Annotated in this window: 50 protein-coding genes and 1 tRNA gene (1 of these 51 running past the window's edge); 26 read left to right on the top strand and 25 right to left on the bottom strand. The window is 51.6% G+C overall.

The features are described 5' to 3' along the window. Nucleotides 1-624: 624 nt before the first annotated feature. The 3 genes from H6F91_RS07925 to H6F91_RS07935 all read left to right on the top strand — a co-directional run bounded on the left by H6F91_RS07925 (nt 625) and on the right by H6F91_RS07935 (nt 4,783). On the top strand, nt 625-1,686 hold the full coding sequence (locus tag H6F91_RS07925; RefSeq protein ID WP_190770754.1) for a pentapeptide repeat-containing protein: 1,062 nt from the start codon (nt 625-627) through the stop codon (nt 1,684-1,686). Nucleotides 1,687-2,241: 555 nt separating this feature from the next. Next, a complete protein-coding gene (locus H6F91_RS07930; RefSeq protein ID WP_190770755.1) occupies nt 2,242-2,382 on the top strand; it encodes a hypothetical protein in 141 nt (46 codons plus the stop codon). 736 nt (nt 2,383-3,118) lie between these two features. Further along, nucleotides 3,119-4,783 carry a HAMP domain-containing sensor histidine kinase gene (locus tag H6F91_RS07935; protein WP_190770822.1) on the top strand — a complete coding sequence of 555 codons (1,665 nt, stop codon included), beginning with the start codon at nt 3,119-3,121 and terminating at the stop codon, nt 4,781-4,783. Nucleotides 4,784-4,834: 51 nt separating this feature from the next. Here the strand turns inward: H6F91_RS07935 and H6F91_RS07940 are convergent, their stop codons facing one another. Beyond that, nucleotides 4,835-6,160 carry a recombinase family protein gene (locus H6F91_RS07940; RefSeq protein ID WP_190770756.1) on the bottom strand — a complete coding sequence of 442 codons (1,326 nt, stop codon included), beginning with the start codon at nt 6,158-6,160 and terminating at the stop codon, nt 4,835-4,837. A gap of 149 nt (nt 6,161-6,309) precedes the next feature. Here H6F91_RS07940 and H6F91_RS07945 point away from each other — a divergent pair, with 149 nt between their 5' ends. Beyond that, nucleotides 6,310-7,650 (top strand): metallopeptidase TldD-related protein, encoded by a 1,341-nt coding sequence (locus H6F91_RS07945; RefSeq protein WP_190770757.1) that lies wholly within the window; start codon nt 6,310-6,312, stop codon nt 7,648-7,650. Nucleotides 7,651-8,047: 397 nt separating this feature from the next. Here the strand turns inward: H6F91_RS07945 and H6F91_RS07950 are convergent, their stop codons facing one another. Both H6F91_RS07950 and H6F91_RS07955 read right to left on the bottom strand, forming a co-directional pair. Continuing rightward, nucleotides 8,048-8,938, bottom strand: coding sequence for an ABC transporter ATP-binding protein (locus H6F91_RS07950; RefSeq protein ID WP_190770758.1), 891 nt, complete (start codon nt 8,936-8,938; stop codon nt 8,048-8,050). Between the two features lie 2 nt (nt 8,939-8,940). Further along, nucleotides 8,941-9,735 (bottom strand): ABC transporter permease, encoded by a 795-nt coding sequence (locus H6F91_RS07955; protein ID WP_190770759.1) that lies wholly within the window; start codon nt 9,733-9,735, stop codon nt 8,941-8,943. A gap of 316 nt (nt 9,736-10,051) precedes the next feature. On the opposite strand from H6F91_RS07955, the gene H6F91_RS07960 reads away from it, so the two are divergent. Together H6F91_RS07960 and H6F91_RS07965 are read left to right on the top strand one after the other, a co-directional pair. Further along, the gene (locus H6F91_RS07960) at nt 10,052-12,010 is read left to right on the top strand and encodes an FAD-dependent oxidoreductase (RefSeq protein ID WP_190770760.1); all 1,959 of its coding nucleotides are present in this window, start codon (nt 10,052-10,054) and stop codon (nt 12,008-12,010) included. A 12-nt stretch (nt 12,011-12,022) separates the two neighbouring features. Next, a complete protein-coding gene (locus tag H6F91_RS07965) occupies nt 12,023-13,093 on the top strand; it encodes an aromatic ring-hydroxylating dioxygenase subunit alpha (RefSeq protein ID WP_190770761.1) in 1,071 nt (356 codons plus the stop codon). A gap of 227 nt (nt 13,094-13,320) precedes the next feature. Here the strand turns inward: H6F91_RS07965 and H6F91_RS07970 are convergent, their stop codons facing one another. Beyond that, nucleotides 13,321-14,097, bottom strand: coding sequence for an MliC family protein (locus H6F91_RS07970; protein WP_190770762.1), 777 nt, complete (start codon nt 14,095-14,097; stop codon nt 13,321-13,323). A gap of 330 nt (nt 14,098-14,427) precedes the next feature. Between H6F91_RS07970 and H6F91_RS07975 the strand changes: the two genes are divergently transcribed. Then, a complete protein-coding gene (locus tag H6F91_RS07975; protein ID WP_190770823.1) occupies nt 14,428-15,870 on the top strand; it encodes a protein adenylyltransferase SelO family protein in 1,443 nt (480 codons plus the stop codon). Nucleotides 15,871-15,996: 126 nt separating this feature from the next. Here the strand turns inward: H6F91_RS07975 and H6F91_RS07980 are convergent, their stop codons facing one another. From H6F91_RS07980 to H6F91_RS07995, 4 genes are all read right to left on the bottom strand, one after another. After that, nucleotides 15,997-16,188, bottom strand: a complete 192-nt coding sequence (locus H6F91_RS07980; protein WP_190770763.1) for an NAD(P)H dehydrogenase subunit NdhS — start codon at nt 16,186-16,188, stop codon at nt 15,997-15,999. A gap of 176 nt (nt 16,189-16,364) precedes the next feature. Beyond that, nucleotides 16,365-17,624, bottom strand: a complete 1,260-nt coding sequence (gene rodA / locus H6F91_RS07985) for a rod shape-determining protein RodA (RefSeq protein ID WP_190770764.1) — start codon at nt 17,622-17,624, stop codon at nt 16,365-16,367. A 14-nt stretch (nt 17,625-17,638) separates the two neighbouring features. After that, nucleotides 17,639-18,691: an Mrp/NBP35 family ATP-binding protein gene (locus tag H6F91_RS07990; protein ID WP_190789288.1), complete on the bottom strand. Its 1,053-nt coding sequence runs from the start codon at nt 18,689-18,691 to the stop codon at nt 17,639-17,641. A gap of 189 nt (nt 18,692-18,880) precedes the next feature. Then, nucleotides 18,881-19,468 (bottom strand): SRPBCC family protein, encoded by a 588-nt coding sequence (locus H6F91_RS07995; protein ID WP_242035690.1) that lies wholly within the window; start codon nt 19,466-19,468, stop codon nt 18,881-18,883. Between the two features lie 419 nt (nt 19,469-19,887). On the opposite strand from H6F91_RS07995, the gene hemF reads away from it, so the two are divergent. The 7 genes from hemF to H6F91_RS08030 all read left to right on the top strand — a co-directional run bounded on the left by hemF (nt 19,888) and on the right by H6F91_RS08030 (nt 27,965). Next, nucleotides 19,888-20,931: an oxygen-dependent coproporphyrinogen oxidase gene (hemF, locus tag H6F91_RS08000; protein WP_190770824.1), complete on the top strand. Its 1,044-nt coding sequence runs from the start codon at nt 19,888-19,890 to the stop codon at nt 20,929-20,931. Between the two features lie 658 nt (nt 20,932-21,589). Next, on the top strand, nt 21,590-21,949 hold the full coding sequence (locus H6F91_RS08005) for an STAS domain-containing protein (RefSeq protein WP_190770766.1): 360 nt from the start codon (nt 21,590-21,592) through the stop codon (nt 21,947-21,949). A 130-nt stretch (nt 21,950-22,079) separates the two neighbouring features. Continuing rightward, nucleotides 22,080-22,787 (top strand): photosystem II biogenesis protein Psp29, encoded by a 708-nt coding sequence (gene psb29 / locus H6F91_RS08010; RefSeq protein ID WP_190770767.1) that lies wholly within the window; start codon nt 22,080-22,082, stop codon nt 22,785-22,787. Between the two features lie 313 nt (nt 22,788-23,100). Continuing rightward, nucleotides 23,101-24,147, top strand: a complete 1,047-nt coding sequence (gene fbp / locus H6F91_RS08015) for a class 1 fructose-bisphosphatase (RefSeq protein ID WP_190789289.1) — start codon at nt 23,101-23,103, stop codon at nt 24,145-24,147. A 47-nt stretch (nt 24,148-24,194) separates the two neighbouring features. Next, a complete protein-coding gene (gene zwf, locus H6F91_RS08020) occupies nt 24,195-25,724 on the top strand; it encodes a glucose-6-phosphate dehydrogenase (RefSeq protein WP_190770769.1) in 1,530 nt (509 codons plus the stop codon). A 103-nt stretch (nt 25,725-25,827) separates the two neighbouring features. Beyond that, a complete protein-coding gene (gene opcA, locus H6F91_RS08025) occupies nt 25,828-27,159 on the top strand; it encodes a glucose-6-phosphate dehydrogenase assembly protein OpcA (protein ID WP_190770770.1) in 1,332 nt (443 codons plus the stop codon). Nucleotides 27,160-27,509: 350 nt separating this feature from the next. Then, nucleotides 27,510-27,965, top strand: a complete 456-nt coding sequence (locus H6F91_RS08030; protein WP_190770771.1) for a GNAT family N-acetyltransferase — start codon at nt 27,510-27,512, stop codon at nt 27,963-27,965. A 132-nt stretch (nt 27,966-28,097) separates the two neighbouring features. Here the strand turns inward: H6F91_RS08030 and H6F91_RS08035 are convergent, their stop codons facing one another. From H6F91_RS08035 to H6F91_RS08050, 4 genes are all read right to left on the bottom strand, one after another. Continuing rightward, on the bottom strand, nt 28,098-28,643 hold the full coding sequence (locus H6F91_RS08035; RefSeq protein WP_190770772.1) for a DUF4340 domain-containing protein: 546 nt from the start codon (nt 28,641-28,643) through the stop codon (nt 28,098-28,100). A 93-nt stretch (nt 28,644-28,736) separates the two neighbouring features. Beyond that, nucleotides 28,737-30,296, bottom strand: coding sequence for a Gldg family protein (locus H6F91_RS08040; protein ID WP_190770773.1), 1,560 nt, complete (start codon nt 30,294-30,296; stop codon nt 28,737-28,739). A 30-nt stretch (nt 30,297-30,326) separates the two neighbouring features. Further along, entirely contained in the window at nt 30,327-31,127 is an 801-nt protein-coding gene (locus H6F91_RS08045; protein WP_190770774.1) for an ABC transporter permease, read from the bottom strand. Beyond that, a complete protein-coding gene (locus H6F91_RS08050) occupies nt 31,128-32,168 on the bottom strand; it encodes an ABC transporter ATP-binding protein (RefSeq protein ID WP_190770775.1) in 1,041 nt (346 codons plus the stop codon). It lies immediately after the preceding gene. 564 nt (nt 32,169-32,732) lie between these two features. On the opposite strand from H6F91_RS08050, the gene H6F91_RS08055 reads away from it, so the two are divergent. Beyond that, nucleotides 32,733-33,827, top strand: coding sequence for an acyltransferase (locus tag H6F91_RS08055; protein ID WP_190789290.1), 1,095 nt, complete (start codon nt 32,733-32,735; stop codon nt 33,825-33,827). Between the two features lie 219 nt (nt 33,828-34,046). Here H6F91_RS08055 and H6F91_RS08060 read toward each other — a convergent pair whose 3' ends face one another. The 3 genes from H6F91_RS08060 to lipA all read right to left on the bottom strand — a co-directional run bounded on the left by H6F91_RS08060 (nt 34,047) and on the right by lipA (nt 35,509). Beyond that, nucleotides 34,047-34,187 carry a hypothetical protein gene (locus H6F91_RS08060; protein ID WP_190770777.1) on the bottom strand — a complete coding sequence of 47 codons (141 nt, stop codon included), beginning with the start codon at nt 34,185-34,187 and terminating at the stop codon, nt 34,047-34,049. A gap of 82 nt (nt 34,188-34,269) precedes the next feature. Continuing rightward, nucleotides 34,270-34,629, bottom strand: a complete 360-nt coding sequence (locus H6F91_RS08065; RefSeq protein WP_190770778.1) for a DUF6464 family protein — start codon at nt 34,627-34,629, stop codon at nt 34,270-34,272. After that, a complete protein-coding gene (gene lipA, locus H6F91_RS08070) occupies nt 34,622-35,509 on the bottom strand; it encodes a lipoyl synthase (RefSeq protein WP_190770779.1) in 888 nt (295 codons plus the stop codon). Before lipA ends, H6F91_RS08065 begins: the two co-directional genes overlap by 8 nt. Nucleotides 35,510-35,778: 269 nt before the next feature. Between lipA and H6F91_RS08075 the strand changes: the two genes are divergently transcribed. Further along, nucleotides 35,779-35,852, top strand: a tRNA-Pro gene (locus H6F91_RS08075). A 15-nt stretch (nt 35,853-35,867) separates the two neighbouring features. After that, the gene (locus tag H6F91_RS08080; RefSeq protein ID WP_190770780.1) at nt 35,868-36,662 is read left to right on the top strand and encodes a hypothetical protein; all 795 of its coding nucleotides are present in this window, start codon (nt 35,868-35,870) and stop codon (nt 36,660-36,662) included. A 135-nt stretch (nt 36,663-36,797) separates the two neighbouring features. Here the strand turns inward: H6F91_RS08080 and H6F91_RS08085 are convergent, their stop codons facing one another. From H6F91_RS08085 to H6F91_RS08095, 3 genes are all read right to left on the bottom strand, one after another. After that, nucleotides 36,798-37,937: a 5-(carboxyamino)imidazole ribonucleotide synthase gene (locus H6F91_RS08085; protein ID WP_190789291.1), complete on the bottom strand. Its 1,140-nt coding sequence runs from the start codon at nt 37,935-37,937 to the stop codon at nt 36,798-36,800. Between the two features lie 6 nt (nt 37,938-37,943). Beyond that, nucleotides 37,944-38,459, bottom strand: a complete 516-nt coding sequence (locus H6F91_RS08090) for a pentapeptide repeat-containing protein (RefSeq protein ID WP_190770782.1) — start codon at nt 38,457-38,459, stop codon at nt 37,944-37,946. A gap of 70 nt (nt 38,460-38,529) precedes the next feature. Beyond that, nucleotides 38,530-39,051, bottom strand: coding sequence for a hypothetical protein (locus H6F91_RS08095; RefSeq protein WP_190770783.1), 522 nt, complete (start codon nt 39,049-39,051; stop codon nt 38,530-38,532). Between the two features lie 319 nt (nt 39,052-39,370). Between H6F91_RS08095 and H6F91_RS08100 the strand changes: the two genes are divergently transcribed. Next, on the top strand, nt 39,371-39,994 hold the full coding sequence (locus tag H6F91_RS08100) for a 4Fe-4S single cluster domain-containing protein (protein ID WP_199307699.1): 624 nt from the start codon (nt 39,371-39,373) through the stop codon (nt 39,992-39,994). Between the two features lie 210 nt (nt 39,995-40,204). On the opposite strand, the gene H6F91_RS08105 is transcribed toward H6F91_RS08100, so the two are convergent. The 4 genes from H6F91_RS08105 to H6F91_RS08120 all read right to left on the bottom strand — a co-directional run bounded on the left by H6F91_RS08105 (nt 40,205) and on the right by H6F91_RS08120 (nt 45,291). Next, on the bottom strand, nt 40,205-41,446 hold the full coding sequence (locus H6F91_RS08105; protein ID WP_190770784.1) for a ferrochelatase: 1,242 nt from the start codon (nt 41,444-41,446) through the stop codon (nt 40,205-40,207). Nucleotides 41,447-41,912: 466 nt separating this feature from the next. Next, complete coding sequence (locus H6F91_RS08110; protein ID WP_190770785.1) at nt 41,913-43,007, bottom strand: FAD-dependent oxidoreductase; 1,095 nt, start codon at nt 43,005-43,007, stop codon at nt 41,913-41,915. A gap of 45 nt (nt 43,008-43,052) precedes the next feature. Next, nucleotides 43,053-44,048 carry a homogentisate phytyltransferase gene (locus H6F91_RS08115; RefSeq protein ID WP_190770786.1) on the bottom strand — a complete coding sequence of 332 codons (996 nt, stop codon included), beginning with the start codon at nt 44,046-44,048 and terminating at the stop codon, nt 43,053-43,055. A gap of 400 nt (nt 44,049-44,448) precedes the next feature. Continuing rightward, nucleotides 44,449-45,291 carry a methyltransferase domain-containing protein gene (locus H6F91_RS08120; protein ID WP_190770787.1) on the bottom strand — a complete coding sequence of 281 codons (843 nt, stop codon included), beginning with the start codon at nt 45,289-45,291 and terminating at the stop codon, nt 44,449-44,451. Between the two features lie 164 nt (nt 45,292-45,455). Between H6F91_RS08120 and H6F91_RS08125 the strand changes: the two genes are divergently transcribed. From H6F91_RS08125 to H6F91_RS08140, 4 genes are all read left to right on the top strand, one after another. Further along, nucleotides 45,456-46,790 (top strand): TrkH family potassium uptake protein, encoded by a 1,335-nt coding sequence (locus H6F91_RS08125; RefSeq protein WP_190770788.1) that lies wholly within the window; start codon nt 45,456-45,458, stop codon nt 46,788-46,790. Nucleotides 46,791-47,046: 256 nt separating this feature from the next. Then, nucleotides 47,047-47,742 (top strand): NAD-binding protein, encoded by a 696-nt coding sequence (locus tag H6F91_RS08130; RefSeq protein WP_190770789.1) that lies wholly within the window; start codon nt 47,047-47,049, stop codon nt 47,740-47,742. A gap of 71 nt (nt 47,743-47,813) precedes the next feature. Beyond that, nucleotides 47,814-49,025 (top strand): anhydro-N-acetylmuramic acid kinase, encoded by a 1,212-nt coding sequence (locus H6F91_RS08135; protein WP_190770790.1) that lies wholly within the window; start codon nt 47,814-47,816, stop codon nt 49,023-49,025. Between the two features lie 11 nt (nt 49,026-49,036). Next, nucleotides 49,037-49,483 (top strand): hypothetical protein, encoded by a 447-nt coding sequence (locus H6F91_RS08140; RefSeq protein WP_190770791.1) that lies wholly within the window; start codon nt 49,037-49,039, stop codon nt 49,481-49,483. Nucleotides 49,484-49,616: 133 nt separating this feature from the next. Here H6F91_RS08140 and H6F91_RS08145 read toward each other — a convergent pair whose 3' ends face one another. After that, the gene (locus H6F91_RS08145) at nt 49,617-50,129 is read right to left on the bottom strand and encodes a DinB family protein (protein WP_190770792.1); all 513 of its coding nucleotides are present in this window, start codon (nt 50,127-50,129) and stop codon (nt 49,617-49,619) included. A gap of 689 nt (nt 50,130-50,818) precedes the next feature. Between H6F91_RS08145 and H6F91_RS08150 the strand changes: the two genes are divergently transcribed. After that, nucleotides 50,819-51,970 carry an NAD-dependent epimerase/dehydratase family protein gene (locus H6F91_RS08150; RefSeq protein WP_190770793.1) on the top strand — a complete coding sequence of 384 codons (1,152 nt, stop codon included), beginning with the start codon at nt 50,819-50,821 and terminating at the stop codon, nt 51,968-51,970. A 94-nt stretch (nt 51,971-52,064) separates the two neighbouring features. Beyond that, nucleotides 52,065-53,195, top strand: coding sequence for a glycosyltransferase (locus H6F91_RS08155; protein ID WP_190770794.1), 1,131 nt, complete (start codon nt 52,065-52,067; stop codon nt 53,193-53,195). Nucleotides 53,196-53,271: 76 nt separating this feature from the next. On the opposite strand, the gene H6F91_RS08160 is transcribed toward H6F91_RS08155, so the two are convergent. Both H6F91_RS08160 and H6F91_RS08165 read right to left on the bottom strand, forming a co-directional pair. Continuing rightward, a complete protein-coding gene (locus H6F91_RS08160) occupies nt 53,272-53,664 on the bottom strand; it encodes a Mo-dependent nitrogenase C-terminal domain-containing protein (RefSeq protein WP_190770795.1) in 393 nt (130 codons plus the stop codon). A gap of 596 nt (nt 53,665-54,260) precedes the next feature. Further along, nucleotides 54,261-54,731, bottom strand: coding sequence for a GUN4 domain-containing protein (locus H6F91_RS08165; RefSeq protein ID WP_190770796.1), 471 nt, complete (start codon nt 54,729-54,731; stop codon nt 54,261-54,263). Between the two features lie 667 nt (nt 54,732-55,398). Between H6F91_RS08165 and H6F91_RS08170 the strand changes: the two genes are divergently transcribed. Both H6F91_RS08170 and H6F91_RS08175 read left to right on the top strand, forming a co-directional pair. Then, nucleotides 55,399-55,680 (top strand): 4a-hydroxytetrahydrobiopterin dehydratase, encoded by a 282-nt coding sequence (locus H6F91_RS08170; protein ID WP_190770797.1) that lies wholly within the window; start codon nt 55,399-55,401, stop codon nt 55,678-55,680. 597 nt (nt 55,681-56,277) lie between these two features. Next, nucleotides 56,278-57,671, top strand: partial view of an iron uptake porin gene (locus H6F91_RS08175; protein ID WP_190789292.1) — the 5' portion only. The gene runs 205 nt beyond the window's last position; only the first 1,394 of its 1,599 coding nucleotides appear in the window; it begins with the start codon at nt 56,278-56,280; its stop codon lies off the right edge, out of view.

The raw sequence follows: 57,671 nt of genomic DNA on the forward strand, positions 1-57,671 counted from the left end.
CTCTAACTGCTCCAGGCTCTCCGTCACCGTGACTTGAAAAGGACGTCCTGTCATCGCCCATCACCTCAAAGAGGACTCTTCTAGTTTGGCGCAGCTTCATATTTGTTTGGTATTAGGTCACGGCTATTTAATAGGATGCGATACAATTCCAGATCCCCGCTGCAGATACAAAATTAATATCAATTTAGGATAAGTTGAAGTGCTAACTTTCGTATGCTTGGCACCTCAAATACCTTTTACTTGAGCTCAACTAAAGTTTAGAGGTTTTAGAAGAACCGACTGCAGACTTCGTTAACGATGATCGTGGTTCAACCCAATCACGATAGAATTGTTCGTTTACAGCCTCATTACAATCTTTTTGGGTTCATCTGCGAAGTATCGGTTTATGTTGAATGAAAAGCTTCGTTTCAAGGTTGTGCGATCGCCCCGATAACTCGTTGCTAACTCGTTTCTAAAGAATTAACCTCAAATGGCGCTGTAATGTTTCGCTATGGTTTTTTCCCGTTGAGTACATCGTCAGGCGTTTCGCTGCTCATGCAAAGCGGCTTTAAAGGGCTTGCTGTTAGAGTCATTTTCTTTCTGTCTCTTCCATATGCAGGTCATCACAAAAGGATAACGGTGTAAATGGCTGACCAGGAGCACCTGGAATTACTGAAACAGGGAACCGGGGTTTGGAATCACTGGCGGGAACAACATGCTGACGTTCATCCAAACCTCTACCAGGCTGTGTTGAACAAGGCCAACCTGCGAGAGGCCGCCCTCCACCATACCAACCTGCAAGAAGGCGATCTAAACCACGTTGACCTCTGCATGGCTGATCTGCGGCAGTCAAACCTGATGGGAATTCGGCTCAAGGAAGCACACCTTTATACCGCTGATTTGCGGGGAGCTAACTTGCAAGACTCCAGTTTGCTGGGGGCTGATTTACGGGAGGCAAACCTGGGCTCAGCTGACCTGCAGCGCGCAAATCTCAGTTCATCAATATTAGTTATGGCGGATTTGCACGATGCCAACTTGCGGGAAGCTGTCTTGCAGGAGGCGAAACTCAACTACGCCAACCTCAGCTATGCTGACCTATCCCTGGCTGATCTGCAGAAATGTGATTTTGGGCGGGCCGATTTGCGAGGGGCACATTTCTACACAGCCAATTTGAAGCGTAGTAATCTGTATTGCGCCAATCTCAGCCATGCTGACTTGCGAGAGGCCCTGTTAGTAGAGGCAAATCTGCGTGACGCTGATTTACGGGAAGCCAATCTAAACATGGCAATTCTCTCCTTGGCGAATCTTATTGGCACAACGCTCTACCATGCTGATTTGATGTTTGCCAACTTGAGTATGGCTAACTTATGTATGGCAAACCTCAGCCGGGCTAATTTAACCGGTACTACCTTGATTGGAACTAACTTCATTGGCTCCAATTTGTACCTGGCGATGATGCAAGACGCCAATTTGATGGAGGCCGACTTACGAGAGGCAACCCTGAATGAAGCAGACTGTAACGGTGCCAATTTGCAGAGTGCCAATTTCAGCATGGCCAACCTGACCTACGCCAATTTGCAAGGAGCGAATCTTCAAGGGGCAAACCTGCGTCAAGCTAATCTATGGAACGCTAATCTGAAAGATGCCAACTTGGAGGGCGTCAGTTTTCAGGGAGCTGTCATGCCAGACGGGCGCGTCCATTCCTAAAACCCGTTTGGAAATCAACTTTTTCCATCACTTTTCAAACAGTTTTTTAGAAGAAATCTCTCAGAAACTCGCAGCTTCTTTTGAATATGAGTGGGTGGAGAGCGATCGCCCTCCACCCACTCATTTGCTGAAGCGCTTATTTCTGCCTGTATAAAGTACACTCGAAACCGCCTCAATCCGAACTCAGGTTGATAGGTTTTATTGCAGCGTTTGAGATTACTTCTAAACCAACCTTACGTATTTTTGTTGAATGTGATGGGTATTACCCACCACATTCAACAGAAGTGTTTCAGGTATGGTGAGCTTACATAAGTTCTATCAAAACAAGTGTGAGGGGAGACAACAACTAAGGGGGGAACCCCTAGAGGGCGTGTGCCTCTTGCGGGATGACAACCTTCACCTGATACTGTCAGTGAGTTGAACCGCTGTACCAGTGGAATTACAGATACATCTAGGTGGCCGAACGAACAGTTGGTTAGTTGCCCGGATTGAGATCTGTACCTCTTTAGGTCAGCATTTGACTGGTTGCATCTACATCAGCATCTACTAACCATCATGAATAAGGTTCTCACGATCGCTACTCTCTTAGCTTCGATCGCTATGGGATTGCATGTTCTGACAGCAGGACACGGAACGGATTTAGGTCTACAGGCTAAAAACCCGCCCTGCTCCCCTGATTACGCAGAATGCCAGTAGGGGCTCCTTTAGCAAAGCCTTACTGTACTGCCGTCATGGTTCTGTCTGAAAAATTATAAGTTTGTCAGTCAAAACCATGACGATTCGCACAATTCGCAGCTGAGTACAGGGTCTAACCCGAGCTCTCCTGATTAAATTCTAGACGGAGGCTTCAAGGAGCTCAACTGCAACGGAGGGGAGAATCAGTAGCTTGGTGAGCATAGCTCTAACCCTTGATGTTTCCATTCAGGTTATTTCTAGGACTTTATTAAACGGTAAAAATATCGGAATTCTAATATCGGTTGCCCTAAACTTCGCCCAACTGGTAGGACAGTGAAAACTCTGGTTCTCTTAAAAATGTGCGGATCGTAGGCCTCTGTATGTGAATAAAGCTTAAAGATAGGCTAGTTGCCGTGCCGAATTACGATCCAGCTCCAGCAGACTGACAGTATTGCCTCAGGGCGATCGCCTGTTAGGATGCTTTACCTAAATTTAGAGTCATTCATTAACTCGAGTGATGAACTGTTAGGCTAGTGGATAGGCTTTGGCTCTCTGATCTAAGATCAGGTATGCCAGTGTCCAGCTATTCATCAGTGTGAAGAATAGGCCATCAGGGTTTGGTATCGTGACGTAAATATTCCGTCGCTTATGCGTCGTGAGACCGGTGCGGGGCATCTCCTATCTCCTTGCTCAACCTCATCCATGCACCCCCCCAGTGGTTTTGCCTAGAAAACCCTCCAAACGGCATCGCTCTTTTTTGGGCTCTCGGCCCTTTCAGCCCGTTAGCTTGCGCACGAAGCTGCTGGTCGGCTTTAGCGTGGTCTTTACGCTGGTCTTTTCCGGAGCTTTTTACTGGTTTTACAGTTTTACGACCGAGAAGGTCATCGCTCGGCTCCGCTCTGATATGCTTGCAACCTTAACAGGAGCATCTCAAGGGGTCGATGTACCCGATTTGATGGCCCTTTACCAGGATGGTGTTCGTAACGAAGAAGGTTTCTCTGATGACCCTCGTTACCTGGAATTGCTGTCCTGGTTTAATACGGTCAACAATATTGAGCCGAGAGCATGGCTGTATACCTATGCCATTGGTACGGCAAAAAATAATCGTCGGGTTGGGCCATCAGCGGTACACCCCAATGAATTAGAAATTATTTATCTTGTGGATGTTTGGGCCCTACATGATCCCGACAAGGCAGCCCATTTTCTGGAGCCAGATGAGGCAGGTATTGCGGCGCGGCGTGTACACCTGGGGGATACCTTCGAGTCGGATATCTATAAGGACAAGTGGGGCACCTGGATGTCGGCATTTGCTCCCCTGAAAAATCAGAAGGGAGAAGTGGTTGCGGTTTTAGGGTTGGATATCGAAGCCAGCTATGTCCGTCAGCTTCAGGCCGCCATTCGCCAGCGTTTTGTCATTGCCTATGTGGTCACCTACGGTGTTTTCTTTGCGCTGATTTATCTATTGTCAGGAATGATGACCCGGCATTTACGAGAGTTGACCCGCTCGGCGGAACATATCTCGGCAGGAGATTATCGGCGCAGTGTGCCCATTGAGCGACAGAGCCATTTCCCGGATGAATTGGATCGCCTGGCTCAGGTGTTTGAGGAAATGGTCGAGAGCATTCGGATTCGGGAGCAATTAATTCGGGAAGGGAAGCGAGCGCAGAATGAAATGCAGTCTGCTCTGCAGGAAGAGCGTGAACTCAATGAGTTGAAATCCCGTTTTATTTCGATGATTTCCCATGAACTGCGTACCCCGCTGACTGTTATTCGCACGTCGCTTGAATTGCTTGAACGCTATGGCCATGTAGCTTCTGCGGAGCAACAACAGAAGTACTATCAGCGGAGCCGTAATGCTGTAGAAACGATGAGCCAGCTTATCGATGACGTCCTGATGATCGGTAAGGGCGAAGCAGACGGTTTAGAGTTTACGCCGACTCGGATGGATGTGCGGCAGTTTTGTCGGGAGTTATCGGCAGAAATTCGTCAGAGTATGGGCAATTCCCATGTGTTGGTCTTTTCGAGCACTGGCTGGTATGGTGAAGCCTATTTTGATCCGAAATTGCTGCGTTCCATCCTGAATAACTTGCTGTCAAACGCGGTCAAGTACTCTCCTGCAGGCAGTCGGATTGACTTTACACTGTGCTGTCAGGATGAGATGGCAACTTTTGAAGTTCGCGACGCAGGCATCGGTATTCCAATGGATGATCAGCCGCGATTATTTGAAATGTTCCACCGGGCTAGCAATGTCAATGCGATTCGGGGAACGGGCCTGGGATTGGCGATCGTGCGGCAATGTGTCGTGTTACACGGCGGCACCATTACATTCAGCAGCCAGGAAGGAAAAGGAACGTGCTTTACAGTAGCGTTGCCAATTCTTCTAGAGTTGCCACAGCATCAGACTTTAGAGCAGTCCGTTTAGATGATATGGAATATGTGTGGCGACAAGTGACGGCCTATTCCATATTTAGTTCTAGAACAGGAAATTAATCTCTACGTCCCATTGATTGTCCTGGCGCTTCAGACGAATTTGTCGGATAAATTCTCGAAAGTAGAAGCGACGTTCGGCTTCTGACAGGTCCTGCCAGAACTGCGGGATAGAAACAACCTGGGCGATCGCCATAAGATTCTCGGGCGGCAACTGATCCAGTCGATTCTGCAATGCTGCCATCTCAGTCCGCAAATGATACGCCCGTAGCTCTGTGGTTTCTGTATCTAACACCCCGGTCTTTAACAGCTCGGGCAGCTGCGTTAGCACAGCTTGCTTTTCCTGAATTTGCTGTTCGAGTTGGGCCTTGATGCTGGCTCCGGAAGGGGGGCCACCTGGCCCCTGCAATGCCGCTACAGCAGGAGGCAGTGCTTCACATACCCGCTGAATCGTTCGCTCTAAAACGTCGCCGTAGGCCAGAGCAGAGCAGCGAGGCTGCTGGGTGCACTGCACTGGACGTAAGTATTCATAAACCTGAGCGCGCCGGGGGGCACTGACGCGGGTTGTGGTCATAGCAGAGCCACAGGTCGCACACGTCACCAGCCCTGCCAGGGAGCGGGAAGCACTGGCTGAACGAGAGGGAAGAGAACGGTTGCGGCGCAGTAGGCGTTCGATCTGGGCGGCTTCCTGTCGGGAAATTAGAGGGGCGTGGGTGTCGGCAATGACGTCACCATTTTGATAGGCCAGGTCGCCTCGATAGATAGGGTTAATGAGCCAGCGCTTGCCGGTAGAGACCGAAATGCGCTTGTTGTACTTCTGCTGCAAGTAGCGAACGCTGCCACGCAAGGATCCGTAAAGCAGAAAGTGCTCAAAAAAGTCTTTGACGACGGGAGCCGTTGTGCGGTCGAGGAGGTAGCGATCGCGTCCCCGTCGATACCCATAGGGAGCTTTCCCAGGAGGTGGCAAGGCTTTGAGACGATTACGGGCATGGCCTTGTCGAATCCGACGGCTGCGTTGCTCGGCTTGCAGCCCCTGCCAGAGAAGCCAAAGCTGAGGGTTATTGACGGGCTGTTCGGCCTCATCTGGGGCCAGGGAAACGGGAGTGATGCCACGTTCGGTGAGGGCTTGCAGGCGATCGCCCACCTCCGCCACGCTTTCTCCGAGGTCAGACCAGCGGCGTACCAATACTTGCTGGACAGGTTCAGTCTCGTGATCCTGCAGTAATTGGAGCCATTGCAATCGGGGGCTCTGTGCTCCAGGGTCATGGCTAGACCAGTCTTGGTAAATTTGGGCGACAGGTTGTCCCCAGTCCACCTGGGTGGCTGAGTCTTCCAATAGGGGATCGAAGTTGAGGTAGGCGACCACCTTCATGCAAGTCTTTCTCAAAAATAGTCGAGAGTATGAAGTGTTTTGCAAGGCTGTACTGAATCAATGACCGCAGCACTATAGGGGCCCTGAGCCTCCTCTACAATGGTAATTCAGGCCTAAAAGGGCGCTCTACCCACAGGAAATTTCGAACCATGCCCGAGTTGCAATCCCTTGAAACCAGTTTTGCCCATCTGGTGGAATCTCTCCAGGCACAACGGCAAACGGATGAAACGTTTACGTTGCGGGTGACGGGTGAACAAAGCCAGTTTATGCGTTTTAACCGGGCTAGAGTGCGCCAAACAGGGTGTGTGGAGGACTGTGATGCGACACTTACCTGGACCCAGGGGCAGCGAGTGGCTTCCGCAAGTTTTCCATTATCAGGTAATTCTGCAAGGGACTGGGAGACCGCCCAGGGGATGCTGAAGGTGTTACGGCAGGAGATGCCTCAGTTGCCTGAAGACCCCTACCAGGTACTGCCACAGGGGACGGCACGCAGCCGGGAAGTGCATTCCGGGGCATTGTTACCGCCGACTCAGGTAGCGAAAGCGGTGCTTGCTCCTGTCGTCGGTTTAGACTTTGCAGGGCTGTATGCCGGAGGGACGGTGCTGCGCGCCTATGCAGATTCGGCTGGGCAGCAGCATTGGTTTCTGACGGAGACGTTTTCGCTGGATTACTCGATCTATACGCCAGATGGCCAGGCCGTGAAGGGAACCTTGGCAGGGAGTCAGTGGGATGATGCGATCTATGCGGATAAGTTGGTGGATGCCAGCCACCAGCTGGAGCGTTTGAGCCAACCGCCTAAGATGATTGATCGAGGGCAGTATCGGACGTATCTGGCTCCGGCGGCGATCGCAGAACTCATCTCGATGTTTTCCTGGGGGGCGGTGAGTGAGTCAGCAATGCAGCAGGGGGCAAGTGCGCTGGCAGCTATGCGGCGAGATCAGAAGAAATTATCGCCCCGGTTTAACCTGAAAGAAAATTTCAGCCATGGGGCGGTGCCCCGGTTCAATGATCTGGGGGAGATGGCTCCGTTGGAAATGTCGATCATTGAGGAGGGGGTGCTGGTCAATACGCTGGTGAGTTCGCGATCGGCAAAGGAGTATGACAAGCAGTCGAATGGGGCGAGTGGGTCGGAGAGTTTGCGATCGCCTGAAGTTTCTCCTGGAACTCTTGCAGCTTCAGATATTTTGAAAACTCTGGGGACGGGGTTGTATTTGTCGAATTTGCATTATTTGAATTGGAGCGATCGCCCTTCTGGTCGGATTACAGGGATGACGCGGTATGCCTGTTTTTGGGTGGAGGATGGGGAGATTGTGGCTCCGATTGAGAATCTGCGATTTGATGAGAGCCTGTATCGGTTTTTGGGGGATCAACTGGTTGATCTGACGGATTTTCAAGAGTTTATTCCAGAGTTGACGACCTATGATTATCGGCACCTGGGGGGTGCGTGGTTGCCGGGGGCTCTGGTTGATGGTTTTACGTTTACGCTTTAGTGTTCTATGGCTTTACGTAACCTCAGTTCGGGTTAAGGGCTTTTTCGAGTGCCGCGCTTCGCGCGGCACTCGAAAAAGCCCATTATTGCGTGCGCGAAACGCACGCAATAATGGGCGGTTCGGCTTATTCCGAACTGACGTTACGTAATTCGGTGAGGACAGATTATTTGTGAAAAGGTCTGCGCTGCGGGGCTTTTCACAAATAATCTTCCTGAGTTTCGGTGCATAGGCTGGAGACCCTGCTTGGGGGCGCGTCGCCCCCCAAACCCCCTGACTGGGGGACGGCTGCCCGTCCCCCAGACCCCCTCGGCAAGGAGGTTTTGCAGGGGTGTTGTTAGGCCGCTTCGCATTGCTGGGGTTTTGAAGCAGACCCCGGTGAGGTGGTCGCCGCAATTGCTTACCCTTTCGTCACTTCCAAATAAATATGCTCTAGGCGGATGGGGTGGCGGGCGATCGCATCGAGTGGAACACCATCGAATTGGGCAATGATGTCTTTTAGTTCTAAATGTTGGGGGAGCCAGAAGGCGAGGTCGCTGCCGTAGCGGCGATGGGTGAGGTTGAGAGTTTGGGCTCGGGCGATCGCGGCTTCCTCATCGGGGGTTTGGATGGTGAGGATTTCTTGGGCGGGGATGAGTTGACGCAGTTCGGTGAGGGTGCCTTCCTGGAGGATAGTGCCTTGTTTGAGAAAGCCGATGCGATCGCACAGCCGCTCGGCTTCGTCGAGTAGGTGGGTGGTGAGGAGAATGGTCATCCCCTGCTTTTGCAGGGTGCGGATCAGTTCCCAGAGGTCATAGCGGGCTTCGATGTCGAGGCCGGTGGTGGGTTCGTCGAGGACGACGAGTTTGGGTTGGTGAATGAGGGCGATCGCCATACTCAAGCGGCGTTTCATGCCGCCACTCAGACGTTCGGCGATGGTGGTGGTGCGATCGCTTAAGCCAACGGATTCCAGGCAGAGCTGCACGCGGCGGCGGCGTTCTTTGCCTGAGATGCCGTAGAGCCGTGCAAAGAAATCGAGGTTTTCGGCGCAGGTCAGGCTGCGGTAGATGAGGTTTTCCTGAGGGGCGATGCCGAGCCAGGGTTTGGTACGCTCAGAGACGGGTTGGCCGTTGATAAAGATATGGCCTGCGTCGGCCTGAAGCAGATTGCTGAGGATGTTGATAGTGGTGGTTTTCCCGGCTCCATTCGGTCCTAATAAGCCATAGATTTCGCCGGTGGGAATGTGCAGGTTCAGATCCTGCAGGACGGTACGAGGCCCGTAGCTCTTTTTCAGCCCTTCAATTTTCAACATTTCTACAATCTCCGTTCCACCTGAAGCATGCGCAAGTATGAGAGCCAGCCTGCAAGCACCATAACTCCCGCAAAAATGGCGAGAAACCAAAAATGCTTAGAGATATCCGCGAAGGTAGTGCTATTGGCGGCGATACTCAGTAGCGCTTCATTCATGTGATAAATCGGATTCAGTTTTGCCAGGCGTAACAGGCTGTCGGGGAACAGGGAGGCCGGGAGAAAGGTACCACCCAGAATCAGCAGCGGGACGCCGAAGGTGGCGACGAGGGCATTCACGTCTTCGGTGCGGCGGGCCAGTTGGGTTCCTAAAATGAAGCCGACTCCTACGTAGGCGAGGATGCTGAGCAAGATGATGGTAACGCCCAGCCAGGGATTGCCCTGAAACTCGGAGCCTTGGGAGAGGGCGATCGCCCATACTAACAAGGTCTGCCCCAGCCCAATCACACTATGGGCCACGAAAATTCCCAGAAAGTAAGAAAATCCGCTGAGTGGGGAGAGAAACAATCGTTTTAGCGTGTGATGCTCTCGTTCAGCGACAACGGTAGCAACACTGCCGCCTAAGCAGCTAAAGAAGAGGGCGGCTCCCACTAAGCTGGGGGGAGCGGCGTTGGCAAAAGCATCCGCGGTACTAAGCTTTGCCCGTTCTTGCAAAATCAGGGCGTTCAGCACCAGTACCAGTGCCGGAAAAATGGCCCAAAAAATTAAGCTGCGACGGCGGTGGAACAGTTCTAACAAAATGCGCCGAGCGACTGCCAGGGATTCTGTCCAGGTTTTCCGCACGTACCCGCCCACTACCATCGCTACTGACCAATAAGGAACTTTGGCGACCTTTCCCACGACTGAAGTATATAAACCGCTCAGCTATAAGCTCCGATTGTGGGAAATGTAAAGCTGTCCTAATATTACAGAGAATTCACACTTCTACAATTGACTGTTTTGTCAATTCAGTTACATCTGCCTGGCTCTGGGTGTTCAACGAGGGTTACTGTCCTGAAAATGCTTTTTTCGGATCCCTCATTTTGAAAGCCTATCCTCTCTTCCCTGACTTAATTTTTCCCAGTTACGCTATGACTGGCGTAAATATCAGCACAATCTGCGCTTAGGCACTGTACTTATGGGTCGAATGTTCGATTCAAAACTGCTGCAGCCCCTCTCACGGCGAGCAGTTTTGAAACTGTTTGGGGTGGGAACGATTGGGGCGATGCTGAGCTACTCTCGCCTGGAAAAGCCCCAACCCTCCATTTATCGTCAAGATACGCTGGAGCTTCCCCACGGGGTGGGCCGTGATATGAAGGCGGTCGTCGTGGGTGGAGGCCTGGCCGGATTAGCCGCGGCCTATGAGCTGAGCCAGCGGGGAGTCGCCGTCACTCTGGTAGAGCGATCGCCTCAACTGGGTGGGAAAATTGCCAGTTGGAACATTGAAGTGGGTGGCGAACCCTTCCGCATGGAGCACGGCTTCCATGGCTTTTTTCCCCAGTACTACAACCTCTTCAACCTGGTGGAAGAATTGCGGATTCGAGAGAATTTCAAATCCCTCAATTTCTACTCCGTCGTTTACAAGGATGGCTACAGACCTGAAGTTTTCCGTCCCAGCCATTCGGCCTTCCCCTGGAACGTAATAGATCTGGCGGTTTCATCCTCGAACCGCTTGAAATGGGGAATCAATCTGGCTAAGATCAAGCATTTACAAGTCTTTCGGGAGATTACAGGCTTCAGCAACCCTGCGACTTACGATCGCTTAGACAATATTTCTGTCGCCGATTGGGTAGAGAGTGATTTTCCACAGGGGCTTTATGACCTGTACTTCTTACCCTTTGCGAAATCCAGCCTGAATGCACCGGATGCGTTAAGTGCCGGGGAGCTGATGCAGTTCTTCCACTTCTACTTTTTTGGTAATCCGGAGGGCCTTGCCTTTAATGGCACCTGTCAGGATATGGGTCGCAGTCTGGTTGACCCGATCGCCGCTGCAATTCAAGAAAAAGGTGGGCGTATCCTCACGCAGACCAGCGTTAGCGAACTGCGCTGGCAGGACGGAAAAATCGCTGGAGTTACCATCCAGCAGGGGACGGGGGAAACCAGCCATGTACCTTTCTGGGTGGAGCGTAACCCACTGTTGAGTAGTGAAGAGTTGGAGTACTTGGGGGCGGGCGATCGCCTCTTCGTCCTTCAACCGGATGGTAAGCGTGCTCTTTCCCTGACCTGTACCCATCAAGGCTGTAGCGTTCATAAAGAAGTTGTGGCCAACGGTAAAGGCTTCCAGTGTCCCTGCCATGGAGCCGCTTACGATGCCAACGGTACAGTTGTGCAAGGGCCGGCCGAGAAGAACCTGGCCCAGTATCGGGTGCTGAAGCGTGAGGGAGATCAGGTGCAGTTGGTGGCGATCGCTCCCCCTGAAGCGGTAGCAGAGGAAACTTTGGAGGCGGACTATTACGTGTTGGCCGCCGATATTCCTGGCATCAAGCATCTATTCTCCTTGTCGAAGGGAGAACCGGAAGCGGTTTTAGTGTCTCAGGTAGAGAAGCTACAGGTCGCCGATCCTTTTGCGGTGGCGCGCTTCTGGTTCGATCAGGATTTTGAGTGGGAGCATAGCTGGTTCACCTCCTTGTCGGGCTATCGCCTCACCGATAGCATCACCTTATATCACCGCATTCAAGACGATTACATTGAATGGGCAAACAAAACGGGGGGAAGTGTCGTAGAGCTACATGCCTACTGCTATAAGGAGAAGGAGTTTCCTACCCAACAAGCTCTGCTCAACACCTTTGAGAAAGAATTGTTCGAGATCGTACCCAGCCTGAAGGACGCGCAGCTTCTCCACCGCCAATTGGTGAACCAGAAAAACTTTGCAGGGTTCCCACCGGGAAGCTTCCGCGATCGCCCCACCTCCGCTACTTCTGTCCCGAATCTCATCTTTGCGGGTGATTGGGTGAAGATGCCGTTCCCCTGCGGTCTGATGGAACGGGCCGTAAGCAGTGGCTTTCTGGCAGCCAACGAAATTCTGCAACAGGAAGGCGCACAGCGGCGCACGATTTATACCGTACAGCCCAAAGGCATTTTGTCGATTTTGAGTTAGGGAGGCGTGATCATGCAAAGCCTGCAAACCGACAACTCGGACACTGCCCAATCCATAGGCCGAGCCGATGTGCGCCAGATGGGTATTAATCCTAACCACTGGTATGCCGTCGCTCGTAGCACTGAAGTGACCGATAAGCCGTGGGGTGTGGCCCTGTGGGACGAGCCGATTGTCGTGTTTCGCGATCGCACCCAAACCCTGCATGCCCTAGCCGATCGCTGTCCCCACCGCTTTGTCAAACTTAGCCGGGGTCAGGTGGTGAACGATACCCTGGAGTGTGCTTATCACGGCTGGCGTATCGATGCTGCTGGAAATACCGTCGAAATCCCCTATCTGGAAGAGAATCAAAAACTGCCAAACTGTCAGGTGCGGCAATTCCCCGTCAAAGAGCAGGATGGCTTTGTCTGGGTTTTTCCAGGAGATTCAGCTTTAGCGGCGACCAAGGAACCCTTGCCCATCCCCGAGTGGAATCACTTGAATTACATCGCCACCGTGTCGGTGATCGACTGTGAGGCCCACTTTTCTTACCTGATCGAGAACCTAATGGATATGTACCATGGGCACTTGCATCAGAACTATCAGGCGTGGGCTGATCCTAAATTGGAACGGTTGGAGGAGAATGGCGATCGCGTCGATGCCTACTATCAGGCTCAGAGCTACTATCGCATCGATAAAATCTGGTCGATCTCCCAACTCTTTTTTCCCAGCTTACGGCGGCTCCACCCCGAACTGCTGACTGTGAGTTACCCCTATCCCAACTGGTCTTCCACCCTTGGGGAAGATTTCAAAATCTACTGCCTGTTCAGTCCCACCGGGTTAACCCATACTCGCGCTTACCTGATCCACTTCACCTCACTGAATGCTTTTCACCGATTGCATAAGTTGCCAGATCGGTTCCGTCGATTTGTAAAAAATAGCCTGTTTGGTTCGGCTCAGAAGTTATTAGACGGCCTGGTGGAACAGGACGTCATTATGCTGGAGGATGAGCAGCAAGCTTACCTGAAACAACCCGAACCTGCCCGTGAGTTAAATCGCGCGCTCGTAAGCGTGCAGCGGCTGATTCGGACGCAATCAAGGGGGTAGCAAGCCACCTGTATCCCACGTGTAGCCCTCTTCTTGTCCCTCTGGGACGGAAAGAGGGCTACACATAAGGAGATTTCCAGATAAGAACTTCCCCATTATTTGGGAAAAAGGCGCGGCGAAGCCGCGCCTTTTTCCCAAATAATGGGGATATTGTTTCCCAGAAATCTCCTAAGCTATTTCGCGAGGGTGAAACCCTTACAAATGGCTATGAGCTACTAGCGCAAGGTTTACCACAAAGCATTCGGAGGTCTGGGGGTTGGCCGGGGCGATGGCGCAACGCCTCCTCCACCCTCTCGGACAAGGCAACCCTGGTAAGTTGGAAAACCACCAATGTCGATAGATGCCTGATTGGCCTGAGTGACAAGAACAATACGACCATCCGTATATTGAGTTCCTGCATTTGAGGGCACCTGGGAGAGGTAGTAGACATTCCCCTCCAGATAAAGTTCGGCCTGGCTTGAGTAATAATTCACCTGAAACTGCCGTCCGTCCTGGCAGGCATAGGTCACTGCACCTGGGACGGGTGTAGGAGTGGACGTGGGTGCTGGAGTCGAAGTTGAAGTCGGGGCCGGAGTTGGGGTTAGGGTTACAGACGGGCTCGGAGTTGGTGTGGCAGACGATGTTGGAGATGGGGTTGGAATGGGAGCTTGAGCCGTGCAATTACTGTAGGCTGCTACTTCATTACGCTCAATAAAACCCAACTCATTCTGGGTATAGAAGGTGTATTCTCCATTGCTATATAAGTTGGTATTGCTTTGCTGAGTGAGTTCGTAGCTCTGGTTGGCGTTAGGCAAGGTGAGAATCACAGCCGATTGAGACGCGTACTCGACTTGAAACTGGTTGCCGTCTGGACAGACAAAATTGATGGCCTGGGAACTGGGCGTATCAAAATTGGCACTATTGTTGGCCAGCGATCCAAACCGGGGAATAGCCTGCCGCCAAAGAGGAGCGGTTAGAATTGCCAGTACCGCCGCTGCAATGAGTCCAATCAAATTCCTTGGCATACTTCCCCTGCCTTTGATCCACTTTCAGAGTCACAATCTCAACTGAGACGGCAACACCGAACGTCCCAACCGCCCTCTAACAGTGCTGGCAAAGTTGAATTTTGCGGCAAGACGTGCACGAAAATCCCTCTTTTCTGAGACCCTTCCAATACCCTCTCAGTGTAACGATAGAATTGCCATGAACTGTTGCTGCCCAATTCTGCCGCTGTCTGGTGTTTGCAAGATAATACAGGCGTACACCAGGCTTATTACAAGACTACATTGGGCGATCGCCAATGCAACAAAAAACTCAGATTTCCTCCTTCCGGTTGAATTTCCCTCCATTCCGTTATCCCAACCATCATGTCTCACCCGTTTCTAACGCTGCCCTATGAGTCAGCCTTTGCTTCCCTGGGCGAAGAGTTCTATGACCTTGTTTCCGCTGCAACATTTCCGGAGCACAAGCTGCGATTCCGCAACGATGAAGTGTTGCCCTTGCTGAGCCTTAATCCCGCTGATGTAACAGACGAGCACTTCATTGAAGCCTTCGGCAAATTTGAAAGCGCAACCCCTTTTCTGGCCATGCGCTACCACGGCTATCAGTTTGGCGAGTACAACAATCGTCTTGGTGATGGCCGGGGTTTTCTGTACGGTCAGGTACGTGGCACCGATGGCGAACTGTACGATTTGGGGACTAAAGGCTCTGGCACAACTCCCTACTCTCGAGGTGGTGATGGGCGGTTAACGCTCAAGGGCGGTGTTCGAGAAGTATTGGCAGCCGAAATGCTACACCGTCTGGGAGTTCGCACCTCCCGCTGCCTGAGCCTGGTTGAAACGGGAGAAGCCCTCTGGCGCGGAGATGAGCCTTCGCCCACTCGCTCCTCCGTGATGGTGCGTGTTAACCGCTCTCACATCCGCTTCGGTACCTTCGAGCGGCTGCATCGAATTGAGCGGCCCGACCTCGTTCGTCAACTTCTGGATCACGTTATTGCCATCTACTATCCCCACCTCCAGGGGCAACCGGATGCCGATGCTCGTTTTTACGCTGAGCTAGTGCAGCGAGTCGCAGAATTAGCGGCCCAGTGGATGTCTGTCGGCTTCTGCCATGCGGTGCTTAATACTGACAACATGTCTATCACCGGGGAAAGCTTTGACTATGGCCCCTACGCCTTCATTCAGCGCTACGAGCCCAACTTCACGGCTGCCTATTTCGACTACTATGGCCGCTATGCTTATGCCAATCAGCCTGGCATTTGTAAGCTGAACCTGGAGATGTTGCAGGTTCCTCTCTCAATGGTCATTCCCCAGGCAGATCTGGAAGCAGGAGTGAGCCAGTTTGACGACCATTACATTGGAGCCTATCGCCAGCGAATGCTCCATAAGCTAGGCTTTGACACCCTGCCTGAAGAGCAGGCGAATGATCTGGTTTACAACACTCTCCAGTTCCTCCTGGAAGCTCCTATGAGCTACCACGATTTCTTCTTGATGCTACGCCAGCAGTTTTCCCCAGAGTGGCGATCGCCCAGCACTCCCATTCTTGAAAACCTGACCTCGCCAGACCAAGCTGAACCCTTTCCCAGCAGCTTCAAACCCTGGAAAGAGGCATACCAAAATGCTTTAAGCCAGCTTCCTGAAGCAGAAATGGCCGCTGTACAGCAACGATTAGCGGCTCATAATCCCGATTGCGTCATTATCCGTCCCGAAATTGAAGCGATTTGGGAACCTATCACAACCGAAGATAACTGGGAACCGTTCTACAACTTGCTCCAGCGGATTTGGAAATCGGTTGATTAGACCTCCTGCATAAATGGGTCTTTGAAGGCGTAGATCGTTGAGCGACCTCATTATGCAACGATTCACGCAAGAAGTAAAAAAGAGAGCGTGGGTATGAAGCCCTACGCTCTCTTTTTTACTTCTTTTTTACTTCTTGCGCCCTGCGGTTGCGTCTATCAACTCGATTTCTGACAGGTTAAAGGTAATGAGCTTGTCCCAATTACCTCCCTCAAATAAAACGGCTGCTTTGCCGTCGCTAATACGCTGCACCAGTCCCTGAAAACCGTAGTAGGTATCGTCACCGTTTATGACGCGTACTGCTGAACCGGGAAGAATCATGGCAGATATGGGTAGAAAGGGTTTTCACCTTCAGCTTAGTACGGAGCGCGCGATCGCTGCTCACCCATTTGTTAATAGCACTAATAAGAAAACCCCCAAGAAGAGAGAGTGTGGCTCTTCTGGGGGGGTCGTTTTGCTGGATGATGAGTGACCTCATTCAGTACAACAGTTTCCTGCTATTGAAATCGAATTCGATGGCGGAAGTTATAAACAGACTCCACCAGGCCGATCGCTATGAAGTTCGTCAACAAAGCCGATCGCCCATAGCTAAGAAATGGTAACGGAATCCCTGTAATGGGAGCTAGCCCGATAGTCATGCTGATATTCACCAGCACCTGAAACACAATCATCGACAGTACGCCGACCGCTAGAAGCGAACCGAAGTTGTCTTTCGAGTTCTGGGCAATAATGACAAGTCGCAGGCATACCAACCAGAACAGCCCTAGTATCACCAGGCCCCCTACAAAACCAATCTCTTCGCCAATGGCCGAAAAGATAAAGTCTGTGTGTTGCTCAGGAATGAAGTTGAGCTGTGTTTGAGTGCCCTGGTTAATCCCCTTGCCCCAGAGCCCGCCTGCCCCAATTGCAATACGAGACTGAATCAAGTGATATCCCCCACCCAACGGGTCTTTATCGGGGTCAAGAAACAGAATCAAACGATCCTTCTGATAATCCTTCAACATTCCCCAGGCAATATGACCCAGTCCCCCCGACAGAAGATTGACGACCCCTGCAAAAAATGCTCCTAACCAGCGCCAGGGGAGTGTCTTCCAACCGATAAAGATCATAAGTGCCACCCAGGCAAACCAGGCAGGCAGATACAGCCCAAAGACAATAGCTGCAACCAGGGGAGAAACCAGCAGAATGAGCCAGCCGGGATTCATATTGGCCCAGTACAGCATCCCCAGGGTGATCGCTCCAAATACCAGGCCTGTTCCCAAGTCCGGCTGGGCCATGATGAGTAACCAGGGTAATGCTGTAACACACAGCACTTTTACCATGTCCCACAAGGTTTTGCGTCCCTGCTCCTGAAGCAAACCGGCCAGGGTGATGATGATCCCCACCTTGGCAAATTCAGAAGGCTGCACGTTAAAGTTACCAACGGTAACCCAACTCTGGGCTCCATTCGCTGCCGTTCCAATGGCGATAACTACGACCAACGCCACATTGGTGATGGCATAAATTACCCAGTACAGGCGGCTGAGGGCATCATAGCGCCAGCGAGCGAGACTCATAGCAAATGCTAGGCCCACGCCTCCAGTCACCCAGTGCTGTGCCCAATCGGTTTGAGGCTCCTTTAACTCCACACTACGAATAGCCAACCCCCCAATAAAGGTGAGGGCTACGACCAGCAGTAGCAAGAGCCAATCTACTTCCTGCCACGGCTGGATAAGGGTTTTCCATCGCCATGGGCGAAGCGATCGCTGGGTAATCATCAGGGTTCTCCTGCTTAAGTCAGGGCGGCAACGGACACACGGGCAGCAATCTGTTGGGCTACTGCGGTAAGGGCACGGGCAGAGGCGGATTCGGGTTCGTCAAGAACGATGGGAATGCCGCGATCGCCTCCCTGCCGCAGGGCCATTTCTAACGGAATGCAGCCGAGCAATGGTAGTCCAAGTTCTTCACTCGTTTTCTTGCCGCCTCCGGAACCAAAAATGTCGTACTGGCGATCGGGCAAGTCCGGCGGGATAAAATAGCTCATGTTTTCTACGATGCCCAGCACCGGTACTTGCATTTGCTGGAACATCCGCAGACCGCGTCGGGCATCCTGTAACGCGACGTTCTGTGGAGTAGTCACAATTACAGCTCCAGCCATGGGTACAGCCTGAGCCAGGGTTAGCTGCGCGTCACCCGTACCGGGAGGCATATCCACTAGCAAGTAATCCAGTTCGCCCCAGTTCACTTGATAGAGAAACTGGCGAATGATGCCATTTAGCATCGGGCCGCGCCAAATTACAGGCTGATCTTTGTCAATCAAAAAGCCCATAGATACGAGCCGCACGCCATAGTTGAAGGCGGGCTCCAAAATATCGCCCTGCTGCACCTTCACTTCAGCATCCGCAAGGCCCAGCATCGTCGGGGTGTTGGGGCCATAAATATCTGCATCAATCAGGCCGACCTTGGCTCCCGCTTGAGCCAGAGCGACCGCCACATTCACAGCTACAGTGCTTTTTCCGACACCACCCTTGCCGCTAGAAATCGCCAGAATATTGCGAACGCCACCAATTCCCTGACGATCGGGAAGAGATTTCTGCTGCGGCGTTTCGGCGGTAATTTCTACCTCAACGGACTCAATACCAGGCAGGGTTTTAACTGCTCGTACACAGTCTTCCTTGATAAACTCGCGCAACGGACAGGCTGGAGTTGTCAGTACTAACGTGAACTTGACGTCACCGCCCGCAACCTGGACGTTGCGAATCATATTTAACTCAACAAGGCTCTTGCGCAATTCGGGGTCTTGAACCGGGCGCAGAACCTCCAGAATCGACTGGGTATCCACCATAGGTTTCTTATGTTCGCCCCGGCAGAGCCCGGTGGAACCGGGTTGGGGACGGGTTACATTGCTTAATGAATTCTACCCGTTTGGGGGCTGCTCGTCCGAAAGGAATATTTGGGGGAGTAATTGGTTTTTTGAATTATCGATAATCGGTAGTGTGTTGATGCTTGCAGGAGTCGCTTTAAGGTTGCCACGTTAGATGGCGATCGCCCCCTGAGCCTGACACCACACCAAAGAACCCACCCCCACCATGATCACCAGACCCGCAAACAGATCCGGGCATTTGCGTCGTTGATGGGCCGGCAACAGCATTTCTGCTTCCGCTCGCTCTGCGGCCTGGGCCAATTCCACGGCTACCCGTGCAGCATGGGGACGGATGATCGACCATACCAGCGGGGAAAGCCAACCCCGGAGGTTAACCGAGTAGGAAACCTGAGTGCCACAAACGGTAGATTCCACCCGGTAGGTAACGCGCTCCTCAATTCCTGGAAGGGCAAAAATCCGTACGCTTAGCATTTCCTGAGGTAGTACCCCTTCAACAAAGATGCGGATTGGAAACGGGAACAGACGGGTCACCGCTCGGTAAATCAAACCGGGCTTAGGAATGAGGCCTTTGGGAACATTCGTGCTGGCGATGAGGGGATGCCAGGACACATCTGCCAGGTTAATCACCTTTTGCCAGAGCACATCCACAGAGGCCGTACTAACCGCATAGAAGGTTTGCACCAGCGGGCGCACCCAGCCAGCATCCCGTTGTGACTGCTTAAACCAGAAGCCGAACATGAATTCACTCCTTCCCACCGCGCGGTGATGGACGAGGCGGGCAACGGTACCCCAAAGGCTGACCCTACCTCATCAAATATCCTATTTTAGTGCAGCCCTCAGGACGACGTTTTGCTATAGTCGCAAGAAAATTATTCCTACGAATCTATCCCGCTGCTGAAGTGGGTTTGACGGCATTTACCTCTATGGTTGAGGTCGCCTCAGATTCTCTGCAAAATGATGGGAATCATCAACATTCTTTACATTCTCTTTTGGTCGTATCGGTCTGTTGTCAGATACGAGATAGTCTAGATACCGGACTGGGGACGGCCCACCCCGTGGTTGCCTGAACAATGCGTTCAGCGTGGTTGCGGATGCTGCTATCCGACCCATCCTTAAAAACGCCACTTTTGAAAGGTCTTAGCCGGATTTCAGACGATATGACAAGTTCCTCTGCTCCTCAAGTTAATACCCCTGTCACGCCTGCTGCTCCGCCCGCCGACTCCAAGCAGCGGGTCAGCACGTTTATGAAGACCCTGCAAGACGAAATTTGCCAGCGCCTTGAGGAATTGGATGGTGGTCAGCGTTTTCTAGAGGACAGTTGGGAGCGGCCCCAGGGGGGCGGTGGGCGATCGCGCGTCATCAAAGCCGGTAACCTGTTCGAGCAGGGCGGCGTTAACTTCTCCGAAGTATGGGGCAACGATCTCCCACCCTCCATTCTGGTGCAACGCCCCGAAGCCGCAGGCCATGGCTTTTACGCCACCGGCACCTCTATGGTGCTACACCCCCATAACCCCTACATCCCCACCGTCCACCTCAATTACCGTTACTTCGAGGCTGGCCCTGTATGGTGGTTTGGCGGTGGCATTGACCTTACCCCCTACTACCCCTTCCGGGAAGACGCCTCCCAGTTCCACCAGACCATCAAGGCGGCGTGCGATCGCCACAACCCCGAATACTACAACGTCTTCAAGCCCTGGTGCGACGAGTACTTCTTCCTGAAGCATCGTCAAGAACCCCGTGGTGTTGGCGGTATCTTCTTCGACTACCAGGATGGCCGAGGCACCCTCTACCGTGGCCCTGATCCCCAAGGAATCGCCGCCGCCAAGAGCAACGAAATCGGCGAAGTCGCCCCTCGCTCCTGGGAGCAACTGTTTGCCTTCGTCCAGGAATGTGGCCGCAGCTTTATCCCCGCTTACGAGCCCATCGTGCAGAAGCGTCGGGATGTGGAATATGGCGATCGCCAGCGTGACTTCCAACTCTACCGGCGTGGCCGCTACGTCGAGTTCAATTTAATCTACGACCGCGGCACCATCTTCGGCCTCCAGACCAACGGCCGCACCGAGTCCATCCTGATGTCCCTCCCCCCCCTGGTTCGCTGGGAATACAGCTTTGCCCCTGAAGGCAACACCCCCGAATCCGAACTCTACGAGCTCTTCCTCAAACCCCAAGACTGGGCAAACTGGGCTCCCGGCAAATTCTAATCATGCAAACGTAGTTTGTACCTATCCGTAGAAGCCGCAGTTCTCTTGAGAACTGCGGCTTCCTTTATAAAAGCTGAAACCTTTATGGTAGAGGCATTGCATGCAATGCCTCTACCATAAAGGTTTCAGCACATGAGATATTTCTGGTCAAAATTACAGGCCCATCTACACAAAACTTTCCCAGCAGCGCAAAACCTAATTTAAAACCCACCGATGCGAAGCGCCACATTCACCTCCCACCAAAAACCCCTTAGCGCAAGGGGGTCTGGGGGACGGCGCCCCGTCCTCCAGTCGAGGGGTTTGGGGAGCGACGCGTCCCCAAGCAGAGCCTCAAACACCCAACCAGTACGCAACGCCCACAGCGCTTTACCATTGAATCAGCCACGGTTGTTTTTGTGAGAGCCACACTCCATGCGCCTCTCACAAAAACAACCAGATTTTAAGCACTTTTCATAGCAATATGAACAAATACTCATCTTCCCCCTCGCCACCAAAGCCTGGAAAAATCCAGCCTAAGGCGTGAACCTTGACCCCAAGTTTGGGCATACTAGGCGAGAGAAGAACTGGCAACTCTCCTCAAAATGGTGAAGCGACATCGCTGCCAGCTAAAGTTTGTGAGCCAGGTTATCAACGTTGCGGGAGTCTGGAAGAGACTGTCATGGACCAGAAAACACACGTCACGGACGACGGAAAAACCATCATCATTCTGACCCCAACAGGGCGGCTGGACATCACGACCGCGTGGCAGTTTCGCCTAAAGTTGCAGGAATGTATCTCACGCCTCAGCCCCCACATCGTGGTGAATCTGGGACAAGTCAACTTCATTGACAGCTCCGGCTTAACCTCTCTGGTGGCTGGAATGCGGGATGCCGATAAAGTCAAAGGCAGCTTCCGGATATGTAACGTACACCCGGAAGCTAAGCTAGTCTTCGAAGTGACCATGATGGATTCCGTCTTCGAGATTTTTGATACTGAAGAAGAAGCTCTGGAAGGTGTACCTCGCGAGATGACCCGATAAGGGACATCCGTCCACACCCCAGAGACGGGAAATTGAGATATCTCTGAAGAGAGGTTCTGGGTAAGATCCTGGAATTGCGGGGATTACCTGTGGAATAATTGAGATCTATAGAGATAGCCAGGCATTGACTGTGAACGAAGTCAGAACGGTCTCGGATACCAAGCGAGCCTTTTACAACGCCCATACTCGGCCCATCAATTCCATCTATCGCCGGATTGTGGAAGAACTGATGGTAGAAATGCATTTGCTGTCGGTGAACACAGATTTTCGTTACGACCCCATCTACGCGTTGGGCGTTGTCACGACATTTGATCGCTTCATGCAGGGCTACCGCCCCGAAACCGACAAAACATCGATTTTCAGTTCCCTATGCCAGGCAGTTGGCGGCAACGCTGACCAATATCGCCAGCAGGCCGAGCAACTGCGCTCTGAAGCCGCCTCGCTTTCCGTCGAAAGCTTCCAAAGCAATCTGCAGAACTTGGGTTCGCTGCATGGAGATGGGTTGTTCCCACAGCTGCGGGGCATTGCTGAAAACCCAAACTTCAAGTACAACCGGTTGTTTGCGGTAGGCCTGTTTACGTTGTTGGAGCAAATGAATCCGGCGATCGCCAAAGACGCCCAACAGCGTGATTCTCTCCTTGAATCCGTAGCTCAGCCCCTGAAGCTGCCCACAGACAAACTTCAGAAGGACCTGGAACTTTATCGCAGTAATCTGGATAAGTTTGCCCAGGCTCAAGTTGTGCTAGAAGACATTCTGAAAGCTGATCGCAAGAAGAAAGAAGAGCGCGCCAAGCAAAAAGACGCTGTTTCCTCTTCAGCGACCTCATCAGAGTCGTAGCAGGCTCCTGCAGGATTCTAAAATCAATCTGAAAACGGGTTAGAGAACACAGTTCTCCAACCCGTTTTTTTCGTATTGATGAGATGTGTGTGGTGTGAAACCCGCCGGGTATCACATCAATACATAAGTCTCATGCACAATCATTCGGAAGAGCGAATTTCTATAGATGACCTAAAGTAAACCCCCCTTTCCTGAAATGGCTCCCTAAGATAGGAGTCGAGAGGTACTGTCAATAGCCTCCCTTCGCATTGGTCAGTATCTCCATTTGGTCTGTACCCAGGCTGAAGTTGCTCTTTACTGGCACAGGAAGCCCATGCTTGACTCAGCACTTAACCATAAGTACGGCATTGAACGCGACTGCACTACGTTGTCGCGGCACGTACTACAACAACTCCAAAGCTTCTCCGCCGATGCCCAGGACCTCAGCGCCCTAATGAATCGCATTGCTCTGGCCGGAAAGCTAATCGCCCGTCGCCTTAGCCGCTCTGGGCTAGTCGAAGAATCTCTTGGCTTCACTGGATGTACCAACGTCCAGGGGGAAGAGGTGAAAAAAATGGATGTTTTTGCCAACCAGGTTTTTATCTCTGTCTTTGAGCAAAGCGGCCTGGTGTGTCGGCTGGCTTCCGAAGAGATGGAGAAGCCTTATTACATTCCCGAGAACTGTCCCATTGGGCGTTATACGCTGCTTTACGACCCCATTGATGGTTCGTCTAACCTTGACATCAACATTAACGTTGGGTCGATCTTTGCGGTGCGGCGGCAGGTGGGCAATGATCTGGACGGTGAAGCGAAGGATTTGCTGAGCCATGGACGGAACCAGATTGCTGCCGGGTATATCCTCTACGGCCCCAGCACCATGCTGGTCTACTCCATCGGCACGGGAGTGCATGCCTTTACTCTGGACCCTAGTCTGGGTGAGTTTATCCTTTCCCATGAAAATATTCAGACCCCAGCTCATGGCCCGACTTACAGCGTAAATGAGGGCAACTTCTGGCAATGGGATGAATCCTATCGGGAGTTTGTGCGTTACGTTCACCAACAGGAGGGTTATACGGCCCGCTATGGTGGGGCGTTGGTTGGTGACTTCCATCGCATTCTATTCCAGGGTGGAGTATTTCTTTATCCCGGTACGGAAGCCAAGCCTGATGGTAAGCTACGTCTCCTCTATGAAACGGCCCCTCTGGCTTATTTGATGGAGCAGGCGGGTGGACGAGCCAGCACTGGCACCCAAGATATTCTCGACGTGGTTCCATCCCAAATTCATCAACGGACACCGCTGGTGATCGGTAGTCGGGAAGATGTGGCATTGGTGGAATCTTTTGTACAAAAACAACGGGCAGGGGCGAGTGCTGCCTCTTAGTCCGAGTTCTCCCCTTCTGGTCTATCTAAATCCTCAGGAGCGATCGCATGGTTACCCTGCTCGAAAACCCCCTTCGCGTTGGCTTACAGCAAGACCGCATTCCCGAACCGCAGATCCTCGTCATCTTTGGGGCGACGGGCGATCTGACCCAGCGCAAACTGGTACCGGCTCTGTACCAGATGCGTCTGGAGCGGCGGCTACCCCCCGAGCTCTCCATCGTGGGGGTAGCCCGGCGGGAATGGAGTACCGATTTTTTCCGGGAACACCTTCGGGAAGGGGTTGAGCAGTTTGGGGGTGGCATTCGCAATGAGGAAATCTGGAATGATTTTGCCAAGGGCCTATTTTACTGCCCTGGTAATATCGACCAGCCTGAGGATTACCAGCGGTTACGGGAGTTTTTAGAAGAAGTCGATACCCAACGCAACACCCGGGGCAATCGCGTCTTTTACCTGTCCGTTGCGCCCCGCTTTTTTGGAGAAGCAACCCAGCAATTGGGAGCTGCGGGAATGCTGGTCGATCCACGCAAGCAACGGCTGATCATTGAAAAGCCCTTCGGCAAAGACTTAACCTCAGCGCAAATTCTCAATCAGGTAGTGCAGCGGGTTTGTGCTGAGTCGCAAATTTACCGGATTGACCACTATCTGGGCAAAGAGACCGTACAGAATTTGATGGTGTTTCGCTTTGCCAACGCCATTTTCGAGCCGCTGTGGAATCGCCAATTCGTAGACCATGTTCAGATTACGGTGGCAGAAACGGTGGGGCTGGAAGGGCGCGCAGGCTACTACGAGACGTCGGGGGCCCTGCGTGACATGGTGCAAAATCATCTGATGCAGTTGTTCTGCCTGACGGCCATGGAACCGCCCAACGCCCTGCTCGCAGATAGCATCCGCAACGAAAAGGTGAAGGTGCTGCAAGCTACACGCTTGGCTGATGTTGAACACATTGACACGGCTGCTATTCGAGGGCAGTACATTAGCGGTTGGATGAAGGGGGAACAGGTCCCAGGTTACCGGGACGAAGAAGGAGCAACGCCTGTATCCACGACCCCCACCTTTGCCGCAATCAAACTGAATATCGACAACTGGCGCTGGAAAGGGGTGCCGTTCTACCTGCGAACTGGAAAGCGGATGCCCAAGAAGGTTTCTGAGATTGCTATTCAGTTTCGGGAAGTGCCTTTTCTGATGTTCCAGTCGGCTTCTAAGCAGGCGAACCCGAATGTATTGGCTATGCGGATTCAGCCGGACGAGGGTATTTCCATTCGCTTTGAGGTGAAGACGCCGGGGAACTCGTTAAGAACGCGATCGGTAGATATGAACTTCCGGTATGACACGGCTTTCGGTCAACCCAGTACAGATGCTTACAGCCGTCTGCTGGTGGATGCCATGTTGGGAGATCAGACATTGTTCACTCGGGGCGACGAAGTTGAAGCAGCCTGGCGTATTCTGACGCCGCTTCTGGAGGTGTGGGATGCTCCGGCAGCTCCGGATGCAGTTCCGTTCTATGAGGCCGGAACCTGGGGGCCAGTCGAGGCAGAATTACTCTTAAATCGGGATGGCCGTCGATGGCGTCGGTTGTAAGCTGAGCCATATCTATTATCCAGCAGGCACCGGGTTGCCGGAGAGAGCTGGGGTTCGAAGTTGCCGGAAACGCTTGTTAATCACTGAAGCTCCCACAAACGCTATGACTACTCCACTTGTTGCACTGCAAAAACCCAAAGATATTTCCGTTGGTGAAATTGAAGCCGAATTGAGTCAAATTTGGCTGAATCAGGCGGGAGATAACATATCTCCTGTGGCAACCCGCGCCACAACCTTCAGTATGGTGATCTATGAACCCGAGGAGTTTCAGCAATTGCTGGCGGCTTTAGGGTTCTACAATGGCCCAATTGACGGTATCCACGGCCCGTATACGAAAGCGGCTGTTCAGGCTGCCCAGAAAAACTTTGGTATGGAAGTGACAGGCCGGGTTGATCCCGATACCCTCCAGCGCCTACGGGATGAGGTGTCGAAGCTGCCTCCTGAGAAGCGGCAGCTGAGTAATCTCAATTCTCGAGGCTTTAGTATCAGCGATGCGATCGCCGCTCAAAATCCTTGCCGAATCATCACCCTCTGTCCTGAAATTGGCGGTACTGACAACGTTACAGCTCAGGTATCGGCCTACTGTCCCATTCAGAAAAATGGTCTGTCAGGGATGGTGTGCTGTGAATACATCACTCTGCGAGGGTCTAAGGAAGCGATTCATCGCATGGGTGACCTGGTGTCATCGCTGATGATTCCGGAGCTGCCTCGCTTTGTTTGGTGGAAAGCTACTCCCAATCCTGAGCAGGAGCTGTTCCAGAAACTCGCTAAACAATCTCACTGTTTAATTTTGGACTCCAGCTACTTCAGCGACCCTGAATCAGAATTCGTGAAGATGCACGAGCTGGTGGAGGAGGAAACCTATGTAGCGGATCTCAACTGGCATCGCCTTTCTATCTGGCAAGAACTGACAGCGGCGGCTTACGATCCCCCAGAGCGTCGTGAATCTTTGGTGGATATCGATCGCATCACTATTGACTACGAAAAGGGCAACGCGGCCCAATCATTCCTGTTCCTGGGGTGGTTGGCTAGCCGCTTGAATTGGCAACCGTTGACCTATACAGAATCCAATCAGGATTATGATCTGAAGCACATTACCTTTAAAGGGGCTAATGGCCGCATCGTTGAGGCAGAACTGGCCGCCATTCCCGTGGGCGACCCTGGTGAAATTGTGGGCGACCTGATCGGCTTGCGGATGGCCTCCACTAATCCCAACGCCAACTGCGCCACTATTCTCTGCTCTGAAACTACCGGCTGTATGCGAATGGAGTCAGGTGGCGGTGCTCAGTTTAGCCGGACGGAGCAAGTAACAGCTATGCCTGACCAGAAGGCTGAGTTCCTCATGGGCCAGCAATTACAGCGGTGGGGCCGGGATGTGCTATTTGAAGAAAGCCTGGCCGTTGTGGCCCAGATTGAGAGCCTGCGGCAGAAGTAGACACTGCATATTTTGAATGATGGGTTGTTTGAGGGCAAAGCTTTGCAGCGTCCTCAAACAACCCATTTTTAGCAACCAGTATTCGGGTGTACGAAAAGCTGGGCATTGCTGACTAGGGGATGCAACGCCAAAAACTACACCATCCGTGTGAAAAGCGATCGCCAAAACACATCCTAAATCCCCTCCCAAATCATGCCAGGTTCAGGAATCTAATCTTTGTACTGGCTATAGCCTTTGACTCAATTGCTTAGCCCTATCTTGCAGTATTCAAGTTGATTAAGTACAAGAGGTAGTGTGTAGCGCGTAGGCGTCACACACTACCTCTTGTACAAACATGAAAGGTGAGGTTTATGGAAATTCGTGAAGATGATCTAACGGGCAAGGCGATCGCAACCTTGCTCCAGGAACATCTTGAAAATATGCGCCAGATATCTCCACCTGAAAGCGTTCATGCCCTTGATTTGGAGGGGTTGCGATCGCCCAACATTACCTTTTGGTGCGCTTGGGAAGGCGATGAATTATTGGGATGTGGAGCATTGAAAGAGCTGGATGCCAAGAGTGGTGAAATCAAATCTATGCGTACGGCTAATACCTACCGTCGTAAAGGTGTTGCCTCAAAAATCCTTGAACACATCCTTCAAGAAGCGAAGCAGCGAGCTTACGATTGTCTCTATTTAGAGACAGGCTCCTTTCCAGAATTTGCTCCAGCGCGTGCTCTGTACACACGATACGGGTTTGAGTACCGGGGTCCCTTTGGGGACTACATTAATGATCCCAATAGTGTATTTATGACAAAAAAGCTTTAGGAGATTTCCAACAATGAAATTACCCCCAGGATGTTGGTGCTTTGCCCGCTTTGCGGGCAAAGCACCAACATCCTGGGTAGATTCTTATGCAGAAACCTCCTTAGATTCCATGCTTGAAAGGTGATAGCGAAGTTAGGGCTGTTTCCAGTCATTGAGAGGTCGGTTCAGCGCAACTTCAAAGTCTGGAGAAACCAAGGCAACCTTCAGTTCTTCTGGAAGTTCTTTAGGGGAATCAATTAGAGCGTAAAGATTAGCCCGGTTGAAGTTGTATGTGCCTAATACAAGCTTGTGAGCTTCGCCATTCTCCAGGGTGACATCGAGAGTGGCGTAGGGTTTATCTAGACCATAAGTGCCCAGCTTGTCGGAAGTGACTGTGAGGGGGCGATCGCTCTGTACCCCCGTTGCGAGCAAGTTCACCAGATACGCCACGTTTGCATCATTGGCTACTGCTTTATCAGGTTTGGTCATTTGCCAGACCTTGTTCTTGTCGCGTTCAAAGGCGAGCGATCGCCCATTCACCTGCACTGTCAGCGCTTTGACCTGCGCCTCTTCAAACCCAAACAAATCCGTTGTGCCAGCGGTCGCAGATTCCGTCTGAGGCTTCTGGGTTAATAGGGTTACAGCTCCTAAACCCAGTGCCACTCCGACTAGCAGTAAATTTCGACGTTGCAGTTTCATACGTCAACCTTCTTCAATTCATCCAGAATGCAACGTTAGCCATGACAATTTGGCATCCCTATGCAGGTTTGTTTCCTAATCACGTCCGGGCGCTTACCGTCGTCGCCACCAGATAGCCACAGCCAGAGCAAAGCCAAGGGCGGGCAGCAATCCCATCGCCACAACGGCCAGAGTAACTCGGCGCTCTGGCGATAGTACAATGCGCCGATTGGTAGGTTCTGCTGCTCGAATAGTGAGCGTTGCGTTCTCCTCCTGGCTCAGCCAGCTCATCGCATTGAGTAGCACGTCTCGGTTGAGTTGTTGGTTCACAAAACCATCCGTGATAAAGCTAGAGTTGCCAATCACCACTAAACGGGTTTCGGCGGGGGCCGCATTTGTTCCGTCCGGTTTCGCCGCTTTTGTCTCCACGGGGCGGGTAAAAGCAGCTCCTACCGTGAAGCTGCCGCGTGGTTCTGACTCTGGAGCCGGCAGCAGAGCCCCATCGCTCCCTACAGCTCGGGCTTCCGTTTCAGGCCCTGTAATCAGGAGTGGGGATGCCTGTACTCCTTTGGCTTCCGTAATCTGTAGAGGAATTGCTAGCGGGTAGAAGGAGATGCCGTTGCCTAACTGTTGAGTAATAGGGTGCTGGCCATACTGATTAATCACTGTGACGACACCATCGCGGCCGGCGGCGGGTTCAAAGAGAATGCGATCGCCCAACTCTATACCCCAGGGTTTTAACAGATCATCCAGTTTCGGATCGGTTTGGGGATCAACCAGCACCATCAACCCACGCGGCGTTTTCAGGAAGGAATTCAACGCTGCTTTTTCTTCCGGTAGCAAGGCCCGCTGTGGTCCTGCTAACACCAGCACATCTGCATCCTTCGGCACTTGAGCGTTGCTGGCTAGGTTCAGGGGGAGCGCATCAAAGTTTTCTCCCTGCAAGTTCTGTAGCGATTGGGATAAACCTCCCTGCCCAGCTTCCAACTGACGCTCGCCATGTCCTTGAATGAAGTAAACCTTGGGTTTGCGATCGCTTGTTACCTGTACCAATGCGTTGGTCAGCCGAGGTTCCGTCAGCCGTTGCTCGGGGGTAACGGTTTGCACCAATTGGCGGCGCTCACCCTGCTGCACGTAGACCTCGCCCAGGTTCTGCACCCCAAACTGTTGGGTTACACCGGGTTCCGCTTGAGGATCGACATAGCGATAGTCAAACTTCTCGGGGTTCTGGCGCTCATAGTTGTCTAGTAAGGCCCGATCCTGGGGATTGGGAATGGGGTCGAACAGATACACCTGGGTGGATTGTTGCAATCCCTTCACCACTTCCTGGCTTTGGGGAGCCAGGGTAAAAATTCGGTTTTCGGTCAAATCCAGCGTTTTGTTATAGCGGTTCGCCAGAATGTTGATCAGGAGGAAAATGGCGAGAACGGCTACGGTGGCGATCGCTGCATTCGCACCCTCCTGTGTAGAGCGCTGTTCCCAGGCGCCTTGCACATTATCCAGCCGGATGAGTAGCCAGGCCAGCAAGATGGCCAGTCCAATCCCAATCAAGCTCAGAGGCAAGGGCCCCCAACTGCTAGCTACCAGGCCAGCAGTCAGCCCCATCACGAGTAGAAACAGGCCGGGCCAATAAAGGTATCGAGTGTAGCGAGACCAGGACTTCCAGGATTTCATAAAGTAGGAAACGCAAGGATTAAGCAGAAATTAGGAGCGCTGATAGCGGAATGCCTGAATGGATTGAGCCGTGAGAAAAATGCCCAACAGAATATAGCTGGCAAATAGTACCAGACCACTCGTATTAAGCCGGCCCTGGCTGAGATCGGTGTAGTGCCTCACCAGGGAGAGATTGCCAATGATCTCACCGACTGGCCCAGTCAAGCTATTGGCGATCAGGTCGGTCACCCATAGCAGCAGCATCAGCGCAAATGTCAGAATGGCCGCCAGGATCGTGCTATCGGTGAGAGACGAGAGAAACATCCCCAGGGAGAGAACACTGGCTGCCATCAGCAGCAGGCCCACGTGCCCCAACACCATCACCCGAAATGAAGCAGGAGGGTTGGAGGCGCTAAAAACAATCGTTTCGTAAAGCATCAATGGCAGGGTCATCGTCAGGAAGAAGGTGACGACCCCTAGCAGTTTCCCCACAGAGACGGCCCAGTTTGTGACGGGGGATGTAGCCAACAGCTCCAGGGTGCCTCGCTTACGTTCCTCCGAGTAAAGACCCATGGAGAGCATGGGCAGCAAGAACAGGGAAAGTGACCCAATCAAATTTAGAAAAATACTGAGGAACTGGTAGGGCACATCAATAGGCGGTTCTGTTATCCCTGCCTGGTCGCGGAAGGCTACCTGGCTCAGTAGACCATCAGGGCCAAGTAGTACTACAACGAAGAAAAAGCCGCTCAGCAGCCAAAAAATAGCGGCGATCGCATAGGCGAAGGGTGAGGCAAAGTAGCTCTGTAATTCCCGCCGATAGATCGCCAGAACGTTATTCCAAATAATCCACATCTAGGCGTCCTCCTCAGATTCGGGGGATAGGGTGGGTTCGATGGGGGTCGCTATCGGCTCCGATTCTGACTCAGTGTCAGATTCAACATCCTCAGGGCTCGTTTCCTGAGTTGTAAGCTCCAGAAACACATCCTCCAGACTGATGCGAATGCGGCGCATTTCATAAAGGCCCAGCCCCGATCCCACGACTGCGGCTGATACCTGCCGTCCCAAATCATCAGGGCCATCAGTCATCACCCGCAAACGATAATGTCCCTCCGCTAATGACAAATCTGGCAGGCTCTCTACCGAACGGACTTCGGGCAGGTTCTTTAAAGTGGCTTCGACAGCGGCAAAATTGCCATCGACTTCCAATTCGTAACCGTTGCCGCCATACATCTCGGTGACCAACTGGTCAGGCGTATTGGTGGCTACCACCCGGCCTTTGTTGATAATGGCGACCCGGCTACAGGTCATGCTGACCTCAGGCAGGATGTGGGTGGAGAGAATGATGGTGTGATCGCCTGCCAAACTCTTGATTAAATTGCGAACATCAATAATTTGGCGCGGATCAAGACCTACGGTAGGTTCGTCCAGGATGATGACTGGAGGGTCGTGAACGAGGGCCTGAGCGATGCCGACCCGTTGCCGAAATCCCTTAGAGAGCTTACGGATCAAAACCTGGCGCTTTTCCTCCAGGTTGCAGCGCTTCAGGGCAGCAGTGACGCGGGTGGGGCGATCGCCCGCCGCTACGCCCTTCAACCGGGCTACAAACCAGAGAAACCCCTCTACAGTCATATCCGTATAGAGGGGTGGGGTTTCGGGCAGATAGCCAATGTTTTGGCGAACAGCCATAGAATTTTCATGGACATCAAACCCGGCAATGCGGGCAGTACCCTGGCTGGCTGGAAGATAGCCGGTCAGAATACGCATTGTTGTCGTCTTTCCCGCTCCGTTTGGCCCTAGGAAACCCAAAATCTCTCCCGACTCAACGGAAAAGGTGACATCCTCGATCGCCGAGGTGCTGCCATAAACTTTGCTTAAGTGATCCGCTTCGATCATGCGTAGTAGCGATAAGGGGTGGGTTTACGGGGGCGGCGGTGCTAGTGAGATGGCACAACCATACCCATCCTCTGGCACTATTCCAAGCCGTCGGGATAGGTTTGCCCAAATCTCTGCCATCCAGGACACTTCAGCATACCTGCTAAATTCCGGCTGTACCAAGGGAATACAAACAGGCAGAGATGCCAATAGAGCATTGTAGCCAAACTCAACACGTTTGTAGGATACGTCTAATGCTCCGTGGCACGCTGATGATTGAGGGTGCGTCCCATTTAAAGCTTATAAATGTCTGATAAATGTAAGTTTTTAAGAGATTTTCAGTAACGAAATGGCCTGGCAATGTAGTTGGCCTAATGACTTCATGGGCAGCCAACTATACTGCAGATTAATTTTATGCGGAAACCTTCTTAGTTCTGTAAAAGTGGAATGCATCTTTCCTCGTGAAATTCATGGTTATGGATATTAATGATCAATATTCCTTACTAGCCTAGTAATGTGTGATGAAGGGTTATGTAACTTCACCACACCTCCTCTTTTGTGCACTACCAAACTAGAAAATCTTGTATGAAATCTACATCTGGCGAACATTACGTCGCCTTTGATCATATCCGTGCCATTGCCCTATTTCTTGTTTTTGAATGGCACTTCATGCATGGGAATGGACATCCCGTTCCATTACAAGGCTCTCCATTTTGGGGGCCACTCGTACTTATTGATGAAGGGCATGTAGGTGTAGCCCTTTTTATGACATTAAGTGGCTACCTTTTTGCGAAGCTGTTACACAATAAAGAGTCAATCAATTATCGTCTATTTCTACGGAATCGAGTTCTTCGACTGTTTCCTTTGCTAATACTGGTAATGGTATTAAGTGCAGTTCTAAAAGCTTTTCAAGGAGAGGAATATGTTGTAGTACTTACTTTACTTACTTTTATTGAAGGCTTTATACTGCCGACCTGGCCGAATGGCGGTTGGTCAATTACTACAGAATTGCATTTCTATATTCTTCTTCCGATTCTTCGAGCTCTTAAGGAAAGATCATCATTATTCTTACTACTACTTATCGCTCTAGCATTTGGAATTCGAACTTTATTCTTTTCTATTCAAGGTGAGGTCCAGAGCATTGCCTACTGGACAATTTTAGGTCGAATTGATCAATTTGTACTTGGAATTCTTGGCTTCTATTGGAGTGGTTTCTTCAAAAAGAACCATGTTCTCATTGCATTTATCTCTGCTTTTTTCTTGTCAATCTACTACTGGTTCAACGTAAATGGGGGCTTTTCTATGCTTGAAGGATACCCCTCACATTCATCAATTTGGATTTGGCTACCAACAGCCGAAGGGATAACTTTCGCTGCACTCATAGCATGGTATGAAACTTCATTTACTCATCAGCAAGGCATCCTATCGAATACCTTATCTACAATTGGTGAGTATTCATATTCTCTATATTTATTTCATTACTTCTTTGTTTTTGATGTGGCAAAGTATATAGATAAACACCTATTGGATATTTCTGATTTCTATGTGGCACTACCAATTTCCATCATTGTTTTCTTAGCCATGGTTCCCATCGGAATGCTAAGCATGAAATTTATAGAGGCCCCCTTTCTGCGTTATCGAAAGCCGTATTACAAAACCCCCAAATCATTTCAACGCTGATAAGTGACCTAAATCAGCTTGAGAACTTTTTGTGGGTACTTGGCTTATCCCGGCTTGAGGTTAGGTAGGTGTAATTCAACATAGAATTTCAAAAAGCTGTGCCACCTGCAAGGCAGATGGCACAGCTTTTTGAAATTCTACATTTGATTGAGCTGAGCTAATAAGGGATTACAAGTAGCAGGTGAACCTGCTACACGAGCTCAGAGATGGGCTGTAGTTCTACCCCTGACTGCGGTTAACATGGTCGAGAATGCGGCGCTTCTTCTCCTCAGCAGATTGAGAAGTGCTACGGATGACGGTGCCGCTGGTACGGTTTACATGATCTAGAATTTGGCGCTTGCGCCCATCGTTGCTAGCCATAACTCCCCTTCGGAAAATGTTAGTCTACGCCTTGACTGTAGGGTAGCGATCGCCGGGGTGCGATCGCCCAAAAGGCAGAGCCTTAACTGTTTCGCTCATAATAGCGGCACCCGGCACAGGGGCCATCAGGGTTTACAGCACAGCGCACCAGCTCAGAGGATGCGTTGTAGCGACAGGTCGCATTTCCCATGACCCATCGCCCACCGACCCAGGTCGTTTCGGCAGGGCGTTGCACCGTTTGCACATAGAGGGCAATTTTATGCAAATGGTAGCGTCCGGCTTTGAGCTGGTAGCGATGGCGCCGTTCTAAGACCGTGTAGGTTTTGCCTTCCAGATCGAAATAGGCTCCTGGCTGAGGGTTCCAATCCAACTGTACCCGCCCCACCGTTTCACAGGAGTGGCTGAGAATGACCTCAGTGGGCAGTGTTGGAGTGTTATCCATAGATAGGCTTTACTCGGGGGTAACGTTCCATAAGCAGGCGCACTTGCTCGGCATGGTAAGAACTTCGGGTTAAAGGTGACGACACCACCTGCAAGAAGCCCATAGCCTCACCTTGTTGCCGCCAACGGTCAAACTGCTCGGGCGTGACAAACGTGTCTACACCCAAATGCTTGGCGCTGGGTTGCAGGTATTGCCCGATGGTCAGGATGTCACAATCCACAGCGCGTAGATCCTGCATAACCTGATAGACTTCCTCATCTGTTTCTCCAAGCCCTGCCATGATGCCGGATTTGGTGTAAGTCCAGGGGGCTAGTTCCCGAGCTCGGCGCAGGAGTTCGAGCGATCGCTCATAGTTGCCCTGGGGGCGCACCCGGCGATAGAGACGAGGGATGGTTTCGGTGTTATGGTTCAACACCTCTGGCTGGGCTTGCAAAATAGTGGTGAGGGCATCCCAGTTCCCGCACAGGTCTGGAATCAAGACTTCAATTGTGGTTTTTGGGGATACCTTTCGTATACCCTCGATGCAGCGTACAAACTGAGTCGCGCCCCCATCGGGTAGATCATCCCGGTTTACCGAGGTGATGACTACATGGTTCAGGTTCATCCGTCGTACGGCCTCGGCCAGGCGATCGGGCTCGGTTGGGTCAAGCGCTTTTGGCTTCTTCTCGAAATCAATATCGCAATAGGGACAGGCCCGAGTACAGGCTGGCCCCATAATTAGAAACGTGGCTGTCCCCGCGTTAAAGCACTCGCCAATGTTGGGGCAGGAGGCTTCCTCACAAACGGTATTCAGCTCCAAATCCCGCAGGATGTCCTTAACGTTTCCAACCCGTTCCCATTGGGGTGCTTTGACCCGCAACCAATCTGGCTTGACTGTCACGCTTGTTGTAAAAAAAACTTCAAAACTGATCTTAGCAGTCCAGCGGAATTGCATGGGTGTGTTGGGTGCGCATTGCTGCAGCAATTCTCAGTATGGAATTAGGCCTGAAAACCGCTTGCCGAAGGCAAGCGGTTTTCAGGCTTCAAAGCCAAGATTGCGCGCCCGTCGGGCGCGCAATCTTGGCTTTGAAGCTCATAATGAGAACTGCTGGCATTGCTGACTCAACACACCCACTTCTACCCAACTGTGATAACCTGGATCAGTGACTACGGGATGTAGCGCAGCTTGGTAGCGCACTTCGTTCGGGACGAAGGGGCCGCTGGTTCGAATCCAGTCATCCCGATTTTTCAGCTCCACTATGCGGATTGTTCAGCAGACTCCCACCTATTTAAAGCTGCAAGAGAACCGGTTGCTGACTCAGCTCTGGCGGGTGGCGATCGCCCTTCCCTTTGTCTTCTCAGGGCTGGCATCGATGGTCTTGTTGGGAGAGACGGCTGAGCTCATGTGCGATCGCACCACACCTACCGAGGTGAGCTGTCAGATTTCGAACCAAACTCTGCTGAGAAAGTCACAAACCCCCCTCCCTCCCTTAAAGGGAGCTGAAGTTGAAACGCGTAGCAACGCGCAGGGGCAAAATTACCGTATCTCCTTGCTGACCAGCGGCCAGCGTATCCCCCTAACCCAGGGATGGTCACCGTCTCAAGACGATAGGCAAATGGAAGTTGATGCCATCAATGTCTTCCTAGAGGATCCCTCCCAGCCGTCATTTAACCTGAAACAGGATGCTCGCTGGTTTGCCTATCCGCTAGGGCTTCTGTTCGTTGGCTTGGGGGGTGTTATTCTGGCAACGGGCTGGAACAAGGCCCACCCTGATCTTTGTACGTTTGATCGGCGCTCCAAACAGATTCAATGGCAGAGAACCATTGCGGGGTCAAGTGTAGATAGGCGAGAGCTGACATTTCAGGATGTGGAAGAGGTGCGTGTGTTTCGCTCAAAGGATGGGGAGAGCGATCGCCCTTACACAACCCGGCTCATTCTACAATCTGGCGAAATGCTGCCACTGATGTCAAGTGCTGATCAAAATCAACAATTAGAGCTGGCCAGTACGATCAACCGTTTCCTGGGTATTAATCCACGCCGTCCTCAAGCTTGAACAAACTTAAGATTTACGCGTTCTTGCTGTGTGTGGTGTGGAAAGCACATCATACACAGCAAGAACGCGTCAGCCCTGAAGTGGGTCAGTCCAGCATGTGGTGTGGCGCTCAGTGCAACACCACATGCTCGGCTATTACGAGGGATACCAGAGCTGTTCAATTTGCTGAGCGATCGCCTCTGCCTCCTGGCGTCCCTGGCCCTCTTGCAACACCACCGTGACGTGTCCTAGCTTTCGACCGCGCCGCGATTGGGTTTTGCCGTACCAATAGACATGGGCATGGGGAATTTCGGCTAGCTGAGCTCGTTGGGTGCTGTAGTCTGACTCGGAGCTTTCAAATCCCAGTAGATTGACCATGACTGCTCCAGCATTGTGGAGAGCGGGGCTGCCCAGGGCAAGGCCGCTCACGGCCCGCAATTGCTGTTCAAACTGCGAGGTTTCGCAGGCATCCAGGGTGTAATGGCCAGAGTTATGGGTGCGGGGAGCTAACTCATTCACTGAGAGTTGGCCGTTGGCTGGCAAAAAGAGCTCAATGCCCAGAACGCCGACATAGTTGAGTTGCTCAAGAATGGTTTGGGCGATCGCCCGTGCCTGGGTGTCTATGTCTCCACCCCATTCCTGGGTGACATAAACGCGACGACATACCTGATCGACCTGCTGCGTCTCCACGAGGGGATAAATGACGACGTCGCCAGTATGGGAACGTGCCGCCATGATTGCCAGTTCCTGCTCAAAGGGCACGAACTCTTCCAGTAGCCAGTGATCCGGTGCTGCGTCCTTCAATTTTTCCTGTAACGTGGCCAGATCTTTCAACACAAAGGTGCCCTGGCCGTCGTAGCCATGCCGTCGAGCCTTTAGCACAACCGGAAAACCAAATTGGCTTAAGGTTGCGTCATCGCTTTGCTCTGAAACTACTGCAAATTTGGGTGTCGGTACTCCCCAGGATTGCAAGGCCGATCGCTGGTCGTATTTATCCAGAATGGGTTGAATGGCGCTAAGGGGAGGATAAAATGTCACACCCTGGTCTGCCAGTTTTTGCAGCGCCGGTAGATCAACAAACTCATTCTCAAAGGTGATAACGTCGCACTGTTGTGCCAGGGTTGCCGTGGCACTAGCATCCGCGATCGCCCCCGTAACAACTCCTTGCGCGATCGCGACTGCCGGGTCTGCCTGACCTGGCGTTTGAATGACCAATTCTAGCCCGAGCTGGGCGGCCCCCGGAGCCATCATCCAGGCTAGTTGTCCGCCCCCAATTACCCCAATCCGTTTAGCCATGCTGCTTTAATCTCGACATCCAAGGGATTCCCGTGTAGGAATGCCCGTCTTGGAGTTTACCCCACTGGCGCTCTTGCAGAGGTCTTTGACCTGGGCACCATCTAACATGGCGTCGGTGAAGTCGGCCCCGGTGATGTTTACATTCTCAAAGGTGGAGCCCAGTAGGATGGCGTTATTCAGAACCGCATCACTCAGATCCGTATCCTTGAACTTGGTCTGATCCATCATGGCGTCGCTCAAAATTGCGCCGTGCATATTGGCTTGAGTGATCACCGATGCGCTGAATACTGCGCCCTCTGCATTGGCCTCTGAGAAGTTTGTTTCATCCAAATGGGCGTTAGAAAACTCTGCCTGACGCAGCCGTTGTCCTGAGAAATCCTGCCCATGCAATTCGGCGTTGCTATAGGAAAGAGGCGGGGCGGCGTAGGGGTTCGCCAGAGCTGGACTGACCCAACCCATCAGAATGATGAGTAGGAGGGAGAGGAGCGATCGCCAATTCAGCACAGGCAGGTTCAAGGACATAGAGGGCATTCCAAATATTGTTTGTGATCCTAAACGATCCATTCCGAAACGATTGGGCGAGGCCTTTCGGCTACAGCAGCTCTGGAGAAAAGAAAAAGGGCAGTGCTTCAGCAACTGGATCCGCGACCGTGTCCTGTCGCTTCATGGCCCAATATTGGCTCAGGAAATGGATTTGTCGCAGGCCCACCCAAAGGTTCAGTCCAGGAATAAACAGCCACCATACCGTCAACGGTTCTTTCATCCCAGCTTCTCGATATAGCTGGTTGACTGTGCGATACAGGCGAAATTGCACGACGTAGATCCACACGACACCCAGTAGCGACAGCCAACCGAACCATCCGGGCACATCAGGGTCCCAGGTGGCGAGGGCAGGGGGAATTGTGACACCCAACAGGAAGGGGAGGAGGGCGATCGCCCCCGAAAAATCCGAGCCTGTATAACGTTTCAGCTCATCCTGAATCACCCACTTGTAATAGCCGTAATAGATCAGGCCAGTAAGGGCCGAGAAGAGCATTACTTTCCACAACGGACGGGGTTGCCCCAACAGAGCAGCAGTCGAAGCCTCACGAACCTCAGCAACGGGGTTTGTCATGCGATACCATTCTGAGAAAACTATTTATAATTCTTAACAAAAATGGCTGTCTCGGCAAGGCAGATTTCTTTTTTGCATGTGTGTTGTGGGAGGTGTGTAAAGCACACCTCCCACAACACGTTTATTGCCAGAGCAATAGGATTTGCCATACGCCTCCTCACAAGTTCCTCACCTTTGATGACTAGTCTAAAAACAAGCATTGCTGAGGCGGAATATAGGTTGAGTCTAAAACTCTACGTCCCGCATTCAGAACCAGATTCTTGCCAGTAATGCTCAATGCGTTCCATTCTGAAGCGTCGGCTTTCCTAAGGAGGTTCGTATGCGTCGCCAAAATCCATCTATAACCCTGATGGAAATTCCGCCGGGTTACCTCAACATCATGGGCTATGTAGATGAGTCTGAGGTTAATGGGCCAGGATGCCGGGCTGTCATTTGGGTGCAGGGCTGCTTGCGGGAATGCCCTGGTTGCTTCAATACAGACTCTTGGTCATTTGAAGTGAATGAGTTAGTGTCGGTTGAATCCCTAGTGCATCGTATCTTCAGCAATCCCCGTAATGAAGGTGTGACGTTTTCTGGGGGAGAGCCTTTTTGGCAGGCTCCGGCTCTGGCTAGCCTGGCGCGACAGATCAAAGCGGCAGGGCTGAATGTCATGTCCTTCAGTGGCTTCCGTCTAGAGGAGTTGCAGTCAGAGTATGGCCCTGCTGGGGCCGCGGAGTTGCTAGAGCAACTGGATATTTTGATTGATGGTCCTTATGTGGAATCTCTGGCAATCAATCAGCCAGATTCGCCCGTTTCTTCAAGCAATGAGCGGGTGCATATTTTTAACCCGGAGCTTCGCGATCGCATCACCTGGGCCAGCGACCAGATCGAAGTCCACGTTTTCAAAGACGGCAGTCGCCTTGTCACAGGCTACCGAGGTAACCTACTGTTTGCCGAGCAATAGGCGATTTCAGTAATGAAATGACCTCTGTGATGTGGGTGGTTTGCCCACGAAGCAGGCAAATCACCCACATCACAGATAAAATCCTAGGCGGCTATTTCCTTAGCTGTGACAAAATTGAAGCTCCCCAAATTCTTCAAAAATCTGGGGAGCTGAGCGCTTAAGTCTGATTTCAGCACTCCTTAGTGAAGGAGCACGTTTCAACAACCCGGTTTAGTGGGTATGACTATGGCTATGCCCGTGTTCGTGGCTATGTCCATGGTCATGGCTATGACCATGACCGTTATCGTGGCTGTGGCCATTTCCGTGGTCATGGCTGTGCCCATGGTCGTGGGAATGGCTCTGGAAATGGCTGGCCTGTGCTGCTGCTAGCGATGGGTTCACGACCAGAGCATTGGCTGAGAGCAAATCGCCAATGTGGCGGTCGGCCCACCGCCCTGCCATCCGTAAGAATTCCGGTTGATCGTTAACACAGGGCATTTGGACAAAAGTGACATCTGGACGCTTGCGACGCAGACCATGAATGATGTGCTCTACATCCAGCAACGTCTCATGGTTCTCGGTAGCAAAGCCAATAGGCATAAAGACGATCGCCGTTGCACCCAATTCCATTAAGTTCTTGGCAGCCAGCTCAGCGTTGGGCTGCGTCCACTCAATCAGCGGAGTCTGGTGGTTCAGCCAACCTACCGAGATCAGCGGGTAGCGGTGAATGAGTTGCTCCCGCACCCGCTCATAGAGTGCTTGACTTTCATCAATCCCAGAGGTGAAGCCTTTGGCCTTATGGGGGCAGCCATGATTCATCAGCACAATCCCGATTTGCGAAGGCAGGTGGGCGACAGCCAGATCATGGGTGATCTTGTCTTCCACCATGCGCCCTAGAAGGGTAATGTACTCGGGTTCGTTATAGAAGGAGGGAATGTAGCGAATGCCTTTTACCCAGTGCTCAGTGCCCTGGTAAGTGCTAGCCAACGCGTTATTAACCTGTTCTACCGCAATACCGCTGGTAAAAATGGAATCCACTACCAGCAGAGGGTAGATCAGAATTTTGTCGAAGCCTTCGTTGCGGATTTGCTCAATCACCTGGTTGGGTAAAAAAGGCGCACAGAAGTTGAAAGCTTTGAAAACTTTGATGCGATCGCCCCATCGCTCCTTCAGTTCCTTCTCAATGCCTGCTCGCTGTTGCTCAAAAATGGCGTTGTGAGGAGAGATGAAGTGATCGTGCTGATGCTGCCACTCATGCAGATCAAACACCGCTAGGAGTTTGGCAAGAGGCGGATATAGCCAGGTAGGTACAGGAGCAAACTTGGCCGTCAGGAGATTCAACGCCTGCTCGTTGTAGTTGGCAAAATCGTCATAGCTTTCCACTTCACCGTAACCCATCAACAAAACAGCGACGCGATCGCTGCCAGAGGAAACGTTAGGGGACTGGTGTACTTGCTCAGGGGTCGCGACCACGGGGAACCCTCCAAATCGGTTTTTTTCGAAAATGTGCAGAAGCTTTGGAAAAAGAAGTGGAGCATCCATCGAAAGGTAGGCGCCCACAAGGATTACCCTACCACCCCCCCGCAGGGCATCTATGCCTTTCCTCGGATAGAGATTTCTCCAAAAACTCACGCTTTTCAAGGGTTTGGCAAGATGTCGGGATGTTATCTAAGGGGAAGGCAAAACTCATGTTTTCTTAGTATTTGCAATATTTTTTAGCCTTTGCCTTTCCTCTAATACCCATTCAATACAGCGCTTTGCGCTTGAATAAAATGCAGTTATTTTTGTGAGAGCCTCGCGCCGCGAGGCTCTCACAAAAATAACTTGTACCTCATAGGCTTGAAAAGTGCTGTATGCATCTGCAGATTAGGAAATATGAGCTTTCCAAAAAGAAGACGCCGCGCATTACGCGGCGTCTTCTTTTTGGAAAGCTCAATTGCTACTTCGTGTTGGCGTAACTGGCAAAGTCTACAGGCGCCAACGATCGCTGTTTCAGCCGAGCATTAATTGCCCAGGCTGCTGCTTCTCCAGTCTCCAGGGCCGCTTCCAGGTTGTCACCGCCGCACCAGTCTCCAGCGCAGACGATAGGCAGTGGAACCGCTGCACTGGGGCAGTTTTCCAACCCCTGGCGTACCCGCGCGTAGCGCCAGCGGTGAACTTGTAGTGCTTCAGGTTTCTCCAACCCGGGCAAAAAGGCTGAAGCTTCTTGCAACAGTGCCCGCCCAATGGGCTCCAGGGATGTTGCTTCCAGGTACTTTTGAGCAAAGCTGCCATTGCTTTGCAGCAGCACAACCCGACGGCCATCCGTATTCCGCTTTCGGCTCTCAAGGCTGAGCCAGCCTAGAGAAGGATGATCATCAAAATGCAGGGCATTCCAGGCAGGGTCATCGGGTGTTTCAGTCCCGCTGGGGTAGACTGCGATCGCCGTAATACAGGGATCAAACTGTACCGATTGCACCGACTCCAGCATTTCCGTTGGCAGTCCGTCTGCCAGGAGGGGTTCTAACAGACTAGCGGCTTGAGGGGCCGGCACGGCCAGCACCACTCCCCGCACTCGCAAGGGCAAAATCGCATGGCCGGGCATCGGCTCCAGTGTCAATGTCCAGCGGGTATTGGAATGGGTTGGGGTGAGCGCAGTAACCCGCTGTCCCCGCCACACGGTCAAACCTTCCGCTAGAAACTTGGCTACGGAGTTCATGCCATCCGGAGCTACATAATAGGGTTCGCTTCCTGGAGGTTTAATCTCGCCTGTAGCGCTAACATGGCGCACAGCTTCCGTCCAGGATTTCACAAGGTCACGATCGCGCAAAATCGGAATCAACTCTTCGGTGTAGGGACCCTGCGCTTCCAGATAGCGGGTACCGTGGTCGGCACTCACACCAGACAGGCGGCGGGTTGCCAACCGGCCCCCTACGCCACGGGATTTTTCCACGACCACGACGGAGTAGCCCGCCCGCTGGAGTTGTTGGGCACACACAATACCCGACAACCCGGCTCCAACTACCGCGATATCACAGGGCTTCGACGACACCATAGGGCAACGTTACGCAAAGAAAAATATCACCTTAACCGTTCAACTCTACACCGAACCCATGACCAAACAAAGGGCTGGGAAGATGAGATATTCCAGGAAAAACAGCTTCCAGATGAATTGATAAAACCGAGCGATCGCCCCTTTGTCTTTCAAATCCACCCGTTCACTGTGCCACCACAGCACCCCCAATAAAATCCCGTGAGTTATCATCAACCCCAGACCATTGACTCCCGATAATAGGGGAGCTACCACAATCATCCCGCCGTAACAGGCAGTCAGCACCCAACGCGACAGATTAAATACCGTTCGCTGGCCCAAACGAATGGTGAACGTGCTGATGTGGTATTGCCGATCGCCTTCCAGGTCAGGAATATCCTTAAAAATGGCGATGGCAAAGGTAAATACCAGAATGAACAGGGTTAATGCCCAGATAGGGGCAGGGAGGAATAGGCGATCGCCGATCCCCTGATTCCATTGGTGCTGAAAATGCAGGAACAATCCCAGGTTAACAATTAAACCGCGCACTGACAGGATGCAAAAGGATGCTAATGCCGGGAAACGCTTGAGCCGTATGGGCGGCAGAGAATATGCCGTTCCAATTAACAAGCTCAGCCAAACGGTACCCATCAGCCACATTCCCTGGGATGCAGATAGTGCCAATCCCAGCAGCCCCATCACTCCGATAATGCGACGAGCTTGGGTACGGGTAAACTCTCCAGCGGCCAGTGGGAGGTGTGGTTTATTGATGCGATCGATGGCAACATCTTCAAGCTGATTGAGGCCGACGATGTAGACATTGCCAGCAAGACAGGCCAGGAGTGTAAAAAGGATGGGAAAGGGAGCGGGATAGGAGTGGCGATCGCTCTCCAAAGCCCAGGCGATCGTCGCTAAACTCAGCACGCTGAGGGTTGTTCCGATGATGGTATGAGGTCGCGAAAACTTCCAGAAGGCGTAGAGCCAGCCGCGCAGTTCCGAGGGAGCAGAGGAGGAAAAGAATTTTTGGGGGGAGGTTTGAGGTTCAGGGGAAGCAGGCCGACGCATGGAACCCTTGGGTTACGACGCGATGATTTTACTCTGGAATCCCAGATCAGGAATCTGAGCAAAGATAGGGAAAATCTGTAATTTTCGGGATTTATGGGCACCTTAGATGCCGATAGCTCCTTGAGAACTCAAGAGAATAGTGGCTTTACATCCATCCTCTTGGGAAACATTTGGCGATCGCGACAAAATTTGTAGGGAAGACTCGTACGGGCAAGTTTTGCCCTTATCTCAACTGCACAACAGAGGGTTATCATTCAAAACCGCCCTCGCATGGATGTGCATCCAGAATGAGGGCGGATCTGGTCAGAAGGTCAACGACATGGGTAAGGATGGCCGACCAAACCCGCCCTCACAAACCATTACGGCCTGGAATGTGAGGAAATCTTGAAAAATAGAGGCATTAGCGAGTTCCTGTTAGCAGCCCAAAGCGTACTAAGCCAGTTTGATATCCCCGCTGCATCAATCCCAGAGATAATGCTGCCCGCACGGTCGTCCATCCGGCCTGTACCAACCCCACGAGAGCCGCAGGCGTAAAGGCCGAGTCAATCACTACATCCCAGAAGGGGGCAACAGCGGTTGACCAATCTTCCGTCCGAAGGTTCTGGAAGCCAGTAGATTGGGCAATCTCAGCATATTCTGGCAACGAGATCACATGGGGCAGACAGTACACTTCGTAAATCTTCGCTAGATGTTGTTCTTCCTCAACGGTGAGTGGCGCTTCGGGTGGAGCTATAGGTCGATGGCACCAGGTCGCCATTATAAAGCGTCCCCCCGGTTTCAATACCCGAAAGCATTCCTGCACAAACTTCACTTTGTCAGGCATGTGCTCGCCGCTCTCCAGTGACCAGACAAAATCAAAGGAGGCATCCTCAAAGGGCATGTGCAGGGCATCGGCGACTTCAAACTGAGCTGGAAGCCCGGCTGCTTTCGCCCGCTCTCTGGCCCGCTGAGCTTGCACTGGGCTGAGGGTAATCCCAGTTGCTTCTGCTCCAAACTTTTCGGCCAGGTAGAGTGAACTTCCACCAATGCCACAACCCACATCCAGAATCTTCTGGGCCTGAGTCACCTCGCCCCAACGCAACAGCTCATCAATCAAATCAATCTGGGCCTGGCGACGCTCCTTCTTCTGGCGACCATCGGCTCCGTAGTAGCCGTGGTGCATGTGCTCTCCCCAAATTCGCTCCCAAAGGCCGGAGGATTGGTCGTAAAAGTGTTGAATTCTTTGTTGCAGCGAGAGGGTCATAGATTACGGTTTAATTGTTCAGATAGGGCTAAGGATAAGGGTATTGGGTAAAATTCGCTGTTGCGAGAGTACCCTATGGGCGATCGCTTCCCCATCTTCCCAAAGGCTCAGCCCGATCCTCCTATGAGTATTTGCCCGTGAGTTTAATGTTCTCTGGCCCCGCCATGACCATCCCCCGGACAATTTGTCTGGGTTTTGCAGCCTTCATTGCTGTAGGGACGCTGCTTCTAATGCTGCCCATCTCTATCACTAGTGGGCAGTGGGGAGATTTCATTGTTTCCCTGTTTATGTCTACCTCGGCAGTCTGTGTAACAGGTCTGGCAGTGGTCGATCCAGGAACTTACTTTACGCCCTTTGGCCAGGCCATGCTGCTGCTTCTCGTCCAGATGGGTGGGTTAGGCTATATGACTGCTAACACGTTACTACTGTTAGTATTGCGGCGGCGTTTACGGCTGCGAGACAAGCTAGCTATTCAACAAGCTCTGGATAAGGAGGGATTGTCGGGAGCGAGGAATCTGGTGAAATCCATCATTGGGTTAACGTTGCTATTCGAATTGACCGGCACGTTCCTGATGATCCCTACCTTTGTTCATGACCATGGTTGGTCTAGTGGGCTCTGGTATGCCCTCTTCCACAGTGTTAGCGCATTTAATAATGCCGGGTTTGCTCTGTTTTCCGACAACCTGATCGGTTATGCAACATCTATCCCTATTAATCTGGTCATTACCTTTCTGATTATTTTTGGCGGGATCGGATACCAGGTCATTATGGAGATGTTTATCTGGATACGTGACCGTATTCAGGGACGGCCAGAACGGGTTGTATTGCCGCTTAATTTCAAGGTCGTCATCAGCACGACCCTGGCGCTTCTAATTGTTGGTACCCTGGCCTTTTTCATTGTGGAGTATCGCAATCCGGAGGTCGTAGAAGGATACAACACGGGTGAGCGTCTCCTCCTGGCCTGGTTTCAGTCAGTCGTACCGCGTACGGCTGGATTTAATACGATTAACTACGGCGATATGACTCAGTCGGGGCTATTCATTACAATCGCCCTGATGTTTATTGGCGCTAGTCCCGGTGGTACGGGGGGAGGTATCAAAACTACGACAGTGCGAGTGTTGTATTCCTGTACCAAATCGGTTTTACAAGGGAAGCAAGAAGTCTTGTGTTACCGCCGTCAAATTCCTATGAGCTTGATTTTGAAAGCGGTTGCAGTGTTATTTGGTTCGGCCACAACAGTCGTGCTGTCTAGTATTTTGATCTCTATTACGGATCCCGAACTTGAGTTCATCAAAGTTCTCTTCGAATCAGTTTCGGCCTTTGCGACGGTTGGCCTATCTACAGGAATTACCGCCACCGTCACTGTTTGGTCAAAGCTTGTCTTGATTGGCACGATGTACGTGGGACGGGTGGGGATTTTGCTCCTCATGTCGGCTGTTCTCGGAGATCCAAGCCCCAGTGCAATCCGCTATCCCGAAGAGAACCTATTAGTTGGATAAGTTTGGGATTAGCTTTGAGCGCGGATATGACGCTGCCTTTAAACGCTGAGCTCTAAAAATTGTGTCAGGATTTACGCACTTGTGTTGTGGGTGAGGTGCTTTGCACCTCACCCACAACACAAGTGCGTAAATCCTGTTTGTCTTGAATTGGGTTGAGCCCTTATCAGCTCTATATTTCGTACACGCCTCAAATTTGAATCTCTGAGGGTCTGATAGGCTGGAAAGGTCAACCTCTACATTATTCCCGGATTCAACTGTGAATCTGAACTCTTTGAACTTCTTCAAAAGCCTTCGAACTAGCAACCGCCAGTATGCTGTCATTGGGCTGGGGCGCTTTGGTCGAGCCGTATGTATGACCCTCCATAACCTGGGCTATGAAGTGCTGGGCATGGATACTGATGAGCGTCGGGTAGATCAGGCGATCGCCGATGAAATTGCTGCCCATGCCCTGCAACTGGACTCAACCCAGCCTGCTGCCTTACAAGAAGCAGGCGTGTTCGAGTTTGATACAGTCATCGTAGCCATCGGGAACTACGTCCAGGAAAGCATTATCACGACTCTGAATCTCAAGGAAGGGGGCGTGCCCCATGTGGTAGCGAAGGCGTCTTCCGAAGTCCACGGCAAGCTGCTGCATCGGGTTGGAGCCGACCATGTGGTATTTCCTGAGCACGAGATGGGGTGTGAGTTAGCGCGATCGCTCACCCGCCCTGGTATCCTCGATCGCTTTGAACTCGACCCCGACCACAGCATTGTGGAAGTGGTCGTGCCAAAGGAATTTGACGGTAAATCAATTCTGGATCTGGATTTGCGTTCGCGCTACGGCGTCAATGTTCTGGCGGTGTGCCACAATGACCGTTTTGAAATTAACCCCAATCCCAACGTGCGCCTTACCAAGGACTCCATTTTGGTAGTGGTAGGCTCCAATAAAGGCATCAACCAGCTTCCTGTTTAAGTCATTTCGTGCCCATGGGTACGAAAATAATTTTTTCTACACCTTCTCCAAGATCTTTTCAGAGGTTTGCTATGCGGGTAATTGGGCTGATCAGTGGAACATCCGTGGATGGGATTGATGCAGCCATGGTGAGTCTCGACGGCCCTCCCGATGCTCTGCAAGTTAGCTTTGTCGGGGGCGAAACGTTTCCTTACCCAGCGGCTGTGCGATCGCGCATTCTTGAGCTTTGTGGTGGTGCTGTCATCTCCATGGCCGAGTTCGCAGAATTGGATGAGGCGATCGCCCAGGCCTTTGCCGACGCTGCCCTGCAACTTCAAACCCGCTACGGCCCCGCCGACCTCATCGGTTCTCACGGTCAAACCGTCTTCCATCGTCCCCGTCCCCTCACCCTTGCCGATACCCCCTCGCTGGCCTACACCCTCCAACTGGGGCGAGGAGATTGGATTGCCTACCGTACAGGGCTGCTGACCGTTAACAACTTCCGTCAAGCGGATGTTGAGGCGGGTGGGGAAGGTGCCCCCCTGGTGCCTCCAGTGGACGTGGCTCTGTTGCGCGATGAAACGTGCGATCGCTGCATCCAAAACATTGGCGGCATCGGCAATGTAGCTTACCTGCCCTCTCGGCAATCGGGCAATGATACCTTCCTGGGATGGGATACCGGGCCGGGAAACAGCCTGCTGGATCTGGCGGTGCAGCAACTTTCCGGTGGGCAACAACGCTTCGATCAAAACGGAGCCTGGGCCGCTCAGGGAACTCCCTGTCAGCCCCTCGTCCAGCACTGGCTGGCCCATTCCTATTTCCAGCAGGTGCCGCCTAAATCTACTGGGCGTGAGCTTTTTGGCCCCGATTTTCTGGCTCGCTGCTGGCAAGAAGCTCAACCCTACAACCTGACAGAGGCCGATTTTCTGGCTACTCTGACGGAATTAACCGCAGCTTCCATTGCTGACAGCTACCGTCGCTTCCTCCCCCAACTGCCCGACGAAGTGCTGGTATGTGGCGGGGGAAGCCGCAACCCTTATTTGCTGAGCCGTCTGCAGAACCTTTTGCCGTCTGCCCTCGTCAAAACTACGGATGACGCTGGAATCGATGCGGATTTTAAGGAGGCGATCGCTTTCGCCGTCCTGGCATACTGGCGAATATCCCACTACCCCGGTAATTTACCCGCTGCCACCGGTGCCCGCCAGGCCGTTGTCTTAGGGGAAATTCATCTACCTCCTGGAGGCACCCATGTTAGGATGAGGAGCGTTCCGGAGCCATTTGGGGATCTCATCGGAACACCTTAGGACTTGTTGCCGTGTCTCACACGTTTTTGATCGAAGCGGGCCGCTGGACACTTGAAGGAAGTTGGCTAGAGCGGGACGGAATGCCCATCCCAGTAAAGGGCAGAATCCTGATTGCTTGGAGCCGAGATAACTGGTTCACGATGGTCACGAAGCTGGCTTTTCCGAATGCAGAGCGAGAGGAGATTGCTCTGCAATATCGGGGGCGGCTCAATGCGGGAGAGCGTCAATATACCTTTGTGTTACAACACAGCGTTCTAGGTCGCGTCGAAGGGGAAGGATGGATTGCACCGGAATCCATTGTGCAGCGATATTGGGTGTTAGGCGATCGCCAACGTCGCACCGGTTTTGAAACCCTCCACAAACTTACAGAAAATCGCTACTGCATTTCCAGCAGCATCATGGCAGGTCACTACCTCAACAGCACTATGGAAGGGCATGTTGAGCGTCAACCCGGCTAGTAGGCTGCGGCCTAAGTTTGCAACCTATGTTTTTGTGTAGGGTGCGAAGCACCCTACACAAAACAAAACTGGAAGGGGTGACCCGTTGCTGCTCGTCTCCTTTAGGGATGAGCAGCAACCTTGTCGAAGGATTTTAGCGACTGTAAAGCTCCAATTGAGGTAGCCAGGGCAAATCGGTTGCCCCAGGGTCGCGACCCATCTGATGTAACAGGGTCGTTAGTTGTCCACGATGGTGAGTTTGGTGGTTAAACAGGTGGGTGACCAGAAGCCAGGTGGGTAAAACCCGTGTTTTTTGATCTATCTGGCTGGTGTACTCCAAGGGCTGAGCCAGCCATTCATCTGAAATCAAGCCTGACCACTTCACTAAAAACTCGTCGGTGAGCTTACGCTCTTGCCAGAGGTCTTCGAAGTTGCTATACAACTCCTCTCCTAACGTCACCGGGTAGAGCGTCTCACCTAAGAAGCGGTTAAGCCAGACGCGATCGCCATACAACAAATGGTTCAATGTCCCATGGATGGATTGGAAAAACGCTCCCACATCCCGCTTTCGTTCTTCATCCGACAAAGTGGCACAAAGGCTATAGAGCTTCTGATTCATCCATTGGTTATAGGACGCCATAGTCTGGCAGTAGGTGTGGTCAATCATGGGGGAGAGATCCTTAAAACGGGATGGAAACTCTAGTGGCGACCTCTATAATTTGCATTCGAGACATGACAACGAAGATAGAGGCGAAGTTGTTCTAATAGGCTCAGGCTCTGGCATCAGGACGGGGACGCTTAATATCCCATGTCACTGTTTTTGGACGTTGTGCGATCGCCTATCACTATCAAAATTGGCTGTTACCTTGGCTTGTAAATTTAGATAGGGTTTAAGGCGTGGGCGCTTAGCGCCCACGCCTTAAACCCTATCTAAATTTATGATCAGTTGAACTAGATTGACGCAAGTCCATCATGTTTGAAAGCATAAAATTGTGTATTGTGTCTGAAGCTCAGGCCACACACCATAAACATGCCACCTATGGCAACCTTGGATTGGCATGACTATTTCTTAAACTTCTGATAACCACCCATCTTGATACTTTAATTTCTTATAAGGTCAATAATGCTTTGGATTGGTATTTAAGACGCTTCCCTTAAGTCTTTAGTCATACTTATAACCCATGCTAATCATCACTCAACTCCTCGAATGTAGGGTGGCATTATCACTCGACTTCTAGAAGAATTGACATGCATTGTGTTCCGGATCAGAAAGATCTGGATTCAAAACTCGATTGACTCAAAGGGGACACAAAGCTGATAGATTAAGCGGAGTATTCAATAAAGTGGCTGAAGCAGATGAGAGTCCTAGTAATTGGTGGTGACGGCTATTGCGGGTGGGCGACCGCTCTTTATCTGGCAAATCGTGGGCACGAAGTCGGCATTTTAGACAGCCTGGTCAGACGGCACTGGGATAATGAACTATGCATCCAGACCCTGACTCCTATCACCCCGATTCAGCAGCGTCTTCAGCGCTGGAAAGACCTAACCGGCAAGAGCATTGACCTGTTTGTGGGTGATCTGTGCAACCACGCCTTCCTGGAGAAGGCCATGCTTCAGTTCCAGCCCGACTCTGTCGTGCACTTTGGGGAACAGCGATCGGCCCCATTCTCGATGATTGACCGTGAGCACGCCGTTCTCACCCAAGTTAACAACGTGGTGGGTACCCTGAACTTGCTCTATGTGATGCACGAGCACTTCCCCGACTGTCACCTGGTAAAACTAGGGACCATGGGTGAATACGGTACGCCCAACATTGATATTGAAGAGGGCTACATCACCATTGAGCACAACGGTCGCAAAGATACCCTTCCTTATCCCAAGCAGCCTGGCTCTTTCTACCACCTGAGCAAGGTGCATGACTCTCACAACATTCATTTTGCTTGCCGCGTTTGGGGCCTGCGTGCCACCGACCTGAACCAGGGTGTGGTGTACGGTGTTCTTACCGAAGAAACAGGTATGGATGAGCTGTTAATTAACCGTCTGGACTATGACGGTGTATTTGGTACAGCTTTGAACCGCTTCTGTATTCAGGCCGCAATCGGTCACCCTCTGACTGTTTATGGCAAAGGTGGCCAGACCCGCGGCTTCCTGGATATTCGTGACACTGTGCGTTGTATTGAAATTGCAGTGAACAACCCAGCATCTCCTGGTGAGTTCCGCGTCTTCAACCAGTTCACCGAGCTGTTCAGTATTGGTGACCTGGCTAATATGGTGCAGAAAGCAGGTGCTGCAATAGGCCTCCAGGTGGAAGTGAACCACCTCGAAAATCCGCGTGTGGAGCTGGAAGAGCACTACTTCAATGCTAAAAACACTCGCCTGATCGACCTGGGTCTAGAACCCCACTTCCTGTCAGATTCGCTGTTGGATTCACTGCTCAACTTCGCTGTTAAATACAAAGATCGCGTGGACGAGAAAGAAATTCTTCCTCGCGTTAAGTGGAAAGGTTAAGTCCGTTTATTCAGATCCCCGGTTTCGTTAGAAACCGGGGATCTGTCGCGTTACCCGTCAGTTAGCTGTTCTGCATTCCCCGTTGTTGTCCCCTATGCGTATCGCCCTCTTTACGGAAACCTTTTTGCCCAAAGTTGATGGGATTGTGACACGGCTCAGCCATACCGTTGACCACCTGCAACGGATGGGCGATGAGGTACTGGTGTTCTCTCCAGATGGAGGGCTGACGGAATATAAAGGGGCCAGAATTAATGGTGTGCCAGGCTTTCCTTTACCGCTTTACCCCGAATTAAAGCTGGCGTTACCACGTCCATCGATTCGGCAAGCCCTGGAAGATTTTCGCCCAGATTTGATTCATCTGGTGAACCCGGCAGTATTGGGTCTGGGTGGTTTGTACTATGCCAAATCCCTGGAGGTTCCCCTTGTTGCGTCCTACCACACCCATTTACCGAAATACCTGGAGCACTATGGCTTAGGGATGCTCGAAGGATTGTTATGGGAGCTGCTGAAGCTGGCCCATAATCAAGCCATGATTAACCTGGTGACGTCCACCGCAATGCAGGATGCTCTGGAAACCCATGGAATCGAGCGAGTTGCTGTGTGGCAAAAAGGGGTGGATACTGAGCTTTTCGTGCCCGATTTAGCCAATTCTGAGATGCGATCGCACCTCACCCAGGGGCATCCCGAATCCCCTCTCCTCCTCTATGTAGGTCGCCTCTCTGCCGAAAAAGAAATCGATCGCATCAAACCAGTACTAGAGGCCATTCCAGGTGCTCGCCTCGCCCTCGTCGGTGACGGCCCTTTCCGGGCAGACCTGGAGAAGATTTTTGCTGATACCCCTACCTTCTTTGCCGGGTACATGACAGGTCAAACCCTGGGCTCAGCTTTTGCCTCTGCCGATGCTTTCGTCTTTCCTTCCCGTACAGAAACCCTGGGTTTGGTTTTGCTAGAAGCAATGGCGGCTGGTTGCCCGGTAATTGCCGCTAATGCTGGAGGGATTCCCGACATTGTGACAGATGGGGTAAACGGATACCTGTTTGATCCAGAAGATGAGGAGGGGGCGATCGTCGCTACCCGACGCCTTCTGTCCAATCCCGAAGAAAGGGAAACTCTCCGCCGCAACGCCCGCCAGGAAGCTGAGCGTTGGGGTTGGGCTGCGGCAACCCAACAACTGCGTGGGTTCTATCAGGAAATTTTGATGCAAGCGATGCCTACAGCTGCTTAGATGGCGTAAGGCTATAAAAAAGGAATGTTCACGGTGAAAGGTTCCGTGAACATTCCTTTTTTTGCTCTTGCAGTTATTAGCAGTAGGGAGTGATATCTTCTCCGCACTCATCGGCCAGATAACACAAAGCTCGGAAGCGCAAGGCAATCAACTCTTCATACAACGGGTTGAGCTTGCACAGGGGAGGAATATGAAACAAAGTCCGACCAAATAGCCGAATGGTTCGTTCAAATGGGCATTGAGAAGGAATCAGTTGGCAAATCTTGTGGGCACGCTGCTCTTGGCGTACATCCAGGTCACCCAACAGTTGACGCAGGGGTTGTAGTACATCCACACGAGGCATGGATGGGAGCACTTGAGTTGACTTGGTCTCCTTTGCGGGCAATGCACTGGAGGCAGGTAACCAGACCCAACTCACAAAGTTTGAATCAGAGGCAAGCAGTTCTGCGGGCTTTTCAGAAGCATTCATGGCCTTTTCCTTTTGAACCATTCTGAGCGGTATCTCTGGCTGATATCAGGATCCACATCATGCCGATGGGGCTTTCCGGAAGCTTTATGGGGATCACATGGTTTAATCCCCTGATGGCACCAGTTAGGTCTGGGACGCTTGTAAGATGGGGCATTCAAGTGATGAAACCTTGCCATGCAGGTGAGCGATACATCACTGCCTGCATGACACTCTGATCCTGCCTGATCGCCGCTTTTAACCTGTGGGTAGAACCACCCAACTTTCAAGCGGTTTCCCCAACCCTTCCGGGTGTTCACGCATGTCCAGGCTCATCTGCATCCATGGTTACTAATTGGAAAGGATTTACGCATTTTGTTGTGTGCCGTAAGTTACACATACAAGATTGAATAAAAGGCGTACATCTTCATCTAATTTTGTTGCCCCTACAAAAACTTGATTGCTCATAGAAAGATAAACTGGAACGCCAATCTATAGGTTGGTATTCCAGTTCATCTTCCTATAAGCAATACCAAAAAACTAAATTTGAACATAAAAGTGAGAGCGCTACGCAATGCGTAGTGCTCTCTTTATAAGATGCAGAATTTGGAGAAACGATATTAAAAAGCTGCTGGGGTAGATGCGCAGTAATCTAACTGCTGAATCAGACTCTGAACGGTATAAATCCCAAATTGTTCACCCATGTGGGGAAGATGACCAACAGGAGCTTCTGACTTGAATGTAAGTTCCTTATGTGGCTTCCAGTAATTCTGTTTGAGGAGGTGGTTAACACGCCAGCCTACCTTGCTGCCAAACTGATTCCAAGCTTCAGTTTTGTCGTAATACTTTTCCTGGCAAGCATTCCAAATCTGCCGCTGCACCGAAAAACCAAACCGCTTGCGGCTATAGCGTAGCCAGAGCTGATCAGTATTTTGCAACACGTCACATGGTAACTGATTTACCGCAAGACGTTGCTGATCATTGGGATTTAATCCACAGGAAGTATAAAACAGTTTACGGGTCTCAAGGTCGGCCAATCGCCAAAGCCCTGATTTCAGATACTTCTCAAGCTGTGCGTAATCTTCATCCATGGCTTACCTCCAAGAAACTCCGTGATGAGACCGATGCAATTCTGCGTGAAGTTTGCCCAAAAATACTGAAAACTTAATCTTCCGTGATTGTCTCCTTGCACCATACAATACCAGCCTGGATTGGTCATCCTGTTGTGCCCGCTTTTAGAGATTAATATTTCATCCTTCTCAAGCCTGAAACTCCAGCTCTGAAAGGCGTTGGCCACAACCTAACCTGAAACTTTCAAAAATTTGATTATTTCGCTGCAGTTTCCAAAAACCCTATGTTATATTCCATTTAAGCCTCTGGTACGCCAGAGAGCGGTTCTCAATAACGATGTCCTTTAGTAAACCAGGAGGTGGTGCCCATGCAAGATAGTAGTAAACGGATGGGTGATCAGGTTGTAGTACATCGGCTGTGCGCCGAGGCCGTTCTCTAAGGATTGGCTTTAGCAATCAATAGACCTATCTAGAGCTTGCTGAGTCGGACTTTGAGATCCTCTCGGCAGTCAGATTCAACTTGAAAGCCCGCTACACCGCCCTCCTGCTTGTGCCTTTCCTCGGAAATGGTATCTTGCGGGAGGGCGGATAGTTTTTAAAGGGAATTGGTTTTGAGGATACGTGATATCTGCAGAATCATCCCTTTTAATGAGGAATGAACAAGTATGGCTGATAGCAGGGTATGTCCATGGCACAACTACTCACTGATACTGAGATTCAGGCCCATCTAGAGCAACTGCCGGGTTGGGAGCTAGAGGGGAAAGCCATCCGTAGTGTGCGTACCTTTAAGGGATTTGTTGAGGCGATCGCTTTCGTCAATCAACTTGTAGAACCTGCTGAAACTGCCGGCCATCATCCTGACCTCTCCATTTCCTACAACAAAGTCATCATTCGCCTCACCACCCATGATGCCGGAGGACTGACAAAGCAGGACTTTGACATGGCTACCGTTATTTCGAGCATTGCTTGATATGCGTCTGTTCAGGAATCAGCTATTAGTTAAGACCTCGTAGTAGGATAAAATCTGAATTTTTTTATGGAAGGTGTGTCAGAGCCCGCCTTCCATAAAAAAATCAGGTTTTATCTAGTAGGCTACGGCCTAAGTCCGTAACCTATTTTTCTGTGGGGGTTGCTTCGCACCCCCACAGAAAAATAGGTTATATATTTACGCCTCAGCGTACTAGTTTGTAGTTTTTAGCCGTATAAGGCATGAGCTAGATTCGTCACAGATTTTATCCTATCTCTCTGGATGAACGAAGTTGAATATTGGGTGTAACTTCCACAATATTGCTTAGTAGTTGGGTACTTTTTGTGCTAAGTACCTCGAAGATTTTTTAGCATTTTCAATATCTTGTACCTAGTCTGAAATAAGCTACATTGCTTCTTTTGTCTTCCTTATAACGAGAATCCAAAATTCTGAATCAGAATTAGAAGCTATGTTTCCGGGGACACATACTTATTCGATGCACAAATAGTAAATTTACCTAGGCTACAGGTTTGCATAGTTCTGCAAGGCTTTGCTATGGACTCCTTTAGCCTCGTATTACAAAGGTGTGAGGACAATTTAATGGCTAAGTTACTGTGGAAGTCCCTGCTGGTTGCACCAGCGGTATTAGGGGCTGCTCTGGTTTCCTCTGTGGCATTCGCCCAAACTGCTCCTGAAGCGAACAGCTCCACAGAGCTGGCAACACTCGATCGGGTGATGCAGTATAGCAATGAAGGTCGTGGAGCGGGTGAACTGGCTCAGGTGACCTCTGTTACGCAATTTTCTGACGTCAGCCCCAGCGACTGGGCCTATGAAGCACTGTCTTTCCTGGCCAACTCCGAAGACCAGGGTGGACTGGACTGTTTGGAAGGTTATCCTGACGGTACCTACCGTGGTAACCGAGCTCTGACCCGTTACGAATTCGCAGCTGGTTTGGCTGCTTGCTTGGATGCGATCGCAGGGGCTCAGCTGGATGCAGAGCAACTGGCTCGGATTGAAGCACTGCAGCGCGAATTTGCGGCAGAGCTGGCTGCACTTCGGGGTCGTGTAGACGCTTTGGAAGCAGCAGTTGATGAGTTGGAAGCGAACCAGTTCTCTACCACGACTCGTTTGCGTGGTGAAGCTATCTTCGCTGTTACTGACATTTTCGGCGGTGATAACCTCAATATCGATGATTCAAACAACCTTGTTTTAGGCGATCGCGTTCGTTTGAACTTTGATACCAGCTTCACGGGCGACGACCTGTTGCGTACTCGTCTTCAGTCTGGTGACTGGTTTACAGGTTCCAATGGTCGATTTGTTGGCGTTCCTACTCCTGCAGTTCCTGAGGGGATTCAAAGAGAGCAGACGGACCTGAGCTTTGATTCCAATACCGATAACGATATCGTCCTCAACGATTTTTACTACCAGTTCCCTCTCGGTGGTGCAACCTTCACTATCGGTCTGAACACGACCACAATTTCGGATATTGTCACCACCGTGAGCCCATTTGATAGTGGCAGTCAGGGCTCTGTGCTGAACTTCGGCTATAACCCTATCTATGACCTGGGTCGTCAGGATGAAGCTCTGGGCGTGACTTATGACTTTGGTGACAGCTTCCAGATTGGTGCAGGTTACCTGACTGACCAAGCGTCTGATCCTCGCCAAGACCAGGGCTTGTTCAATGGCGACAGCACCTTCTTTGGGCAATTGACCTTCGATAATGGAGATTTGACCGTTGCTGCTACCTATGTCAATGCCTATGTCGGTAACAGCGATATCAGTGGAGCCGCTGGGGATGCCATCTTCAATGGCTATGGTTTGAGCGCTAACTTTGTCCTGGGTGACGTATTCAACATCGGTGGCTGGATCTCCTACATCGATGGCGACACCTTCAACAACGGCAACGTTGGTCAAGGTGAGTACTGGACCTATGCAGCTACCCTGGGTATTGAAGACCTGGGCATCGATGGTAGCTTGCTGGGTCTGATTGTTGG

Origin of the sequence: Leptolyngbya sp. FACHB-8 (assembly GCF_014695575.1) — a bacterium.
Taxonomy (GTDB): Bacteria; Cyanobacteriota; Cyanobacteriia; order Elainellales; family Elainellaceae; genus Vacuolonema.

What these genes read in the sequence shown, in the direction of transcription:
- H6F91_RS07925 (WP_190770754.1), top strand. Translation starts at nt 625, where the DNA reads ATGGCTGACCAGGAGCACCTGGAATTACTGAAACAGGGAACCGGGGTT.
- fbp (WP_190789289.1), top strand. Translation starts at nt 23,101, where the DNA reads ATGCTTGACTCAGCACTTAACCATAAGTACGGCATTGAACGCGACTGC.
- H6F91_RS07995 (WP_242035690.1), bottom strand. Translation starts at nt 19,468, where the DNA reads ATGTTCGGCTTCTGGTTTAAGCAGTCACAACGGGATGCTGGCTGGGTG.
- H6F91_RS07960 (WP_190770760.1), top strand. Translation starts at nt 10,052, where the DNA reads ATGGGTCGAATGTTCGATTCAAAACTGCTGCAGCCCCTCTCACGGCGA.
- H6F91_RS07950 (WP_190770758.1), bottom strand. Translation starts at nt 8,938, where the DNA reads ATGTTGAAAATTGAAGGGCTGAAAAAGAGCTACGGGCCTCGTACCGTC.
- H6F91_RS08035 (WP_190770772.1), bottom strand. Translation starts at nt 28,643, where the DNA reads ATGAAACTGCAACGTCGAAATTTACTGCTAGTCGGAGTGGCACTGGGT.
- H6F91_RS08110 (WP_190770785.1), bottom strand. Translation starts at nt 43,007, where the DNA reads ATGGTGTCGTCGAAGCCCTGTGATATCGCGGTAGTTGGAGCCGGGTTG.
- H6F91_RS08040 (WP_190770773.1), bottom strand. Translation starts at nt 30,296, where the DNA reads ATGAAATCCTGGAAGTCCTGGTCTCGCTACACTCGATACCTTTATTGG.
- H6F91_RS07990 (WP_190789288.1), bottom strand. Translation starts at nt 18,691, where the DNA reads ATGGTGGATACCCAGTCGATTCTGGAGGTTCTGCGCCCGGTTCAAGAC.
- H6F91_RS07945 (WP_190770757.1), top strand. Translation starts at nt 6,310, where the DNA reads ATGCCCGAGTTGCAATCCCTTGAAACCAGTTTTGCCCATCTGGTGGAA.
- hemF (WP_190770824.1), top strand. Translation starts at nt 19,888, where the DNA reads ATGACAAGTTCCTCTGCTCCTCAAGTTAATACCCCTGTCACGCCTGCT.
- H6F91_RS08030 (WP_190770771.1), top strand. Translation starts at nt 27,510, where the DNA reads ATGGAAATTCGTGAAGATGATCTAACGGGCAAGGCGATCGCAACCTTG.
- zwf (WP_190770769.1), top strand. Translation starts at nt 24,195, where the DNA reads ATGGTTACCCTGCTCGAAAACCCCCTTCGCGTTGGCTTACAGCAAGAC.
- opcA (WP_190770770.1), top strand. Translation starts at nt 25,828, where the DNA reads ATGACTACTCCACTTGTTGCACTGCAAAAACCCAAAGATATTTCCGTT.
- H6F91_RS08060 (WP_190770777.1), bottom strand. Translation starts at nt 34,187, where the DNA reads ATGGCTAGCAACGATGGGCGCAAGCGCCAAATTCTAGATCATGTAAAC.
- H6F91_RS08150 (WP_190770793.1), top strand. Translation starts at nt 50,819, where the DNA reads ATGAGAGTCCTAGTAATTGGTGGTGACGGCTATTGCGGGTGGGCGACC.
- H6F91_RS08145 (WP_190770792.1), bottom strand. Translation starts at nt 50,129, where the DNA reads ATGATTGACCACACCTACTGCCAGACTATGGCGTCCTATAACCAATGG.
- H6F91_RS08085 (WP_190789291.1), bottom strand. Translation starts at nt 37,937, where the DNA reads ATGGCTAAACGGATTGGGGTAATTGGGGGCGGACAACTAGCCTGGATG.
- H6F91_RS08160 (WP_190770795.1), bottom strand. Translation starts at nt 53,664, where the DNA reads ATGAATGCTTCTGAAAAGCCCGCAGAACTGCTTGCCTCTGATTCAAAC.
- H6F91_RS08090 (WP_190770782.1), bottom strand. Translation starts at nt 38,459, where the DNA reads ATGTCCTTGAACCTGCCTGTGCTGAATTGGCGATCGCTCCTCTCCCTC.
- H6F91_RS07965 (WP_190770761.1), top strand. Translation starts at nt 12,023, where the DNA reads ATGCAAAGCCTGCAAACCGACAACTCGGACACTGCCCAATCCATAGGC.
- H6F91_RS07970 (WP_190770762.1), bottom strand. Translation starts at nt 14,097, where the DNA reads ATGCCAAGGAATTTGATTGGACTCATTGCAGCGGCGGTACTGGCAATT.
- H6F91_RS07955 (WP_190770759.1), bottom strand. Translation starts at nt 9,735, where the DNA reads ATGGTAGTGGGCGGGTACGTGCGGAAAACCTGGACAGAATCCCTGGCA.
- H6F91_RS08005 (WP_190770766.1), top strand. Translation starts at nt 21,590, where the DNA reads ATGGACCAGAAAACACACGTCACGGACGACGGAAAAACCATCATCATT.
- H6F91_RS08115 (WP_190770786.1), bottom strand. Translation starts at nt 44,048, where the DNA reads ATGCGTCGGCCTGCTTCCCCTGAACCTCAAACCTCCCCCCAAAAATTC.
- H6F91_RS08055 (WP_190789290.1), top strand. Translation starts at nt 32,733, where the DNA reads ATGAAATCTACATCTGGCGAACATTACGTCGCCTTTGATCATATCCGT.
- H6F91_RS08135 (WP_190770790.1), top strand. Translation starts at nt 47,814, where the DNA reads ATGCGGGTAATTGGGCTGATCAGTGGAACATCCGTGGATGGGATTGAT.
- H6F91_RS08050 (WP_190770775.1), bottom strand. Translation starts at nt 32,168, where the DNA reads ATGATCGAAGCGGATCACTTAAGCAAAGTTTATGGCAGCACCTCGGCG.
- H6F91_RS08125 (WP_190770788.1), top strand. Translation starts at nt 45,456, where the DNA reads ATGACCATCCCCCGGACAATTTGTCTGGGTTTTGCAGCCTTCATTGCT.
- H6F91_RS08170 (WP_190770797.1), top strand. Translation starts at nt 55,399, where the DNA reads ATGGCACAACTACTCACTGATACTGAGATTCAGGCCCATCTAGAGCAA.
- H6F91_RS08065 (WP_190770778.1), bottom strand. Translation starts at nt 34,629, where the DNA reads ATGGATAACACTCCAACACTGCCCACTGAGGTCATTCTCAGCCACTCC.
- H6F91_RS07940 (WP_190770756.1), bottom strand. Translation starts at nt 6,160, where the DNA reads ATGAAGGTGGTCGCCTACCTCAACTTCGATCCCCTATTGGAAGACTCA.
- H6F91_RS07930 (WP_190770755.1), top strand. Translation starts at nt 2,242, where the DNA reads ATGAATAAGGTTCTCACGATCGCTACTCTCTTAGCTTCGATCGCTATG.
- H6F91_RS07980 (WP_190770763.1), bottom strand. Translation starts at nt 16,188, where the DNA reads ATGATTCTTCCCGGTTCAGCAGTACGCGTCATAAACGGTGACGATACC.
- H6F91_RS08100 (WP_199307699.1), top strand. Translation starts at nt 39,371, where the DNA reads ATGCGTCGCCAAAATCCATCTATAACCCTGATGGAAATTCCGCCGGGT.
- H6F91_RS08095 (WP_190770783.1), bottom strand. Translation starts at nt 39,051, where the DNA reads ATGACAAACCCCGTTGCTGAGGTTCGTGAGGCTTCGACTGCTGCTCTG.
- H6F91_RS08155 (WP_190770794.1), top strand. Translation starts at nt 52,065, where the DNA reads ATGCGTATCGCCCTCTTTACGGAAACCTTTTTGCCCAAAGTTGATGGG.
- H6F91_RS08165 (WP_190770796.1), bottom strand. Translation starts at nt 54,731, where the DNA reads ATGGATGAAGATTACGCACAGCTTGAGAAGTATCTGAAATCAGGGCTT.
- H6F91_RS08080 (WP_190770780.1), top strand. Translation starts at nt 35,868, where the DNA reads ATGCGGATTGTTCAGCAGACTCCCACCTATTTAAAGCTGCAAGAGAAC.
- H6F91_RS08120 (WP_190770787.1), bottom strand. Translation starts at nt 45,291, where the DNA reads ATGACCCTCTCGCTGCAACAAAGAATTCAACACTTTTACGACCAATCC.
- rodA (WP_190770764.1), bottom strand. Translation starts at nt 17,624, where the DNA reads ATGATTACCCAGCGATCGCTTCGCCCATGGCGATGGAAAACCCTTATC.
- H6F91_RS08045 (WP_190770774.1), bottom strand. Translation starts at nt 31,127, where the DNA reads ATGTGGATTATTTGGAATAACGTTCTGGCGATCTATCGGCGGGAATTA.